Below are 57,671 nucleotides of genomic sequence, written 5' to 3' on the forward strand. Positions count from 1 at the left end.
TCGCCCGGCGCAGCTGGATCGGCAAGATCATCGGCTTCCTCGGCGAGCTCGGCGCCTGCCTGCTCGCCCTCTGGGTGCTCACCTCCCACGCGAACGTGCTGCTTCTCCTGGTCGTCCCGCTCGTTGTTGCTTGCATGCAGCTGTGGCAGTCCCGCAGTTCCCGGACCCGCGAGGAGCGCGAGGCGTGGCAGCGCCTGGCGAAGGCCACCGACGAGCTGAACGCCGTCGACCTCACCCAGGTGCTGCACTCCGCGGCCACCCGGGCCGCGCAGATCTTCCGCGCCGCCGAGGCGGCCATCGACCTGACCGCGGCCGGACCCGGCCGCACCGTGCTCGCCACCGAGGAGCGGGTCCTCGCCGACGGCCCGCTGTCGGTGGCGCCGGCTCGCACCGGCGACACCAGCGTGGACCTGATCGCGCACGACGGCGGCGTCCGGGTCGGGGTGCTCCGGCTGCGCTTCGGAGGCGCGGTCCGGCTCACCGAGGTGGAGGAGTACAAGCTGCGCACCTTCGCCTCGGCGGTGTGCACCGCGATCCGGAACGCGCAGGCGTACGCCGAGCTGGCCCGGATCGCCGCGGAGAACGCCTACGCCGCGGCCCACGACCCGCTCACCGGGCTGGCCAACCGCCGCCAGTTCTACGAGCGCGCCGAGCAGCTGTGCCACGACGTGGCGCCGGACGGCCTGGTCGCCCTGATGATCATCGACTTGAACCACTTCAAGGAGGTCAACGACACCCTCGGCCACGCCGCCGGTGACGACGTGCTCCGCGAGGTGGCCCGCCGGCTCAGCGAGGCCGCCGCGCCCGGCGACCTGGTGGCCCGGCTCGGCGGGGACGAGTTCGCCGTGCTGCTCACCGGTCTGCCCACGCCCGCGCTGGCCAACCACCGGGCCGGCACGATGCTCGCCGCGCTGGAGCCGGGCATCGAGGTCGAAGGCATGGTGATCACCGTGGAGGCGGCCGGCGGGATCGCGCTGGCGGCCGGCACGGGCAGCGCCGAGGAGTTGATGCGCCGCGCCGACATCGCCATGTACCAGGCGAAACGCGCCGGCGAGCCGACCATGAGCTACACCCACGCCCGGGACACCGCGGATGTCGAGCGGCTGATGCTGACCGGCGAGCTGCGCCGCGCGGTCGACAAGCAGGAGTTCACCGTCGACTTCCAGCCGATCGTCGACCTGGGCAGCGGCGAGGTGATCTCGGCCGAGGCACTGGCCCGGTGGCACCACCCCGGCCAGGGCAACCTCGACCCGCTCCGATTCCTCGAGACGGTGGAGCGCTCCGGCCAGCTGCCGGCCTTCGCCGACGCGGTCCTGGACCAGTCGCTGGAGGCCATGCGGACCTGGCGGGAGGCCGGGTTCGACCTGCCGGTGGCGGTCAACGTGTCGCCGCGCAGCCTGCTCGACCCGGACTTCCCGGCCGCTGTGCTCGGCCGGCTGGAGCGGCACGACGTGCCGGCCGACCGGCTGGTCCTGGAGCTGGCCGAGACGCTCACCATCAGCCAGCTCGACGTGGTCGCCCGGGTGCTGGCCGAGCTGCGCAACGCCGGGGTGCGACTGGCCGTCGACGACTTCGGCACCGGGGTCTCCTCGCTGTCGGTGCTCTCCCGCATCCCGGTGCACCAACTCAAGATCGATTCGGAGTTCGTCGCCGCGGTGGAGACCTCGGCGGAGGCGGCCGCGGTGATCCGGACGACCGTGGACCTCGCCCGCAACCTGCATCTGACGGTGGTGGCCGAGGGCGTGGAGAGCGAGCCGCAGCGTCGGGCACTGTGGGAGCTGGGCTGTCTGGCCGGGCAGGGGCACCTGTTCGCGCGGCCGCTGTCGGCGGCGCGGTTCCTCGGCACGCTGCAGCGTGGATCGGCCGGGCGGCCGGGTGCGCTGGCGGCGGCGTTGCACGACGCCGGGTCGGTGGTGCGGATGCCGGTCCGCCGGTCGTCCGGACCGGGGAGATCTCCTCTGCCACACTTGCCGGCGTGACGAAGACCGCCGGCGGCTTGCTCGGGCGCATCGACCGGGCGGCCGGTGGACTCGCGGCCGACCTCGGGTTGTATCTGGTGTCGGCGTTGTTCGCGCTGGTCACCGGGCTGACGTCGACGTTGCTGCCGCATCGGGCGTGGGGCTTGATCGCGGCGTGCGGCTATGCGGTCGCCGCGGTGCTGGTGGTCGCGCAGCTGACGCTCTCCCGCCGAGCGGAACGGGCGGGCGCTGCCGTGTCGGACGCTTCGCCTTCCGGTGCGTCCACCGCTTCGCCTTCCGGCGCGTCCACCGCCTCGCCTTCCGGTGCGTCCACCGCCTCGCCTTCCGGCGCGTCCACCGCTTCGCCGGTGGCATCGCGTACCGCCGCCACCTCGACGCACACCTCGGAAGTGGATGGCTCGGAGACCTCGTCACTCAAGTCCGCCAGCGCGCCGCCCACGCCGTTGCCAGCTACCTCGGGGCGCGGTGACTTGTCGGGCGACGGCGCTCACCTCGTACCCAAATCGGATTTTTCGGTTTTTGCTCTTGCGGGTGATCGGTTTCGGGTCTGGCTGGCGTGGCTGACGTGGGCGGCGGTGGCGCTGCTGCCGCTGGTCGTCGAGGCGGTCCAGCGGGCCGGCGGACGCACCGACCGGGCGCAGGAAGAGGTGCCGGTCGTCGAGGCGATGGGGAAATCGCTGGTCGAGCACGGCACGCCCTATCTGAGCCGGGCCGACATCGCCGCCCTGCCGATCGACGAACGGCTGCTCGGCTATCGCCCCTACCAGCCCGGAATGGCGATCTTCGGGCTGCCGCGGGCGCTCGCCGGTGATCATTGGTGGACTGACGCGCGGGTCTGGTTCGCGATCACCGCGGTGCTCGCGGTCGGCTTGGCCGTCGCGGTCCTGCGTCCCTTCACCCCCTTCCCGGTACGCGCGATCCAGGCAGCCACCGTCCTGCCGGTGACCGCACTCACCCTGGCCACCGGCGGCGACGACATCCCGGTGCTCGCGCTCTGCCTGCTCGCCCTGGCCCTCGCCGCCACCGGACGGTTCGCTTGGGCCGGCGTGGCGGTCGGGATCGCGGCCGCCGCCAAGCTGTTCGCCCTCCCGGTCGTGGCGGTGCTGGTGGTGCTGGCCGTGGTGGCCGGACGCGGCCGGCGGCTGATCCCGTTCGCGGTCGGCCTGCCGATCCTGGCGCTGATCCCGCCGCTGCTGGTCGACTTCGACGCGCTGGTCGAGAACGTGCTCCGGTTCCCGCTTGGGCACGGACTCGTGACCAGTCCGGCGCAGTCCCCGTTCCCGGGATACCTGGTCGCCCAGCACCTGCCCGGCGGCCGACTCCTGGCCGCCGCCCTGCTCGGCGCGGCCGCGCTGGTGATCGGCTGGCTGCTGCTGCGCCGTCCGCCCCGCGACGCCGGAACCGCCGCGCTGTTCTGCGGCTGGGGACTGCTCGCGGCGATCCTGCTGATGCCGACCACCCGATTCGGTTACCTGCTCTACCCGGCCGCGCTGCTGGTCTGGGCACCCGCGCTGGTGCTCAGGAATCGCACAGCTTCTTCCGCCCCACGGCATGACACAGCCTTGTACCGTCAATGAAATGCAGATGACCTGTCCCAAGTGCCACGGCGAAATGCGGGTCTACGAGCGCAGCGGCGTCACGATCGACCAGTGCACCGAGTGCCGCGGCATCTTCCTGGACCGCGGTGAGCTGGAGAAACTCTTCGCCGCCGAGGCTACTTACAACCGTTCCGCGCCGGCACCGGGTCCGGCCGCCCACACCCCTCCGCCGCCGCCTCCCGCGCCGCACGGTGGCCACGGATATGTTCCGCCGCCCCCGCCGCCGCCGGCTTACGGGACTCCGGTGCACCACGCCCCGCCGGCCGCCCACTACCCGCCGGCGGTGCCGCACTACGGGCACCACGGGCACTACCGGCAGCCGCACTACGGGCACCACGGGCACTACCGGCGGCGCAGCTTCCTGCACGACCTGTTCGACTGACAGTTCTTCTTGGCTGACCGGGCTGCCGGGTCGGGTCGGGGTCTTCGGTTTCGGCCGGTAAGGCGCTGATTCGACCGGCGGTCCGGCACTTGGGTCGGTCCGCCGCTTTCGCCGGCGGACCGATGCCACCTTGCATGGTGTGCTGATTTGCCGGCGGTCCGCTGCTCTGATCGATCCGCGGCTCGTCCCCGCGCGGCCTCCGGCTCCGGCGGGTCCGCTGCTCGCCGCGGCGCCGCCCCCCTGCTCTGATCGGTTCGCTTCGAGCCTCGTCGTCCGCTGCCCACGCCGGCCCGCAGCCCGACCCACGTCGTCCGCCGCTCACGCCGGCCCGCAGCCCGACCCACACCCGCCGCCCACGCCGGCCTGCTGCTCGACCCACACCCGCCGCCCACGCCGGCCTGCTGCTCGACCCGCACCCGCCGCCCATGTCGGCCTGCTGCTCGACCCACACCCGCCGCCTACGCCGGTCCGCAGCTCAACCCACACCACGCGCCGCCCACGCCGGCCTGCTGCTCACCCACACCACCCGCCGCTCACGCTGGCCCTCAGCGCGGATGGCCGGTGAACACAGCCCGACGCCCTGCTCGACCCACACCACCCGTGGCCCACGCCCGGCTGCTGTTTCTAGACGCGGCCTGCTGCCCGGTAGGCGTGCTTGAGCGGCATTCCGGATCTCGCCAGCCGGCATGAGTCTTTGCTGGCGACCTGCGGCTCGCTCCGGCCCCGAGCCGGCCTGCGGGTTCTTTGTCGCTTTTGGACTTCGTTTCCGGTTTCCGGCGGCTTGCCCGCGTTCCGATCTCTGGTAACGCCGGGCGACCAATGAAGCGTTCCGGGACAGGCAGCCGCTGGGCGGTCAATGGCCGGAGCTGGCCTCCCGCGCCTACCTCACGCCGTCCCCGCTGAGCCGCCCTTGCGGCCGCTGGCTGATCGCTGCGTATGGGGCGACGGCTGGATTGGGGTAGGTGACTGTTCGGCAGTGGGAGGACCGGCCGAAATGGTGATGGACGGGGCGGAGCGCGCAATCGACGGGTCGCTCGGTGATACCTGGGCGTCCGCGAATTGGGACGGGTGCGGGACGTTACCGAGGTTGATCCGGCTGGCCGCGTTGACCGAGAGCGACCATATGGGCTTCGAGGAGCGGGGCTTCAGGGGCTCCGGGAGTGAAGCCACGACCAGCGGGTACTGATCGACTTCGTGAGTCGGGTGGGAGCTGCGGAGACAAGCCGCAGTGGGATTGATCACTCTGCGTGAGCACAAAACGGAGTCGGGCCGTCACTTTAAAGAGAACTATTTCGATAGGTCTCTCTTTTCGTTCGCGTTACGAAGTCGCTGGAATACGCAACGTCGCGGATCTTGGGTATTGTCACGTCGCCCCCTGTCGCGGCGAACGGAGGAAGAACCGTGACTGAAACAGCTGATCGCACGGCGAACCAGGACCTGCGAAACGACTTGGAAGACGTCTACGGACGGTATGAGGAAATGCGCTCCGGAGTGGACGAACTCCAGCGCAGTCTGGCCACCATGCAGGTGAGCGCGCAGTCGCCGGACGGCGCCGTGCAGGCCACCGTGAACGCCGACGGGGATCTCGTCGGTCTGCGCCTGGACCAGCAGGCCTGCCGGGAGTGGGACGTCGAGACGCTGGCCCGGGTGATCGTCGAGACGGTGCAGAGCGCGTCGGCCGGCAAGCACCGCCAGGTCGAGCAGCTGGTGACCACCCATCGCGTGCCGGACGAGGCGGCCTGACCGATCCGCGGTGAGCCGCCACCGAGCGGCTTCGACCGATGCCGGTGCACGCCGGTCGGGGGCCGCGGCCCAGTGCCGCGACCCGGCGTGCCACCGCATCCGCGGAGATTCTGGCGATGAACGCCCGCTTCGAGCGGGAGCACCCTACAAACGCCCGCTCGGAGCGGGCACACCCCACAAAGGACTACCAGCCGACACTTCGGTCGGCGCATCTCCTGCCGCCGCCCTGCACCTCAACGCCGCATGCGGGATCAGAGCGTTGCGGAGACAAGCAAGCTCGGTAGACCTACGACAGCCGGCACGCGACCGCGGCAGAGTACGAGTCGGCGGACGGTGCCGATGACCACGGACAGGTGCTCACGTCGTACCCCAAAGGGGGTGGCGTGGGGCGGCAGCGACCGCGCGCCTGCCCACGGCCCCTTCGTCGCCGCCGGAGGCACAACGGGCCACTAGATGGCCATGTCGACGAAGCGGGACAGGTGCAGCTGCGCCGCCACCGTGATCGTGTCGGTCGGGCCGTTACGGTGCTTGGCCACGATGAAGTCGGCCTCGCCGGCGCGCGGCGACTCCTTGTCGTAGTAGTCGTCGCGGTGCAGCAGGATCACCACGTCGGCGTCCTGCTCGATGGAGCCGGACTCACGCAGGTCGGACAGCTGCGGGCGCTTGTCGGTGCGCTGCTCGGGACCACGGTTCAGCTGGCTGACGCCGATCACCGGGCACTCGATCTCCTTGGCCAGCAGCTTGAGGCCACGGGACAGCTCGGAGACCTCCTGCTGACGGCTCTCCGTCTTCTTCGGCGAGGACATCAGCTGGAGATAGTCGATGACCAGCATCTTCAGGTTGTGCCGCTGCTTGAGCCGGCGGGCCTTGGCGCGGATCTCCATGAGGTTCATGTTGGGCGTGTCGTCGACGAAGATCGGCGCCTCGCTGATCTCGCCCATCCGGCGGGCCAGCTTGGTCCAGTCGTCGTCGGAGAGCTGGCCGGACCGGAGGGTGTGCAGCGGCACCCGCGCCTCGGCGGAGAGCAGCCGCATCACCATCTCGATCTTGCTCATTTCCAGCGAGAAGATGGCGCTGGCGCAGCCGTGCCGGATCGCCGCGTTGCGCGCGAAGTCCATGCTCGCGGTCGACTTGCCGAGACCGGGTCGCCCGGCCACGATGATCAGCTGGCCCGGGTGCAGGCCGTTGAGCAGGCGGTCGAGGTCTTGGAAACCGGTCGGGACGCCCTGCATCACGCCGCCGGAGGCGCCCACCGCCTCGATCTCGTCGAGCGTCGGCTGCAGCATGTCGCCGAGCGCGGCGAAATCCTCGCTGACCCGTTTCTCGGTGATCTCGTAGATGGTCTGCTGGGCCCGGTCGACGATGTCGTCGACATCACCACCGGCGTTGCCGTTCGCGTTGTAGCCCAACTGCACGATCTTGGTGCCGGCCTCGACCAGGCGGCGCAGGATCGCCCGGTCGGCGACGATGCGCGCGTAGTAGGACGCGTTGGCGGCGGTCGGCACGCTCTCGATCAGCGTGTGCAGATAGGGCACGCCGCCGATCCGCTGCAGGTCGCCGCTGTCGGCCAGGGCCGCCGCCACGGTCAGCGCGTCGGCCGGCTCACCCCGCCCGTAGAGGTCGAGGATGACGTCGAAGATGGTGCCGTGGATCGGCCGGTAGAAGTCGTGGGTCTTGAGGATCTCCACCACGTCGGCGATCGCGTCCTTGGAGAGCAGCATGCCGCCCAGCACGCCCTGCTCGGCCGCGACGTCCTGCGGGGGCGCCTTGTCATAGGCGCCGCTGCTCGGCGCGCCGCCACCGCCGCCGCGGGGCGAACCACCGCTCTGGGGTCCCCCGGTCGGCTGAGATGAGGGACGTGGATCCGGCCGTGCGTCGTCGGTGATCGACACCGGGACATCCCCCCAAACTGACCATGCCGACAGGACCATCGAACAACCCTCGTACGACTCCTTCGGCCGGTTCGCACCCGACTTCAGCAGATCCGGTCGATCAGAGGGCGGGACCACTGTACGAACCCGGCCGCCACCAGCCCAACTGCCACGGTGGACGAGTCTTGGGACAACCTGTGGACAGGACGCTCCCAGCTGTGGGCAGGCCTGTGCACACCATGTGGACAACTCTTGGGGAAAGAGCCTCAGCAGCACTTTTCCGCCGCCGTCCTGTGGAAGGCAGAAAAGCTGATGGATCTGCGGAAATACCGGGTCGGGTGAGCAAGCCATCGCTGTGAGGCGTTGCGGTTCCGTCTCCGGCACGTCACCCTTTTCAGGTGGACCAACGGGAGTGGGACTACGGCGCCCGCATGTCGCGCGAGAGGCGCGCTGTGGACGCTTGGCCCATTTCTGAGCAGGAAAGGGACGAATCGGAAGCCCGGTGGTCCTCGCTGACCGATACCGGCAGCATGACCCCGAGCCCCGAGGCCCTCACCTGGCAGCGCCGGGCGGATGCCTGGGCGCAGCAGGGCGGCAGCGAGATCGAGCCCTACGCCGGTGGCGGTGGCGGCCAGGCCGTGGAGCCGGCGAACCGGTGGTCGGACGTGGCCTCGACCGGCCGGCCCACCTTCCCGGCCGACGGCACCGGCTGGCGCACCCAGACCTCGGAGTGGCGGGCCACCGGCGCGCGCTGGCGGCAGACCACCGAGTGGCGCTCGTCCACCGGCTCGCACGTCTGGCGCTCCACCACCGAGGCCTGGCAGTCGGAGAACGAGGCGGCCGAGGCCGCCCCGACCCGCCCGACCATCTCCGGCACCGCCTGGCCCACCCCGGAGCAGGAGAGCGGCGCCCGGGAGAGCTGGTCGGACACCCCGTCCTGGCGGCGCGAGGCGGACACCGGCCGGGCCGCGACCACCCCGGTCGAGCAGACCTGGAGCAGCAGCTCGGGCACCCCGTCGTGGCAGCAGCCGTCGGCGCAGACCCCGTCCTGGCAGCAGCCGTCGCAGACGCCGTCGTGGCAGCAGCCGTCCACGCCGACGCCGTCCTGGCAGCAGCCGTCCACGCCGACGCCGTCCTGGCAGCAGCCCTCCGCGCAGACCCCCTCCTGGCAGCAGCAGTCCAGCCAGACTCCGTCGTGGCAGCAGCCGTCCCGGCCGGCCGCCGAGCCCTGGTCGTCCACCGCGTCGGCGAGCGGCTCGTGGAGCGCCGACCGCCGCGGCACCCCGGGGGAGAACACCACCGACATCGGCGGCTGGGACCAGCGGTCCGACGGTCCCGGCTGGCAGGCCGGCCCGCGCGACGACGGCCGGCACTTCGTCCGGGAGGACGACCGGGCGGCCTGGCGGCGCGGCACCGAGACCGAGTGGTCCACCCGCCCCGGCCGGCGGCGTGCGCCCGAGCCGGAGGGCCAGCCGTCCGGCGGCACCGGCTGGTCCAGCACCTCGGACACGGACAACTGGGCCGGGCACACCGACACCGGCAGCATTCCGCTGTCCCCGACGTCACCGATGCCCGATCCGGGCGCGCCGGCCCCCTCTTGGGGCAGCCGGTCGGCCCGGCGCGGCTATGCCGCGGAGCCGGACAGCTATCAGGACGCTTACGGTGAGCGCTCCGGTCAGACCCCTATCCGGTACGGCGTCCGTCCCGAGTCGTCCACCCGCCTGTCCCGGCGTGCCGCCCCGGAGGACGGTCCCACCGCGTTCCGCGACGAGAGCGCCGCCGCCTCGGGTGGCCTGCCGCAGCGTGAGCGCGGCCGGGCCGAATCGCCCGCACTGCCCGAGCGCCAGCGTGGTGCCGGCCAGTTCCGGGACGAGCCGCCCGCGCCGCCGGAGCGCCAGCGTGGTGCCGGCCAGTTCCGGGACGAGCCGCCCGCGCTGCCCGAGCGCCAGCGTGGTGCCGGCCAGTTCCGCGAGGACGGCGCCGCTGCCGGCGGCCTGCCGGAGCGCGGCGCGCCCGATCGCGGCGCGCCGGAGCGTGGCCTGCCGGAGCGTCAGCGCGGCGCCGGCCGTCGCGCCCAGCGCCCGCAGCGCTACAACGCGAACCCGACGAACTGGCGCGAGGACACCTCCTCCTGGGAGGCCGAGCCGGACACCAGCAACTGGACCCGCGACCCGGACACCGGCCAGTGGAGCCGCGCCGAGGACGACCCGCGCGTGCTGGCCTGGCGTGCCGAGGCGGCCCGTCGCGAGCAGGTCAAGCAGGAGGACGAGGCGCCGCCGGAACAGCCTGGTCCGGCCGGTCAGCCCGGCCCGGCCGGCTGGGGTGGCGGCGGTCGGCGCAGCCGGCGTGCCGACGAGCCCACCGGCCCGGTCGGCGGCGTGCCCGGCGGCCCGCTGCCCAGCAGCGGCATGCCGGACGGCCCGCGCCCGCGCAGCGCCATGCCCGGTGGCGGCACCTGGTCGACCGGCGGCGCGATGCCCGGCCCGACCACTCCGCGCAGCGCCATGCCGAGCGGCGGCGACCAGCCGGATCCCTACGCCTCCGGCCGCTTCCGCACGGATCAGTACGGCCCCGACGCCAGCGGCCGCCGGCGTGCCCCGGAGCCCGAGCCGGATTCCTGGTCGGCCCGCCGGTCCGGCGGCCCCGCCGAGGATTACCAGACCGACGGCTGGCGGCAGGGTCCACTGCCGCCGCGCCAGGATCCGCCGCGCGAGCTGCCCGCCGGGCGATCCGGTGGCTGGGCCGAGCCCGGCTACCCCGCCCAGCAGGCCCGCGAGCTGCCGGCCGGCCGTTCGTCGTGGCCCGAGCCGGAGCGTAATGTGCCGCGGCAGACCGGCTACGGTTCGCTGCCGCCGGAGGATTCCGGCTGGCCGGAGCCGGATCGGGGCCCGCGCCGCACCGGCGGTTACGGCTATGGCGCTCCGGAGCCCGACGAGCGCACCTGGTCCGACCAGCGGCGCCCGGGCGGCGCCCGGGAGTTGCCGGCCGCCCCGCAGCGCCGGGACGACGGTTACGGCGCCCCCGGTGCCGACCCGGCGTGGCGTGACCCGCGCAAACCGGCGTACGGGGCGCAGCGGGCGCTGCCCAGCGGCCCGTCCTCGTGGGCCGACCTGACCGCCGAGGCGCCTGGCGGTGACGAGGAGACGGATCGCTACGGCAACCCGCGCCGCCGCGACGACCGGGACGACCCGCCGTACGGCGGGGGTGGTGGCGGTGCCCGCGGCCAAGGCGATTGGCGGACACCGGGACCATCCGGCGGAGCTTCCTGGAACGGTGGTTCCGGCCCGGCCAACGGGTGGAACGGGGCCGGCCCGGGCAACGGCAGTTATCGCCGCGGCGCACCGGATCCCGGTTACAGCAGCGGCGGCGCGCCGGACGGGGGCGGCTGGCGCGCCAGTGCCGACACAGACGCCCCCGGCGATGACCGGCGTGCCCAGCTCAACGGCGGCACCGCCGCGCCCACCTCCGGCGCATCCGGTTACCGCGCCACCGCCGCCGCCGACTGGCGTCAGGAGCTGAACGGCGGTACACCCAGCGCTGCCCCGGTTTCCGGCTACCGGGCCACCGCGACTCCGCCGGGCGACTGGCGTGCCGAGCTCAACGGCGGCGCCCCGGCCGGTGCGGCCCCGGTCAGCGGCAGCGCGGCCGTCCCGCCCGCGCCGGCCGCCGACTGGCGTGCCGAGCTGACCGGCGGCACCGCCGCGCCCACCTCCGGCGCCGCCGGGTACCGCGCGACGGCCGCTGCCGCCGCGCCGGTCGCCGACGACTGGCGTCGCGAGCTCAACACCGAGCTGGCCGACGGCGAGGCGCAGCGGTTCAGCACCTCGGACTTCCCATCGTTCCGGCCGAGCGGCTCGGCCGCGGTCGCCGACGGGGAGAACCTGGCGCTGAGCGCCACCTCGGTGATCACCGCGCCGCCCGGCGAGGACACCTCATGGCCGCCGCGGCGTGCCACGAGCGGCGCCCTCTTCGAGAGCACCGGCTCCTACGAGCGGCGGCCGGTCAGCAGCGGCCTGCTCACCGGCCGGCCGAGCGACCTGCTCAACCCGGACGACGAGGACGAGGAGGAGACCTCCAGCAGCCCGCTGGCCGCCGTCGGCTACACGGTGGTCTGGTACGGCGTGCCGGTGGTGCTCTTCGTCCTCGGGATGCTGCTGCTGAACACCGGCCAGCGCGCGCACGCCCTGCAGACGCTGGCCAACGCCGCCCCCGAGTTCGGCATCTCGCTGGCGCTGAGCATCGTCGTCGCGTTCGGCCTGCGCTTCGCCACCACCGCCTGGAAGTCGGCGAGTGTCGGCCTGGCCGCCGCGGTCGTCGGCGGCGGGCTCGCCACCGTCCTGAGCTCGGCGATCACCGGCAACAGCCTGAGCTGACGCGGCTCCTTCCGCGCCCGCTCGGACCGCCGTCGGCCCCTTTCCGCGCCCGCTCCCACCGCAGCCGGTCTCTTCCGAGCCCGCCCCCACTAGCAGCCGGTCTCTTTCCGAGCCCGCTCCGACCGCCACCGGCCTCTTTCCGAGCCCGCTCCGACCGCCACCGGCCTCTTCCCGCGCCCGCTCCGACCGCCACCGGCCTCTTCCCGCGCCCGCTCCGACCGCCACCGGCCTCTTCCCCGCGCCCGCTCCGACCGCCGCCTCAGCTGACGGTCAGGTCCTGCTGTTCAGCGGTGACCGCGGCCCGATCCGGGTCGGCGGGCAGGGTCACCAGCAGGACCAGCGAGCAGAGCACCAGAAGGTTGCGCAGCAGGAAGTCGTGCGGGGTGACGGCCGGCGTTGCTTCGGCCCCGGTCCAGACCAGGAACGAGACGGTGCCCCAGACCAGCGCCGCGTACAGCGCCGCCAGCGCGCCCCACAGCACGAACCGGCGCCGGGCCGGCCAGCCGCGCGCGTGGAGCAGCAGCAGGATCATCGCCGGGATGAACCAGTAGATGTGGTGCGGCCAGGTGATCGGGCTGACCAGCCCGGAGGTGAGCCCGACCAGGGTGACGCCGACCAGGTCGTGGCCGGCGCGGTGGGCCTTGACGGCGCGGTACAGCCCGGCGACCGTCACGACCGCGACGAGGGCGGCCCAGAGCACCGTGCTCGGCGGCGCCGGCGCGACCAGCCGGGCCAGCAAGCCCTTGATCGATTGGTTGCCGGTGTAGAACGCCTGGCCCACCCGGTCGCTGTCCCACAGCGCGCTGGTCCAGTAGAACCGCGACTCGCGCGGGGCGATCACCGCGGCGAGCAGCGTCGCGACGGCCGCCGAGGCCACCGCGACCCCGAAGGCGCGCCAGCGACGGGTGACCGCCAGATAGACGATGAAGATCGCCGGGATCAGCTTGATCGCCGCGGCCAGCCCGATCCCGACGCCCGCGTACCACCGATGCCGGGACAGGGCGTAGCAGAAGTCGAACATGATCATGGCGATCAGCACCAGGTTGATCTGCCCGAGCGTCAGGTTCTCCCGGATCGGCTCGATGATCAGCAGCGCCGGGACCGCCGCGGCGGTCAGCCACCAGGCCGAACTCCGGGTCGCGGACGGCAGCGCGGTCCGGAAGATCGCGTAGGTGGTCTGGGCGAGCAGCCCGACGGTCGCCACGGTGAACAGGACGGCCACCCAGCCGAACGGCAGCAGGACCATCGGCCACATGACCATCGCGGCGAGCGGCGTGTAGGTGAAGTAGAGGGCGCCCTGGACCGGGTCGGGCCGGGCGTAGTCGTACAGGCTGCGGCCGTCGGCCCACCACGTCAGCGCGTCGTAGTAGATGTGCAGGTCGAAGAAGTGGTGCCGGTTGCCATACCACCCGTAGAAGAGCACGGCGAGCGCCAGCAGAGCCGAGCAGATCACCGCGCGCCGGCGCGACCCCGGAAGACTGTGCCCCAGGTTGCTGATGACTGCGCCCATTCCCCCGTGGACTCAGAGCCGGCCGTCGGATCGGCTCTCGTGCCCGACCAGGGTAAGGGAATCCGGCTCGCGTTCGCCGCTCCGGAATACAGCCTCGTCGATGACGAGGATCACAGGCCACGCACCACCCGAAAAGCACGAACGGCATGCTGGGCGTGAGCCCAACATGCCGTTCGCGGTGGTGCGTGCGACTACTTGGCGGCGACCACGTTCACCGGGAACGTGGCGGTCACCTCGGGGTGCAGCTTGACCTGGACGTTGTACGAGCCCGTGGTCTTGATGTGACCCGGCAGCTCGAGCCGACGACGGTCCAGCGCCGGACCACCGGCGGCCTTGACCGCGTCGACGATCTCGGCCGGGGTGATCGAGCCGAACAGGCGGCCACCGTTGCCGGAGCGCGCGCTCAGCGTGACCTTGAGGCCGGACAGCTGGCCCTTGACCTCGTTGGCCTGGCCCAGGTCACGGATCTCCCGGGCCTCGCGGGCCCGCTTGATCACGACGACCTGCTTCTCAGCGCCCTTGCTCCACGGGATCGCGAAGCCCTGCGGCAGGAGGTAGTTACGGCCGTAGCCGTTCTTCACCTCGACGATGTCGCCGGGGGTGCCGAGGCCCGACACCTCCTGGGTGAGGATGATCTTCATCTCGGTGACCCTCCTCAGCGCGCCGTGGCCGTGTACGGCAGGAGCGCCATCTCGCGGGCGTTCTTGACCGCGCGGGCGATCTGCCGCTGCTGCTGCGAGGTCACCCCGGTGACGCGGCGGGCACGGATCTTGCCGCGGTCGGAGATGAACTTGCGCAGGAGCGCGGTGTCCTTGTAGTCGATGTAGGTGATCCCGTCCTTGTCGAGCGGGTTCACCTTCTTCTTCGGCTTGCGAAGCGCCGCAGCCTTAGCCATTGCTCTTACTCCTGAACTCAAGAAAGCCCGAAGGCTTAGAAGGGAGGCTCGTCGTCGAACGAGGAGTTGTTGCCGCCGCCGGAACGGTTGCCGCCAGCCGGTGCAGCCGTGGCCCAGGGGTCGTCGAAGTCGTTGTTGCCCCGACCTCCACCGCCGCTGGACTGCTGCCGGTTGCCGCCACCACCGAAGTTGCCGCCGCCACCGCCGCCGCCGAAGTTCCCGCCGCCGCCACCGGAGGCGCCGAAGCCACCCCCGCCGCCGCCGGACCGGTTCATCCGCTGCACCTTCGCCGTGGCGTAGCGCAGCGACGGGCCGATCTCGTCGACCTCGAGCTCGATGACGGTGCGCTTCTCTCCCTCTTTGGTGTCGTAGGTGCGCTGGCGCAGCCGGCCCTGCACGATCACCCGGGTGCCGCGGGTCAGCGACTCCGAGACGTGCTCAGCGGCGTCACGCCAGATGCTGCACGACAGGAAGAGTGGCTCGCCGTCCTTCCACTCGTTTGACTGCCGGTCCAGGGTCCGCGGCGTGGAAGCGATGCGGAACGAACAGACCGCCGCTCCCGACGCGGTGAAGCGGATCTCCGGGTCGTTGACCAGGTTGCCAACGACGGTGATTACGGTTTCTCCAGCCATGAAACTTCTCCTCGCCGCTCAAGTCGTCGATGCAAAGGGTCTCAGGACCCTCTGACAAAAACGCCTCAGCGGGTCTCGGGACGGATGACCTTGGTCCGCAGGATGGACTCGTTGAGCCGGAGCTGACGGTCCAGCTCGGCCACGGCCTCGGGCGTCGCCTGCAGGTCGACGACCGCGTAGATGCCCTCAGCCTTCTTGTTGATCTCGAACGAGAGCCGGCGACGGCCCCAGACGTCGAGCTTCTCCACCGAGCCACCCGCGGTCCTGATCACGTTCAGGTACTGGTCGAGCGACGGGGCGACGGTGCGCTCCTCGAGCGAAGGGTCGAGGATCACCATCAGTTCGTAATGACGCAAGACATTCACCTCCTGTGGGCTATGCGGCCACGGTCTCTCCGTGGCAGGAGGTCTTGTGTCGAACGCAGAAGAAAGCCGTGGGAAGAAGTGCGCCCCACGGCGGACAGTCTGCGAACCGAGCCAGCATACCCAGGTGGGGTGCTCCGGCCCAAAACGAAGACCCCGTCCGGGGACGGGGTCTCTCGCCGTGCAGAGCCGCGGGGCGTCCGGTCCGGTTCGTTGGGTGGGACCTGGGGAGGAACGACCACACCGATGAGGTGGACGCGGTCGCCCCGCGGAGCCTTACAAGAGGGAAGCTTACGCCAGATTTGCCCGAGATGCACGTTGCGACACGATTGCCCGAATAGCCGCGGTGAGCACGCCCAGCACGCAGACCATCGCGGTGAGCCCGAGCAGGCCGATCGGGCGGCCGGTGCGCATCGGCTCGATCGCGGCAACCGGCTCGGCGGCCGGCGCGGCGGCCGGGCCGTCCTGCCCCCGATCCGGGGCGGCCGCACCGGACGGCGACGCGTCGGCGCTGGTCACGCCGGTGACCGAGGCCCGGTCGTCGGGGACCAGGGACTGGCGCTCACCCGGGGGCATACCGGCGAACGGCGGGGCGCCCGCGGTGGTCGTACGGGAAACCTTGTTCTTGATCTTCTGGGTGGTGGCGTCGTGCGGCGCGCTGGCGGCCGTGTCGTGAGCGGCGCGGGCGGGCTGGGCCGGCGGCGTGCCGGTCCGGTGCTGAGCGGCCCGCGCGGCGTCGGTCGCGGGACGGATCGGCCGGGACCGCGGCGACCGGGTGTCCGGCCCGGTCGAGCCGGCGGACGACGAGAAACCCGACGAACCGGCGATGATCGACGGCAGCGTTCCGGCGCTCGACCCGCCCGGCACCGGGTCCGGCAGCGTGGCCGGGGCCGACGGGACCGCGGTGACCAGCATCGGCACCGGGTCGTCGGCGTCCGAGCAGTCCGGGTTCAGCACGACCGGCGTGGTGCCGCGCCGGAACACCACCTCAGCGGCGCCGTCGTCCGGGATCACGCCCTTGCGCGCGCCGGCCAGCTCCAGCCGGGCGTCGTGACCGGTCCGGTTGATCACGTGCAGGGTGCTGTCGGCGGGCACCGTCATCTTCTCCACGCTGGGCTTGGAGTCACAGCTCAGGCCCAGCATGCCGCCGCCGAAGGTGACCCGGCGGTCGCCCGGCTCGAGCTGCTCGGCGCTCGCCGTCCCGGTGGCGATCAGCGGCACACCGAAGATCAAACCGCTGGCCACCAGCGCTGCCATCCGGTATCGGAACTGCCGCGACATGCATTACTCCCCAGTTCGCCGCCGGTCACGACCGGCAATCGGTCAAACGTGATCGATGGGGCTAACGAGGCGCGGCGGAGGCCGGTGACGCTCGGCGGAAAGTGTCGGTCCGGCGTCGTAGGCTCGGTCCATGCGCATCGGAGCCCACGTCGATCCCGCCGACCCGCTGGCCGAGGCCGCCGCACGCGGCGCCGAGGCGGTGCAGTTCTTCCTCACCGACCCGCAGGGTTACAAAAACCCCAAACCACGTGAGGACGCCGAGCAGTTGCGCGCGTCCGACGTGGACGTCTACATCCACGCGCCGTACATCGTGAATGTCGCCTCGCCGAACAACCGGATCCGCATCCCCAGCCGCAAGCTGCTGATGGCGCACGCCAAGGCGGCCGCCGAGCTCGGGGCGAAAGGGTTGATCGTGCACGGCGGGCACGTCGGGGCGGGCGCCGATCTCAGCGCCGGCTTCGACAACTGGCGCAAGGCCTTCGAATACGCCGAGAAGGACGGCGGCCTCCCGCTCCCGATCCTGATCGAGAACACCGCCGGTGGGGACAACGCGTGCGCCCGGCGCTTCGACGACCTGGCCCGGCTCTGGGAGGCGGTCGGCTCGTTCGGGGCCGGCTTCTGCCTGGACACCTGCCACGCCTTCGCCGGCGGGGAGGACCTGGTCGGCATCGTCGACCGGATCAAGGCGATCACCGGGCGGATCGACCTGATCCACGCGAACGATTCCAAGGGCGGCTTCGACTCGGGCCAGGACCGGCACGACAACCTGGGTAATGGGAAGATCGACCCCGAACTGGTGGTCGCCGCCATCCGCGCCTCCGGTGCTCCCGCCATTGTGGAGACGCCCGGCGGGGTGGAGGGGCAGAGTGCCGACATCGCGCTGCTGCGGGCGCGGTCGGGTGCCTGACGTGTTGGGCCGGGGAGGGTCATGACAGAGCAGCCGCAACCGCTCTCGACCAGGGCCGCCGGTGACGGGACGGGGGCGCGGGAGCCGAGAGGGCGACGGTTGTTCGGGATCTTTGGGTCTCGTCGGCGGGACAAAAAGGACGGACCGCGATCCTCGGATTCGTCGGGGGCTTCGGGCTCGTCGAAGGCTTCGGGGTCGGTTGGGGCTGCGGATGAGGCCGGTGGGGCGAAACTCGGGCCCAAGGCTGAGCAGATCGAGGCCGGTCCGCTGGAGGCTGGTGGCGCGGTCGGCGCCTTGAAGCCGGACGCTCTCAAGCCTGACGTCACGAAGCCTGACGCTCTTCCGAAGTCTGATCATGCGGATCCTGAGGGTGTTAAGTCCGGCGCTGCACGATCTGAGGCTGCGAAGCCGGCCCCTGCTGCTTCGGGGGAAATATCCGACAAGAGCGACGGGTCGCCGGCGGGTGGCACGAAGGCCGGGGCGGATGAGGCCGGTCGCGGGAGCGCGGATCCAGAAGGCAAGGCCGCGGGATCAGACAGCAAGGCCGCAGGCCCGGAGACCAAGGCCGCAGGCCCGGAGACCAAGAGCGCGGGCTCAGAGACCAAGGCCGCAGGCCCGGAGACCAAGAGCGCGGGCTCGGAGGGCAAGGCCGCGGATCCGGCGACCAAGGGTGCCGGGCCGGAGGACAAGGGCGCGGCTGCCGGGGGCGGGAAGGGTGCTGGCGATCCACTAGGGACGGCGGCGAAGGGGAAACGGAAGCGGAAGGAGCTGCCGGAGACTCGTCCGCCGGGGGCGCCGGAGGATCCGTGGTCGGCTTTCGCGGCGATCGCCGCGGAGAAGCCGCCGGGGCGGCTCCGGCGTGGGTTCCGGGTCGTCTGGCGTGCGGTCGTTCATGAGTACGCGCTGGCCGCCTACATCTCCGCGGTCCTCGCGATCGGGCTGACCTGGCCGACGCTGCGGTACCCGATGCACACGCTGCCGCAGGACCTCGGCGATCCGTCGCGGCAAGCCTGGCAGGTGTCCTGGCTGGGCCACGTGCTGCGGACGAACCCGGTCAAACTCTGGCAATCAAATGCCTACTTCCCCAACAACAACAGCTTTGCGTACGGCGACAGCCTGCTCGGATATGCCGGGTTCGGCCTGGTCGGGGACGGGCCCAGCGCCGCCGTGCTGCGCTACAACATCATCTTCGTGCTGGCCCACGCGCTGCTGCTGTTCGGCGCCTACGCGCTGGTGCGGCAGCTCGGCGCGCGGCCTACCGGAGCGGCCGTGGCAGCGGCGGCCTTTGCGTACGCGCCGTGGCGCCTCGCTCAGGAGGGGCACCTCGACATCATCTCGGCGGGGGCGATCCCGCTGGCGCTGGCGCTGCTGGCGCGCGGGCACGGGTGGTCGATCCGGTACGGGTTCCGGCCGGAGCGGCGTCGGGCCGGATGGGCGGCGCTGGGTTGGCTGGTGGCGACCTGGCAGCTGAGTCTCGGGTTCTCGCTCGGGCTGCCGTTCGCCTATGTGCTGGCGGGGATCGTGCTGTTCCTGCTGGTGGCGGTCCCACTCCGACGGCTGCGGCGACGCCGGCGGGAGCGGAAGCTCAGTAGGGGCGAGCTCAGCCCGACGCCCGCAGCCGGTGCCGAGAAGCCTGCCGCCGCTGCAAAGCCTGGCACCGACGACCCGTCCAGCAAGAAGGCCGCCGGATCCCCCGGCGCCAAGACGGACGAGTCAGCCAAGGCGACTGAGGGCACCCCCAGCGACAAGACGGACAAGGCAACCAAGGCGACCGACGGGACCCCCGGCGAAAAGACCGGCAGGTCGACCGTCGATACCGCCGGCGAGACAGCCGGCAAGACCTCCGCCGAAACCGCCAGCGAGAAGACTGAAAAGCCGACCGCCGGCACCGCCACCGAGGCAACCGAAAAGACCGCCGGCGAGGAGACCGACAAGCCGACCGCTGGGACCTCCACCGAGAAGACCGACAGTCCCTCCACCGAAGCCACCGACGGAACGGTCGGCGGCAAGGCCGACGCTGCGGATAAGGCCGTTGTAGGCGAGGGTGTTGCCGGCAAGGGATCGGTCCGCGACGGAGTGCCGAGCAAGGCTGAGGCTCGTGACGGCGTCTCCAGTGGTCTGGAGGTTCGCAAGGAACGGCCGGAGAAGGGCGAGGCGGCGGGGGCGACGGCTCCTGACAAGGGCGTCAAGAACAAATCCGGCACGGACAAGGCCGACACTAACAAGGCCGACACGGACAAGACCGGCCCCGACAAGACCGGCACCGACAAGACCGGCGAGAGTGGGGCGGCGGGGTCTGCGGCTGGCAAGGGGCCGGCGAAGGGTGACAGCGACTCGGTTGCTTCCGGCGCGGGTTCGACGGCGGGCGAGGGCAAGGTAGGCAGACGTCGGGTTCGTAAGGAGAAGGGCGGCACGGCGCGGCCCGGGGCCAAGAAGGTGGCGGCTGGGCCTCGGCGGGAGAGTCGAGCGGTGCTCGGTTGGCGGCTGGTGCTGACCAACGTTCTGGGAGTGCTGTTCTTCGTCGGGGTCGGGGCGGTGATCGCGATTCCGTATCTGCGGGCGCCGGACTCACCCACCCGGACCGCGGAGATCGACTTCTTCTCGCCGCCGGTGCGCAGCCTGCTGATCGGGCCGGCGGAGTCCCGGATCTGGGGTGCCGCGCACGCCACGCCACGCGCCTCGCTGGACTGGGCGGCCGAGATGTCGCTGCTGCCGGGCTTCGTGCTCTACGCCCTGGCGCTGGCCGGGCTGCTCTTCTCGATCTGGCGGTGGCGGCAGCGGCTGTTCCTGGTGCTGGCCCTGGCCGCCGCGGTGATCCTGACCCTGGGCACCACGTTCTTCGACGGCCGGTGGACCTACCTGCCGCTCTTCGGGCATCTTCCGGCCTCGTTCGACCTGCGCATCCCGGGTCGCCTGATGCTCTGGACGACGCTGCTGCTGGCGATTCTGGCGGCCGGGGCGATCGACGAGTTCGTCCGGCGGATCGAGCATTTCGCGGCGCAGCGGACGCCGCCGTGGCCGAGTCCGTGGCTGCGGCTGGCCACGCTCGTCCCGGTGCTGCTGATCGTCCTGGAGGGCTGGAACGCCACCGCCCATCCGGTGGTCCCCGCCCAGCCGGCCGCGCTGCGCACCGTCGGCGGTCCGATGCTGGTGCTGCCGACCGCGGCGCTCAGCGACCAGACCGTCCAGCTGTGGACCACCTCGCGCTACCAGCAGGTGACCAACGGCGGCGGGAACGTCGCCGCGGTCAAGCAGGAGGAGCTGCGGAAGAACGTCGCGTCGTTCCCGGACCTGGCCAGCATCCAGTACCTGCGGGACAAGGGCGTCGGCACCGTCCTGCTGATCCGCTCCGAGGTGGTCGGCACCCCGTGGGAGCAGGCCGGTGACCTGCCGGTGGACGCCCTCGGCATCCGCCGCGAGGACCTCCCCGACGCAGTCATCTTCCGCCTGAACTGAGACGGCCGCTCATCGCAGCCCCAGCAGGTCGGGGGACGGGACGGGGCATCGCGCGTACCGAAAAGGAGCGGTCGGGAGCGGCGCGGGCCTGGGAGTGGAAAGCGCGGCGGGGCACACCGGAAGGTGTGCCCCGCTCTGTCGGGATGGGTCAGACCTTGACGACGGACGGGGGCTCCGGCGGGACGACGACCGGCGACGGGGACGGGGCGCCCACGCCGAAGGACGAACGCAAGCGCTGCACCCAGCCGTCATCCGGGCCTTCCGCCGGGCCGGCGTCCGGGTCGGCGCCGCCGTAGGTCTGCCGGACTACGTCCAGCTCCGGACGCCAGATCTCCCGGATCACCAGGCCGCAGAGCACCGCCACGGTGACCAGCCGCAAGGTGGAGGCGAGGACGAAGGTGCCCTCCGGGATGACCGGCTTGCCGCCGGCGCCGATCAGCTCGGCGTAGAACGCGGCGAAGTAGCCGATCTCGGCGACCGTCCAGGCCAGGATCGCGCCCCACTTCGGGCGGGCCAGCACGATCAGCGGCACGAGCCACAGCACATACTGCTGCGACCAGACCTTGCTGAAGATCAGGAAGAACGCGACCACCAGGAAGGCCAGCTGGGCCAGGCGCGGCGGCTGCGGGGCGAGCAGCCCGAGCACCAGCAGGCCGACGCAGGCCAGGCCGAACAGCGCGTAGGTCACCCAGTTCAGCGTCGGCACGTGATCGCTGAGCCACTGGAACGGGCCGCCGCCGCTGCTGCTCCACTTGCCGTCGAGGTAGCGGCCGATGTACCAGAGCGTGCCCCAGTCGATCGGCCGCTCCGAGTTGAGCCGGAAGAACCGCAGCCATGCCTCGTGCTGCCAGTACCAGACCGGGAAGTTGGCCACGCCCCAGGCGACCACCGCGCCGGCCATCGCCTGGAACCAGGGCGTGAGCCGGCCGGAGCGCAGCGCGATGATCAGCAGCGGCCCGAGGATGAACAGCGGCCAGAGTTTGGCGGCGCCGCCCAGCCCGAGCAGGACGCCCGCCGCGATCGGATGCTTACGCACCCACAGCAGCAGGCCGATCGCGGCCAGGCCGATCGCCAGGAAGTCCCAGTTGACCGTGGCGGTCACCAGGATGATCGGGGAGAGCGCGAAGATCGCCGCGTCCCAGGGTCGTCGCCGGCGCAACGCCAGGATCACCGCCACGGTGATCACCGCGAACAGCGACAGGACCAGCGCGTTCACGTTGTAGAACCAGCTGCCCTGGTTGATGTCCGGGTGGTTGACGCCGTACCAGTGCACCGGCAGCCCGAGCGCCCCCATGAAGTAGCCGGTGACCACCGGGTACTCGACCTGGTGGTCGACGTAGGGGACGGCGCCGTCGCTGAGACCCTCGGCGTAGTAGAGGGCCAGCACGTCGGTGTAGCAGAACCGGGTGTACTGGACGTTCTTCTGCCAGTCGCCGCTCATGCAGGGCGATTTCTGCACCCAGGAGAAGGCCAGGATCAGGCAGGTCAGCGCCATGATGATCCGCGGGGCGGTCCAGAACCGGCCGGGCCGGGCATCCGGGCGGGTGGCGTGCGAGCCGAGCGGCCCGCCGATGAATTGCGACAGCCCCCGCACGAAACCGTCCGAGGTCGCACTCGGGACGTCAGGCCGATCAGTGGACGGTTGCGTGCTCATGACTTCGCATCATGCCCTATGGCACGGTCTCGACTGAAGTAACCCGCTTCGCGATGCGATCCGGTTGTTTCCGGCGACCGACAAAGAACGGTGCCCACCTGATTCCAGGTGGGCACCGCTACCGTCCGGGACGGGGTCGGCTAACCGCCGTTACCGCCGCCACCGTTGTTGTTGTTGTTCCCCGGACCGGTGTTGCCGCCGTTACCGCCGCCACCGTTGTCCTGGTTGTTCCCGCCACCGTTGTTCTGGCCCTGGCACAGGATCGACAGCGCGCCGTCGCAGACCCCGCTGTTGTCCTGGATCGGATCCGGCTCCGGCGGCGGCGCCTGGCCGTTGCCGAGCGAGTCGTCACCGCCACGCTGCCGCTCCGGGAACGAGGCTTTTTCCCAGTCCTTCTTCTCGGCGACCGTATCGAGGAACTTCTTCCAGATCGACGCCGGGGTGCCGGAGCCGAACATCTTCTTGCCGCTTTCCTCGGTCAGCGGCACCCGGTTCTTCTTACCGCCGACCCAGACGGTCGCCGCCAGCTGCGGGATGCCGCCGACGAACCAGGCGTCACCGTTCGCGCTGCTGTTCTCGCTGTTGAGCTCCCACGACCCACTCTTGGCAACCGCCTCGCGGCCGTTCGCGAGGTCGTGCTTGGCGTGGTCCGGGATCTGCTTCAGCACCGCGGTCAGGTCCGACATCTGCTGCGCGTCGAAGACCTTGACGCCTTCCTTGGTGACCGTGGTCAGGCTCTTGGTCTTGCCGGTGGCCGGGTCGACCGCCTTGATCGACTTGATGAAGTGCGTCTGGTGCCGCACACCCTGCGCCACGATGGTGGCGACACCGGTGGCGTGCTCCAGCGGGACCACCCGGAACTGGCCGAAACCGACCTCACTGCTGAAGTTCTTGTTGATCGTGGCAGCGCTGGCGGTCTTCAGGTCGATCCGGACGCCGTCGTTGTTCCAGACGTACTGGATGCCGGCGTCCCGCGCGGCGCCCAGCACCTTGTCCGGGCGCAGCGTGTCGGCGATCCAGTAGAACGGGAAGTTGTACGACCGGATGGTCGCCGTCTCCAGATCACAGAACTTGATCTTGCCGTTGCACAGGCTGTCGTCGGCGCCCGCGTTGCTGATCTTCTTACCGTTCTCCCGGGTCTTGGTGCCGTCCCAGGTGGTCTTGAACGAGTAGTTGTTCTTCAGCGCTGCGGACAGCGTGTAGATCTTGAAGGACGACGCCGGCGACTGCCCGCCGCTGTCCTTCGTCACGCCGCTGCCGTCACCGGACATGTAGCCGCCGTAGTCGATGCCCTCGGGATCGTCGCCGCCGTAGTACCCCAGCACCTCACCGTTGTCCGGGTCGATGCCGATCACCGCGGACTGGTACGTCTTCGGCCGCCCGTGCAGCGGCGACTCGTCGCTCTTGGCGGAACCGGCCTCCTCGGCGGCCTTCTGGATCACCGGGTCGATCGTGGTGGTGATGGTCAGGCCACCCCGATCGCGCATCTCCTTGTTGATGCCGAGCTGGTTCAGCTCGTACGTCACGTGGCGCAGGATCATGCCGACCGGCTTGCCGTCCGCGCAGGTCTTACAGGTGGCGCTGGTCTTGTTCGGCAGCGGCTTGGGCCAGACGCGCTTGTCGTAGACGTCCTTGGTGATCCAGCCCATCTCGTACATGTTGCGCATCGTGTAGTCCCACCGGATCTTGGCGTCGGTGGGGTTGATGTTCGGGTCGTATCCCTGATGCGTGGCGGACGGGTAGGGCTGCTTGATGATCGAGGCGATCACCGCGGCCTGGTAAGGATTGATCTCCTTCCGGCCGCCGGACCCACCCTTGACGATGCTGACGTTGTAGTAGCCGTTCGCCGCGGCCTCCGCGCCGAGCCGGCCCTCGCCGAGGTCGATGTAGTTCAGGTACAGCCCCATGATCTCGGGCTTCTGGTACTTCGACTCCAGCTTGCGGGCGATCACCGCCTCGCGCAGCTTGCGGCTGTAGCTGATCTCCTTGAGTTCGGCGACGTGCCGCGCGTACTGCTGGGTGATGGTGGACGCGCCCTGCTTGTCGCCGCCGGTGAAGTTGTTCCAGGCGGCGCGGGCGATGCCCTTCATGTCGATGCCGTTGTGCGTGTAGAAGTTCTTGTCCTCGGCCGCGGCGACGGCGTGCGCCATGGTGTCGGAGATGTTCTGGTACGGCACGTTGACCCGGGGATCGCCGAGTTTGGCGAGCGTCTGGCCCTTGGCGTTGAGGATCACGTTCATCTGATCCTCGGCCTTGGGCGTGGGCAGCTCGACGTCGTCGAAGAAGTAGGTGCCGCCGACGATGCCGGCGCCGATCATGATGACCAGCACGGCGGCCGCGGCGGTGAGGATGTTCGCCCGGCGGTACTTCTTGTCGGCCTTGGTGCGGGGCCGCTTGCCGCCGCCACCACCGCCGGATCCACCGGAGCCTCCGCCACCACCGGACCCGGGTGGCGGCACCGAGGCGCGCCCACCGACCGCGGCGGCACCGACCGACGCGGCACCGACCGAGGCCCGGCCGCCGACCGGGGCGGCGCCGCTCACCGAGGCACGGCCTGGGGTGGCCGAGCCGACCGAGGCGGAACCGACCGAGGCGCGCCCACCCACCGCGGCCGAGCCGCCGACGGAGGCGGAGCCCACCGACGCGGAACCGGATGGACGCCGGTAAGCATCGGGTGCGGGACGCTGGTCGTCGTCCGGTCCGGAAGCAGCGGACGGCCCGGGCACTCGGGCCCGGGCTCGTGCGTTCTGCGGATCGCCGTACGCGTTCATTCCTTCACACCTACCGTTCGCGGGGGCGCGGCTCGTCCCGCCGGGAAGTGCTCCCGGAGGCCGCGCCACGAGCGGGCGTTTGAGGCTGCGTTGGCGGCAGCCGACTGTTGAGACGTCGAAAACGAGCCGGTCTTAAACGTGTCCACGTTACTGAGATCGATCCGGTTCACCGCCGGCCCTCCCCGACTTGTGAAACCGAACCCGTTTTCCACTGGATCGGGGACTCATCCTCGTCGAGCGCGTCCCGGCCGAGCACGTAGCGCTCGATGAGATGGTTCCACGAGCAGGAGCGGCACACCTCGACGACGAAGACCTGGCACTCACGGAGTGTCATCGCGAGAACCGACAACTCGGCGACCTTGTGGGCCTGGCCGGCGGACTGCTTCAGCTCGTCGCCATAGACGTAGTGCACCAGTGTCAGGTTGTCCCGGCGGCAGATCGGGCACCGCTCGTCGGTCGGCTCACCGTGGAACGTCGCAGCGTTTTTCAAGTACGGCGACGCGTCGCACACCTCTAGCGGGCTGACCTTGCCATTCCGCACGTCACGCAGGACTGACCGCCTCTGAAGCGAGTAGTCGACCACCTGCCGCTGCGTGCGCATGGCGAAGAGAGTACGCGGTCCCCGCGAACAGGGCGACCGTCATCACGGAGCGTGGCGTGGCGACAGCGCAGCATGTCCGAGTTGCGCCGCCCGGGATCCCGATCTACGGTGACGATGTATCGGGCCGATACATCGGGACACAGACTGCGGGAGGGGTCGAGGTGCTGGAACTGGCGATCCTCGGGCTTCTGCAGGAGACCCCGATGCACGGGTACGAACTCCGCAAGGAGCTGGCCACCAAGCTCGGCACGCTTCGCGCCGCGATCAGTTACGGGACGCTGTACCCGACGCTGAAGCGGTTGAAGCTGGCCGGCTGGATCAGCGAGGCCGAGGCGAACAACAACGAGATTGTTCCCCCGATGACCAGCAAACGGGGCCGGGTTGTCTACAAGATCACGGCAGAGGGCAAGGAACGCTTCGCGGAGCTCCTGGCCACTGCCGGGCCGGAGACGTATGACGACGCCGGGTTCGGGGTGCACTTCGCGTTCTTCGCACGGACTGATCAAGCGACCCGGCTGCGGATCCTCGAGGGTCGCCGGCGTCGCATCGAGGAGCGCCGGGAGGGGCTCCGGGAGATTCTCGCCCGGGCCGCCGACCGCCTCGACGCGTACACGCTGGAGCTGCAGCGGCACGGCCTCGACGCCTGCGAGCGCGAGGTCCGCTGGCTGGAGGAGCTGATCACCAACGAGCGGTCCGGCCGTACCCCGGCCTTCCGCAACCGTGCCGGCGGGCTGTCGCCGGCGGCGGAGACACCCCCGGAACCACCGCGTCCGCACCTGGACCGGCCGTGATGAACAACAAGGAGGCAAACGCGATGGGCTCCGTCCGCGTCGCCATCGTCGGTGTGGGTAACTGCGCCTCGTCCCTCGTGCAGGGCGTGGAGTACTACAAGAACGCCGACCCCAACGACCGCGTCCCGGGTCTCATGCACGTGACCTTCGGCGACTACCACGTATCCGACGTGAAGTTCGTCGCGGCGTTCGATGTGGACGCCAAGAAGGTCGGCATGGACCTGGCCGAGGCGATCGTCGCCAGCGAGAACAACACGATCAAGCTGACCGACGTGCCGCCGACCGGCGTCACCGTGCAGCGTGGCCCGACCTTCGACGGTCTGGGCACGTACTACCGGGAGATCATCGAGGAGTCCTCGGCCGAGGCCGTCGACGTGGCGCAGGCCCTGCGCGACGCCGAGGTCGACGTGGTCGTCTCCTACCTCCCGGTCGGTTCCGAGCAGGCCGACAAGTTCTACGCGCAGGCCGCGATCGACGCCGGTTGCGCGTTCGTGAACGCTCTGCCGGTCTTCATCGCCTCCGACCCGGTCTGGGCGCAGAAGTTCACCGACGCCGGTCTGCCGATCGTCGGCGACGACATCAAGAGCCAGGTCGGCGCCACCATCGTGCACCGCGCGCTGGCCAAGCTGTTCGAAGACCGTGGCGTCGAGCTGCTGCGCACGTACCAGCTCAACTTCGGCGGCAACATGGACTTCATGAACATGCTGGAGCGCAACCGCCTGGTCTCCAAGAAGATCTCGAAGACCCAGTCGGTGACCTCGCAGATCCCGCACGAGATGATCAAGAGCGACGTGCACATCGGCCCGTCCGACCACGTGCCGTGGCTCGACGACCGCAAGTGGGCGTACATCCGTCTCGAGGGCCGCTCGTTCGGTGACACCCCGCTGAACGCCGAGCTCAAGCTCGAGGTGTGGGACTCGCCGAACTCGGCCGGTGTGATCATCGACGCGGTCCGCGCCGCGAAGATCGCCAAGGACCGCGGCATCGGCGGCCCGATCCTCTCGGCGTCGTCCTACTTCATGAAGTCCCCGCCCGTGCAGTACAGCGACCACGACGCGCACAACGCCGTCGAGGCCTTCATCAAGGGTGAGGTGGAGCGCTGACGCGCTGCGCTTGAGAGAGGCCGGCCCAGACTCTGGGCCGGCCTTTTTTCACACAACCCCACTTTTCGGTACGGCCGGAGCGCCGTCCCCGGTTCAGCCCCAGGCGCGGGTCAGCGCCACCCGGGCCTCCAGCTCGAGCAGCTTGCGTTTGCGCTCCAGCCCGCCGCCGAAGCCGACCATCCTGCCGCCGGCCCCGACCACCCGGTGACACGGGACGATCACCGGCACCGGGTTGTGGTTGCAGGCCGTGCCGACCGCGCGGGCCGCCCCCGGATCGCCCAGGGCGTGCGCGATCGCGCCGTAGGTGACCATCTCGCCGTACGGAATCTTGGCGATCTCGGCCCACACCGCGCGCTCGAACGCGGAGCCGCCACGCATCTCGACCGGCACGGTGAACGCGGTCAGCTCCCCGGCGAAATAGGCGGCCAGCTGCGCCGCGGCCGGATGGGCTCCGGCATCGCCGGGGTGGGCGCCGAACCGCACCCCGACCACGGCGTCGCCCTCCACGGCGACGCCGAGCGGCCCGATCGGTGACTCGACGACGAACACCCCCCGATTCTGCCTCGGGGGTACGACAAACTCCGCCGGCCGTGCAGACATCGGCGCCGCCCACACGTTCTATCCGGCGGAGGTGCACGTGAAGGAGTCGACCGACGCCGAGTTCACCGCGTTCGTCGAGGAGCGCGGTGCGGCCCTGGTGCGGATCGCGTACGCGATGACCGGCGACCAGCGATCCGCCGAGGATCTGGTGCAGGCCGCGCTGGCGAAGGCGTACACGAGGTGGCCGCGGATCCGGGACGACGCCGAGCCCTACCTGCGGCGGATCATCTACAACGACCGGGTCTCGATCTGGCGCCGGCAGTCCCGGATCCAGGAGTTCCCGGTCGCCGAGGTGCCCGAGCCGCCACCGGGCTCCGGGCACGACCACGACACGACGCTGCGCCTGGCCCTCCGGCAGGCCCTGCTCACGCTGCCCGCCCGGCAACGCGCCGTGCTGGTCCTGCGCTACCTGGAGGACCGGTCGGTGGACGAGACCGCGGAGCTGCTCGGCTGCCGGCGCGGCACGGTCGCCAGCCAGGCCACCCGGGCGCTGCGCAAGCTGCGCGAACTGATCCCGGACCTGAACGAGACTCTCACCGCGGAGGTGCTGCGATGACCCGGACCGCCGACGACCTGCTCCGCACCGCGCTGCGCGACCTGGCCGGGGAGGCCGGGAGACCGCACGCCCTGCCCACCCGCGCGCTGGCCGCCGGGCACCGGCGACGCCGGATCCGCCGGACGGTCGTCTCGTCCGCCGCGGCGATCCTGGTGGCGGCGGCCGCGGCGGTGCCGTACTCGCTGACCCGCTCGCACCAGCCGGCCCCGGCCGCCGTCGCGCCCGCGCCCACCGTCGTCGACCTGGGCACCCGGCCCTTCGCCGAGCAGCGGGCCTACCTGCTGCCCGGCGGCGTCCCCCTGGTCGGCGCGTTCCGCTACGGCTCGTCCGGCGACACCTCCGCCCTGGTGCTCCCGCCGGGCGGCACCGGCTACCGGCAGGTGCCCGGCTTCACCGGATCGCTCACCGTCTCGCCGACCGGCCGGTACGCGGTGGTCGAGCGGCTGGCGGCGGAACGCCTGCACCTGCTGGACGTCACCACCGGCCAGGAACGGACCCTGCCGTACCCGATCGCCAGCGCCGCGGTCTGGTCGACCGACGGCGCCCGGCTGCTGGTCACCCGGGACACCGGATTCTCCGTGGTGGATCCGGCCACCGGCGCGGCCGCCGACCACGACGTCGATCCGGGCCGGACCCGCTGCCTCAACCGCTGCCAGTACACCTGGCTGGCCGGCGGGAAGCAGGTCGCGCTGCCCCAGGCGGTCGCCCAGAACAGCGAGGCGCCGCGGGTCACCGGCCTGGCGATCTTCGACGCCGGCACCGGCGAGCTCCTGCGCGACGTCCCGGTGACCGGAGCGCCGCTGGGCCGGGACGCCTGGTCGCCGGACGGCCGGCTGGTCCTCACCCGGGACACCGACCAGGTCGGTCGCGTCTGGGTGGTCGATGCCGCCAGCGGCCACGTCGTTCGCGGGCTCGCCGCCGAGACCGCGGTGTTCCGGCCGGACGGCACGGTGCTCGCCGCCGACCGGGAGAGGGTGACCCGGTACACCGCGGACGGCACGCCGATCGAGACACTGACCCTGCCCGACGTGCTGGCCGGGCGGAAGCTGACATTCGGTCGATGATCCGTGCAAGGTTTTGGGCCGGTCCGCGCGTCATACCCGGCGGAGGTGATCGGTGAAGCAAGCGCTCGAAGCGGAGTTCACCGCATTCGTCGCGGATCGGGGGCAGGCGCTGCTCCGGATCGCGCATGCCTTGACGGGGGACCGGGACGCTGCCGCGGACCTGGTGCAGGGGGCGCTGGCCAAGGCGTACGCCCGCTGGCCCCGCATCCACGGGGAGGCGGAGGCGTACGTACGAAAGATCATTTACAACGACCGGGTGTCGGCCTGGCGCCGGCCGATGCGCCGCAACGAGGTGACGGTCGCCGACGTGCCGGAGCGGCCGGAGGCCGGACGGCACGACCATGACGTGACCGAGCGCCTCGCGCTGCGTGAGGCGCTGCTCTCGCTGCCCGCCCGGCAGCGGGCCGTGCTGGTGATGCGGTACCTGGAGGACCGCACCGTCGAGGAGACCGCCGAGGTGCTGGGCTGCCGGCCGGGGACGGTGGCCAGCCAGGCCTCCCGGGCGCTGGCCAAACTGCGCGAGCTGGTCGGTGGGGTCGACGACTGGACGAGCCGGACGGAGGCCGCCCGATGAGGCATCTCGAAGACGATCTGCGCGCCACCGTCGAGGATCTGGCCGGGTCCGCGCCCCCGCTGAACGGCATGGCCATGGTCGCCCGGATCCGCGGCCGGCGGATCCGCCGGCGCCGCCGGGCCGTGCTGGCCGTGGCCGTCGCCGTGCTGGCCGGCGCGGTGATCGCGCCGTATGCCGTCGTGAGTGGACACCGCGCCGAGCCGGGACCGGCGCCGGCCACCGCGCCCCCGTCGGCCCCGGCGCCGAGCCGGGTGGTGACCGCGCCGGCGATCGGCAAGGACTGGTGGAAGGCGCCGATCGCGCTGCCCGGTGGCCTGGTGGTCACCTCGGTGGGCCGCCGGTCGACCTGGGACGCCGAGGGCAACGACGTGCCGGCGCCGGAGACGATGCAGGCCGGCAACGTCGCGCTGGACCGGGCCACCGGCCGCTACCGCACCTACTCGAGCAAGTACCAGCAGTTCGTCGGCGCGCCGACGGGCCCGTATGTGATGGTCGAGGACGCCAGCGCGGTGGGCGGCTACGTGCCGCTCGGTTTCGTCAATGCGGCGACCGGCGCCGGCCGGCTGCTCAACCACGGGTCCGGCAGCGGCGCGGTCTGGTCCGAGGATGGCACGAAGGTGCTGCTCACCCTCAACTCCGGCGGCTTCCGGATCATCGACGCGAAGACCCTCGCCGAGACCGACCGGGAGATCCCGTCGGCCGGCGAGCTCTGCCCGAGCCACTGCTTCTTCACCTGGCTGCCGGGTGGGCGGAAGGTCGCGATCGCGCAGCGGGACGAGACCGTCTCGGGGTCCGAGGGGGAACCGAGCACCGTCGAGAGCATCGCCGTCTACTCGGTGACGACCGGCAAGCTTCTGCGTACGCTTCCCATCCCGGGCGTGCCGGCCGGGACGGCGGCCTGGTCGCCGGACGGGCGCCACGTCGTGGTGCTGCCGGATGCCACCGACGAGACCGGCCTGCGGATCGTCGAGGTGGCGACCGGCCGGACGGTCGGCGTCATCCGGGACCTGTCGGCGTTCGACTACCCGGCCGTCACCGCGCAGGTCCGCTTCGTCGGCAACGACCAGATCGTCACCCTGAACGGCCTGGACGTGGGCCTCCACGACCTGACCGGGACGTTGCGGGCGAGCACCCGGCTCCCGGCCGACTTCGCCGACCGGGAGGTCAGCCTCGGCGTCGGCTGATCAGGAGATGTGGCCCTGCTCGCGGGCCCACTTGAAGAGTTCCGCCTCGGCCTCGTCGCGATCCAGCGGCCCGCGGTCGAGGCGGAGCTCTTTCAGGAAGCGCCAGGCCTGGCCGACGATCGGGCCCGGCGGCACGCCGAGCAGCTCCATGATCGCGTTGCCGTCCAGGTCGGGGCGGACCTTGGCGAGGTCCTCCTCGGCCGCGATCCGGGCGATCCGGTCCTCGAGGGCGTCGTAGTCGGCGGCGAGCTGGGCCGCCTTGCGCCGGTTCCGGGTGGTCACGTCGGACCGGGTCAGCTTGTGCAGGCGGGCCAGCAGCGGGCCGGCGTCGGTGACGTACCGGCGGACCGCGGAGTCGGTCCACTCGCCCCGCCCGTACCCGTAGAAGCGCAGGTGCAGGGCGACCAGGCCGACCACCTCGGAGGTGACGTCCTTGGGGTATTTCAGGGCCTTCATCCGCTGCTTGGTGAGCCGGGCGCCGACCACCTCGTGGTGGTGGAAGCTGACCCGGCCGTCCCGGCCGACCGCCTTGGTGGCCGGCTTGCCGACGTCGTGCATCAGCGCGGCCATCCGGAGCACAAAGTCCGGCGCCTCGTCGCCCTCGAGCCGCATCGCGTTCATCACCACGATCAGCGTGTGCTCGTAGACGTCCTTGTGCTGAGCGTGCTCGTCGATCTCCAGTTTCAGCCCGGAGATCTCCGGCAGGAAGCGGTCGGCCAGCCCGGTGTCGACCAGCAGCCGCAGCCCGGCGATCGGGTCGGCGCCGCACATCAGCTTGGTGAACTCGTCGCGGATCCGCTCCGCGGTGATCCGGTCCAGGTCGGCCGCCATGTCCCGCATCGCGGCGACCACCCCGGGATCCACAGTGAACTGCAGTTTCGCGGCGAAGCGGGCGGCCCGCAGCATCCGAAGTGGATCGTCACCGAAGGACAGCTCCGGGGCGGCCGGCGTCCGGATCACCCGGGCGGCCAGGTCGGCGATCCCGCCGAACGGGTCGGTGAACTCGTGCCCGGGCAGCGACACGGCCATCGCGTTGATGGTGAAGTCGCGGCGGCCCAGGTCGTCGAGCAGCGAGTCGCCGTACTGCACCACCGGGTTGCGGCTGACCCCGTCGTAGGCCTCGGCGCGGAACGTGGTGATCTCGATCCGCAGTCCGTTCTTCTGGATGCCGATCGTGCCGAACTCGCGGCCGGTCTCCCAGATCGCGTCGGCCCAGCCGCTGACCACGGCGAGCGTCTGCTCCGGCCGGGCGTCGGTGCAGAAGTCGAGGTCGTCACCGAGCCGACCGAGCAACGCGTCCCGGACCGATCCGCCGACCAGGTGCAGCTCGTGGCCGGCGGCACCGAAGCGGCGCCCCAGCTCGTCGGCGAGGGGGGACACGCGGAGGAGCTCGGCGACCGCGTTCTGCTGGGCATCGTTGAGTACAGACATGGGGTGACCAGCGTATCGGGTTCCGGTTCCGTTTCCGGGTGGCGGGTGGGACGGTCGGATGGCTGCGTTGGCGCTCGCGGGACGCGCCGGGCAGGATGGGAACGTGCCCGTCCCCGAGGCGCTGCGCCTGCTGAGCCTGGATCCCGGGTTCTGGACCGGCGAGATCAGCGACACCGAGTTCCTCCCCGAGCTGCTCCGGGTCTCGTTCCCGGTGCTCGACGGCTATGCCCTGGTGCTGGAGATCGAGCTGCCGTCCGGTGAGCGGACCCTCGGCCTGCGCCGCCCGGCCACCAGCGAGCCGGTCCAGCTCGGCTGGGCGCCGGCCACCGGGCCGTACCCGGCGGCGCTGCGCTGGTGGGAGCTGGAGACGTGCGCCCGGGTGATCGCGCTGGCCGACCCGACGCTGCCGCATCCGGGGCTGGTGGTGGCGCTGCTCTCACCATTCGCCCCGGCGACCGCCGACGACGACGTGCCCGCGGTGGCGGGGGTGCGCGAGGCGGCGTACCGGTCGTTGCGCCGCGAGGTGCCGCCGCCCCCGCCGTCCGGCCCGGAGCAGGCGCCGCTGCCGCTGTTCACCGCGGAGCACTGGTGGCCGGCGCCGCCCGCGCCGTCGCCGCAGGTGCTGGACGAGGCCGCGATCGCGGCGCTGAGCGCGCCGGACCAGGCCGGGGATCAGGTGCGCGCCGACAAACGGTTCCCGCATGAGGAGCTGGCTGATTTGGTACGCCGGGCCACCGCGCACCTGGCAGCCCTCCCGAGCCAGCACTGGTACGCCGGCACCCGTCCCCTGGCCCGGCGGATCGCCGACTCCGGTGACCTGGCCCCGGTCCCCGCGCTGCTCGGCGCGCTGACCGAGGCCGGCTGCGACCACCCGACCGTCCTGGACGCGCTGAGTGAGCCCCTGGTGCCGCTGGAGGCCTGCTGGATGGTGGAGACCCTGGCCGGGGCTGAGCCCGGCACCCTCCTGCGTCACCACGTGTGACGTTTTCTTCTAAGGTGGCTCCATCATCGGTACGGTTCGGGAGGCATGGGTGAACGGCGGCTTGTACCGCAGCACGCACGCGGCGCCGGACGGCAACCCGCACCGGCAGGAGGGCGTGACGGTCGTCTCGGTCGACGACCAGTCGACGCCCACCGCCGCCGGTGATCAGGCGCTGCCTCCGGAGAACCTGCCGGCGGCCGGTGGGGGCAGCGGCGGCACGGCCGGCCAGAGCGCGATCATGGCGGTCGGCAGCCTGGTCAGCCGGATCATCGGCTTCGTCCGGACCGCCCTGATCGGCATCACCGTCGGCAAGGTGGTCGGCGACGCCTACACCAGCGCCCAGTTCTTGCCGAACCAGATCTACGAGCTGCTGCTCGGCGGCATCCTGTCCAGCGTGCTGGTGCCGCTGCTGGTCCGCCGCCGCAAGAGCGACCCGGACGGCGGCCAGGAGTTCACCCAGCGGCTGCTGACCTTCGCCGTGGTGTCGCTCGGCATCGCGACGCTGCTGGTGGTCTCGCTGGCCTCGGTGATCACCGCGATCCAGTCCGGCAGCGACACCAGCCCGGCCTACCGGGAACTGGTCACCCACTTCGCGTACCTGATCCTGCCGATCATCTTCTTCACCGGCCTGTCCGGGCTGGCCGGCGCCGTGCTCAACGTGCGGGGGCACTTCGCCGCGCCGATGTGGGCGCCGATCCTGAACAACATCGTGGTGATCGCCACCTGCGGCCTGTTCCTGCTGGTCTACGGCAGTCAGAAGGAGCTGACCCCGGACAACATCACCACCGCCCAGATCGTGCTGATCGGCGGCGGCACCCTGCTCGGCATCGTGGTCCAGGCTCTCGGCCTGATGCCGGCACTGCGCAAGGTGGGTTTCCGCTGGCGGTGGAAGTGGGCGCCGCGCGCGCTCGGGCTGCGCGAGATCGGCCAGCTGGCCGGCTGGATGCTGGTTTACGCCGGGGCCAACCAGCTTGCCGTCTTCCTGCTGGTCCGGGTGCTCAGCGACGTGACCGGCAGCGACAGCAGCGCCAGCATCCTGGCGTTCAACAACGTCTTCCTGCTGACCATGATGGCGCACGGCATCGTCGGGGTGTCGGTGATGACCGCGCTGCTGCCGAAGATGAGCGCGGCCGCTGCCGAGGGCCGGTACGACGAGGTCAGCGCCGACCTGAGCCGCGGCATCAAGCTCACCTCCGCGGCGCTCGCCCCGATCGTGGTGGTCTACGCGGTGCTGAGCGCGCCGATCTCGGTCTTCCTGTTCCAGGGTGGCCGTTTCTCCAACGCGGACGCGCTGGCCACCGGCGACGTGCTGACCGTGGCCGCGTTCGCGGTGATCCCGCTGTCGATCAGCTACCTGTGCACCTACGCCTTCTACGCGCTGCAGGGCAACAAGACCGTCGCGCTGATCAACCTGGCCGTGGTCGCGGTCCGGATCGGCGCGTACTTCCTGCTCGCCGAGGTGCTCAAGCAGTCGCTGCTGGCGGCCGGCATGACCGCTGCCAACGCGCTCTCGTACCTGATCTCGGCGCTGATCTCGCTGGCCGTGCTGCGCCGCCGGATCGGCCGGCTCAACCTCGGCTCGGTGGCCGCCTCGCTGGCCCGGGTCGCGGTCGCCGCCGGGGTCGCCGCCGGGCTCGGCCTGCTGGTGCTGCACCTGCTGCCCGGCGGGAGCGAGCCGGACGGGCGGATCGAGGCGCTGGTCCAGCTGATCCCGACCGGCGCGGTGATCCTGATCGCCTACCTGGCCGGGGCGTACCTGCTGCGCGTCCGCGAGGTGACCCAGGTGGTCAGCATGGTGCGCCGCAAAATCGGTCGCTGAGCTTTGCCGGGCCTGCCCTGAACAGGGGTCCTTCCTCCGGACTGCCCGGAAAAGCACCCGTTCGTACGGGGCCACGCCAATGCCGCGCCGGGGGGACGACCTGCCGAAGGCTGGCTGAGTGCGGGTATGGTCGTTGTCGGCATGTGCTCCGGAGCACCTTGTCCCGAGCACCGAGACATGCACCACCGAGGGAGGACTGGTGACCCAGGTCGGCGAAGGCCACGAGACCGCGGCCGACGAGGCCGGACCGGTCTTGACCTTCGGTGCCCCCACCGTCGGTGAGATCCTGGCCGAGCGCTATCAGCTGGAGCAGCACGTCAACAACGACAGCGCCGGCCGGCAGGTCTGGCGTGGGATCGACGTGGTGCTGCGCCGCCCGGTCGCGGTCGTGCTCCGGCATCCGGGTGGCGACTCGGCCGCCGAGATGCTGCAGGCCGCGGTCGCCGCGAGCCGGGTGCTCCACCCCAATCTGGTCGGCGTCTACGACGCCATCGACGAGGAGCAGCGGGCCTACGTGGTCCGCGAGTGGGTCGAGGGCGAGTCGCTGCGTGACCTGATCGCCGCCGAGGGCCCGCTCGACCCGGCCCGGGCGATCGCCATCGCGCACTCGGTCGCCGACGCGCTGACCGCGGTGCACGCCACCGGCATGGTGCACGGCAACGTGCATCCCGGCACCACGCTGATCGGCGACGACGGCCGGGTGGTGCTGGCCGACGCCCGCGCCGACGAGGCGGACAGCGTCGAGGCCGACGTCCGCGCGGTCGGCGGGGTCCTCTACTTCGCGCTCACCGGCCACTGGCCGCACACCGAGGTGGGCCGCTCCGCGCTGCCCGACGCGACCCGGGACAGCGCCGGCAACCCGGCCGCGCCCCGGCAGATCCGGGCCGGCGTCCCGGCGTACCTCGACGATCTGACCATGGATCTGCTGGACCGGCGGGTGGCCGCGCCGGCCGCCGAGGCGCTCACCGCCGAGCTGGGCCGGCTGGACGCGGCCGCCGAGGACGAGGAGTTCGAGGACGTCGGTCCGCTGCGCTTCGTGCAGAGCGGCGGCACCGCCACCGAGCCCGCGCGCAGCGCTCCGAAAATCCTGCTCGGCGTCGGCGCGCTGGTGATCATCGCGATTGTCGGCCTGGTCTTCGGGATCCAGGCGATCAACCGGTCCGGCAAGCCGGACGCCTCGTCCACCTCGACCGTCGGCGCCAACGCCGGCGCGCAGCCGGGCGCCGACGATCCCAGCGACGCCCCGCAGGGCAACCCGGTGAAGATCCCGCTGACCGCCGACATGGTCCGGATCGTCGACGCGCCGGGTGGCCAGCGCAAGGACACCGGCGAGGCGAAATACACCGTCGACGGCGACCCGGACACCGCCTGGGAGATGTCGTGGTACGGCTCGGCCAACTTCGGCGGCCTGAAAGACGGCATGGGCGTGCTGATCAAGCTGCCCGAGGCCCGCGCGCTCTCCGACGTCCGGGTGGTCACCTCCGCCCCGGGCGCGGCGATCGACATCCGGACCGGCAAGAGCGATCCCGGTGACTCCACCCAGGGCGACAAGAAGATCCTCAAGGAGTACACGAAGCTCAGCGACAGCGACTCGGACGCCAACACCGGCGACCACCAGACGCTGACCGGCTTCGACCCGAACCAGAAGTACCAGTACGTGCTGGTCTTCGTCACCAAGCTGCCGAAGAACGACGACACTCCCGGCTACCAGGTCGACGTCAACGAGATCGAGCTCTACGGCTACTGATCCGAGTTCACAGGAAAGGGGCGGGAAACCGCCCCTTTTTCGTGACATCGAGGGGCGCCCGCCCGTGGACCCATGGCATACATTGCTGGCGTGACTTCCCGGGACGTTCCGCCGGGCGGCGCCGGCACGGGCGACCCCGTGCCGAGTGACGCCGAGCTGGTGCGCGCCCACGTGGCGGGTGATCCGCAGGCCTTCGGCGAGCTGGTCCGGCGGCACCGGGACCGGCTCTGGGCGGTCGCCCTGCGCACCATCGGGGACCGTGAGGAGGCCGCCGACGCGGTGCAGGACGCGCTGCTGTCGGCGCACCGCGCGGCGGCCGGGTTCCGCGGCGACTCGGCGGTCACCACCTGGCTGCACCGCATCGTGGTGAACGCCTGCCTGGACCGGATCCGGCGCCGTCAGGCGCACCCGACCGTGCCGCTGCCGGACGGCTCCCGCCCCGGCGACGAGCACCCGTCCCGCCCGGAGCCCGCCGCGCCCGCCCCCGACCAGGACACTGTGCTGCTGGTGCGGCAGGCGCTGGCCGCCCTGCCGGTCGACCAGCGGGCCGCGATCGTGCTGGTCGACGTGCAGGGTTACGGCGTGGCCGAGGCCGCCGCGATGCTCGGGGTGGCCGAGGGCACGGTGAAGAGCCGGTGCGCCCGCGGCCGGGCCCGGATGGCCCTGTCGTTGCGCGACCTTCGCGGTGGACCGTCGAGTGAGCCGGGGCACCATGGGAACCGGAGCGGCACCACCGACGTCCCATCCAGGTCGGGTGCGGTGCTTCCGCTGCCGACCGGGCGTGAGGGGAGGGACCAGCGGTGACCGGGGCCGAGTTCGACGGGGTCGACATCGACCTGCTGGCCGACTATGTCGGCGGCGCGCTGGACGGCACCCCGGAGGCGGAGCGGGTGGCCGCCCTGATCGCCGCCGAGCCCGCGTGGCAGGAGGCCTACGCGCTGCTCGTCCCGGAGATGGCCGCGGTCGGCGCGCTGCTCGGTGACCTGCCGCCGGAGCCGATGCCGGCCGAGCTGGCCGCCGCCCTGGACGCCGCCTTCGCCGCCCCGGCGGTGAGCACCGTCCCGGTGGACGAGGCGGCCGCTCCGGCCGTACCGGAAACGGTTGTGGATCTTGATGAGCGACGCCGCCGGCGCGGCAGCCACCGGTGGTTGCGGATCGCCGCGCCGATCGGGATCGCCGCGAGCGCGGTCGCCTTCCTGGGGTACGGGTTGAGCCGCCCCGATTCCGCCTCCGACTCCGGCTCGTCGGCGGCCGCTCCGGCGCGCGGCGAGGCGCTGGTCGGCATGATCCCGCCGCTGACCCTGACCAGCGGCGTGGACTACACCCTGGAGACGCTCGGCACGCTGGGGCAGAGCCTGAAACGGGCCACCGACGCCCCGAGAACCACCTCGTCCGAGGACTCCCCCGGCATCGCCGGCACCGAGGAGCAGGGTCTGGCCCGGCTGCGCGACCCGGCCGCCCTGCTGGACTGCCTGACCGCGATCGCCCAGGAGAACGGCGCCGGCCCGATCACCGCCGAGTCGGCCGACTACGCCCGGTTCGAGGGCACGGCGGCTCTGGTGGTCCGGTTCAGCGCGGACAACGGCGAGTGGGTGTGGGCCAGCGGAGCCGACTGCGGCGCGGCTGGTGGCGGCGCGGACACCCTCGGCAAAGTGCCGGTACGCTGAACGCCACCCCGTGAGGTCCGACACGAGCCGGGACCTGGGGAATGGTGAATGCCTAGCATGGCGTTCTACCGGGCGTACACACCAATCTTGAGGAGTCGGCAGTGGACGAGGTCCGCAATCTGATCATCATCGGTTCGGGACCGTCCGGGTACACGGCGGCGTTGTATGCCGCGCGCGCCAACCTCAAGCCCCTCGTCATCGAGGGCGTGCAGTCCGGCGGCGCGCTGATGACCACCACCGAGGTGGAGAATTTCCCGGGTCACCGTGACGGCATCATGGGTCCCGAGCTGATGGACAACATGCGCGCCCAGGCGGAGAAGTTCGGCGCCGAGTTCATCACCGACGACGTGAGCCGGGTCGAGCTGACCGACAAGCCGACCGAGGCCGGCACCGAGGGCCTGAAAACGGTGTGGGTCGGTGACCAGCAGTTCTTCGCCCGCGCGGTGATCCTGGCGACCGGCTCCGCGTGGCGCCCGATCGGCGTGCCCGGCGAGCAGGAGCTGCTCGGCCACGGTGTCTCGTCCTGCGCCACCTGTGACGGCTTCTTCTTCCGCGGTCAGCACATCGTGGTGGTCGGCGGCGGCGACTCGGCGATGGAGGAGGCGACCTTCCTCACCCGGTTCGCCGAGACCGTGACCATCGTGCACCGCCGCGACTCGTTCCGGGCCAGCAAGGTCATGCAGAGGCGGGCGCTGGACAACGAGAAGATCAAGGTCGAGTGGAACTCGGTGGTCGAGGAGATCCTGGGTTCCGACGGCAAGGTGGTCGGCGTCCGGCTGAAGAACGTGCAGACCGGCGAGACCAAGGTGCTCGACGTGACCGGTGTCTTCGTGGCGATCGGCCACGACCCGCGCAGCGAGCTCTTCAAGGGCCAGGTCGAGCTGGACGACGAGGGCTATGTGAAGGTGGACTCGCCCAGCACCCGGACCAACGTCCCGGGCGTGTTCGCCGCCGGTGACCTGGTCGACCACACGTACCGGCAGGCGATCACCGCCTCCGGCACCGGCTGTGCCGCGGCGCTGGACGCCGAGCGCTTCATCGCTTCATTCGTAGAGCTGTAAGACCGGGAGGGTCCACGTGAAGGTCGTCACCGACAAGACGTTCGCCGTCGACGTGCTGGAGTCCGACAAGCCAGTGCTGGTGGATTTCTGGGCCGAGTGGTGTGTGCCGTGCAAGAAGGTCGACCCGCTGCTCGCCGAGATCGCCGACTCGGAGCTGGGCTCGCAGGTGGAGATCGTCAAGGTCAACATTGACGAGAACCCGCAGACGGCGCTCGCCTACCAGGTGATGTCGGTGCCCACGCTGGCCATCTTCAAGGGCGGCGAGCGGGTCAACCTGGTGACCGGCGCCAAGCCGAAGAGCTTCCTGGTCAACTTCATCGAGTCCGCGCTCTGATCGGTTGCCGCAACCCCGCGTCCGCAGTCGGACGCGGGGTTCTCTTTGTGCCCCGGAGTACGCTCCGGAAGGTCGTCCTTTCTCGCCCCTGGGAGTCGTGAGTGCGGTCCATCCGACGCGGAGACACCGGCCCTGCCGTTTCCGAGATCCGGTCGATCCTGGCCGGCCTGGAGTTGCTCGCCGACCGTGAGCCGGATCTCTTCGACGAGAGCGTGGAGGACGCGGTCCGCGCCTTCCAGCAGAGTCGTGGGCTCGGCGTGGACGGCATGGTCGGCGACGAGACGTGGGGCGCGCTGGACGGCGCCCGCTGGCGCCTCGGCTCGCGCACGCTGTTCCACTCGGTGCCCGGCGCGCTGGTCGGCGAGGACGTCCGGGCCCTGCAGGAGCGCCTGCTGGAGATGGGCTACGACGCCGGCCGTCCGGACTCGATCTACGGCGCCCGGACCGCCCGCGCGGTCGCCCAGTTCCAGCGCGAGGTGGGCCTGGTCCAGGACGGCTCGGTCGGCCCGCAGACGATGAAGGCGTTGCGCCGGCTGGGCCGCAAGGTGGTCGGTGGCCGCCCGCAGTGGCTGCGCGAGGCGGAGGCGTTTCGGCAGTCCGGGCCGAACCTGGTGGGCAAGACCATCGTGATCGACCCCGGGCACGGCGGCGGCGACGACACCGGCGTGGTGGTGCCCGACGGGCCGCTCCGCTGGACCGAGGCCGACCTGGTGTTCGACCTGGCCGCCCGGCTCGAGGGCCGGCTCGCCGCGGCCGGCATGCGGGTGCACCTGACCCGCGGCCCGCAGCCGGCCGAGCCGATGAGCGGCTCCGAGCGCGCCGCGCTGGCCAACAGTCTCGGCGCCGACCTGCTGATCTCGCTACACCTGGACGGCGTCGCGTCGCCGGCGGCCGAGGGCGTGGCGACCTACCACTACGGCACCGGCAGCGGGATGAGCAGCACCGTCGGCGAGCGCCTCGCCGCGCTGGTGCAGCGCGAGATCGTGGTCCGCACCGGGATGCACGACTGCCGCACCCACGCCAAGACCTGGGACCTGCTGCGCCTGACCCGGATGCCGACGGTCCGCGTCGACCTGGGTTATCTGACCTCTCCGGCCGACCGCGAGCGGCTGGTCAACCCGATGTTCCGGGAGCAGATCGTCGAGGCGATCCTGGCCGCGGTGCAGCGGATGTATTTCCCGGTGGAGCGGGACGTGCCGACCGGCTCGATCGACGTCCGGCAGCTGCGGATGGCGCTGGCCGAGCGGGGCTGACGCCCCGGTCCGCGCTCAGTTCTCCATCGAGCTGGTCGCCGGCATCGGGCGGAGCAGCTTCTCCGGGCTCATCGAGCCGAGCAGCTTCTCCAGCGCGTACTCCACATCCGACTTCCAGGAGAGGGCGGTCCGCAGCTCCAGCCGCAGCCGCGGGTACCGCGGGTGCGGGCGGACCGTCTTGAAGCCCACCGACAGGAAGAAGTCGACCGGGGCGACGCACGCCCCCTCCTTCTCCTCGTCCGGCTTGGCGTCGCCGAAAGCCTCGATCGCCTTGACGCCGCGCTTGGTGAGGTCGCGGGCGACCCCCTGCACCAGCATCCGGCCCAGGCCGCCACCGGCGAACGCGGGCACCACCTTGGCCGTGGTGAGCAGCGCGGCGTCGGCGCTGACCGGCGAGGTGGGGAAGGCCATCGAGCGGGGGACGTAGGCCGGTGGGGCGTACATCACGAAACCGGCCGGCATGCCGTCCACATAGACCAGCTTGCCGCAGGAACCCCACTCCAGAAGTGTCTGCGAGACCCAGGCCTCCTTGTCCAGCCCGGGGTCGCCGGAGGCGCAGGCCCGCTCGGCGGAGACCGGGTCAAGCTCCCAGTAGACACACTGCCGGCAGGGCCGGGGCAGATCCTCGAGCGTGTCGAGAGTGAGATTGACCAGGCGTCGCGACATCGGCGAACTCCCCGCACGAGGGACACGGAAGCGGGCCGCTGTCTCCGCGCCCTGGAAAATCGTACGTCGTAGCACCCATGAACGGGAGCAGTCGTGGATGTCTCCGCCGATTAGGCTGGGCGGAGTTTTCCGCTCTTCCTCTGGGGGTGACCCGCATGACCGGTACTACTCAGGACGACTACACCGATCGGTACGCGCGGAGGGTTCGTGGGATGACCACGTCCGAGATCCGCGCCCTGTTCGCCGTCGCCAGCCGGCCCGAGGTGGTGTCGCTGGCCGGCGGCTCGCCGTACATCGCCGCCCTGCCACTCGACGCGGTCGGCGAGATGCTGAACCAGCTCGGCTCCACGCACGGCGCCACCAGCCTGCAGTACGGCATCGGCCAGGGCACGATCGAGCTGCGGGAGCAGATCTGCGAGGTGATGGCCCTCTCCGGGATCACCGGCGCCTCCCCCGACGACGTGGTCGTCACGGTCGGCGGTCAGCAGGCCCTGGATCTGCTGGCCCGGCTGTTCCTGGACCCGGGCGACGTGGTGCTCGCCGAGGGACCGACCTATGTCGGCGCACTCGGCGTCCTCCAAGCCGCCCAGGCACAGGTGCGCCACGTGGCCATGGACGAGGCAGGGCTGATCCCGGAGGCGCTCGAGGAAGCTCTTCTCGAGTTGGCGCAGGCCGGGAAGCGAGCCAAATTCCTCTACACCATCCCGACGTTCCAGAACCCGGCCGGCGTCACGCTCTCCGACGAGCGGCGGGAGCGGGTGCTCGACATCTGCGAGCGGGCCGGGCTGCTGGTGATCGAGGACGATCCGTACGGGTTGCTGTCCTTCGAGGGCGACGCGCCGCGGCCGTTGCGGGCCCGGCGCCGCGACGGGGTCTTCTACTGCAGCACCTTCTCCAAGACGTTCGCCCCCGGCCTGCGGGTCGGCTGGGTGCTCGCCCCGCACGCCGTCCGGGAGAAACTGGTCATGATGAGCGAGGCGAACGTGCTCTGCCCGAGCGCCTTCGCGCAGGGCGCGGTCACCCAGTACCTGACCACGATGCCGTGGCAGGAGCAGATCAAGGTGTACCGGGAGATCTACCGGGAGCGGCGGGACGCCCTGCTCAGCGCGCTGACCGATCTGATGCCGGCCGGCACCACGTGGACCCGGCCGGGCGGTGGCCTGTTCGTCTGGGCCACCCTCCCCGAGGGCCTCGACTCGAAGGCGATGATGCCGCGCGCGATCGCCGCCCGGGTCGCCTACGTGCCCGGAACGGGCTTCTACGCCGACGGCACCGGCCGGGGCAACCTGCGGCTCAACTTCTCGTTCTCCGCCCCGGAGCGGCTGCGTGAGGGCGTGCGCCGCCTGTCCGGGGTGATGGAGCAGGAGCTCGCCATGCGCGCGGTCTTCGGCAGCTCCACCTCCCTCTCCGCGCAGCGCCGCCGCGGCCCGGCCGCCGCGGACGCGCCCGGACCGGACTTGGCATGATCACCGCTATGGGTTCGCGTGACGAGTTACGAGTGCTGGTGCTGGCCGGCGGCCTCTCCTACGAGCGGGACGTCTCGCTCCGGTCCGGCCGCCGGGTGCTGGACGCGCTGCGCTCCACCGGGATGACGGCGGAACTGCACGACGCCGACGTCTCGCTGCTGCCCGCGTTGCAGGCCGACCCGCCGGACGCGGTGGTCATCGCCCTGCACGGGGCGACCGGGGAGGACGGGTCGCTGCGCGGGGTGCTCGACCTGTGCGGGGTGCCCTACGTCGGCGCCGACGCGCGGACCGCCCGGCTCGCCTGGGACAAGCCGTCCGCCAAGTCCCGGCTGCGCGAGGCCGGGATCCCGACGCCGGACTGGGTGGCGTTGCCGCACGACCGGTTCTCCGAGCTGGGTGCGGTGGCGGTGCTGGACCGGATCGTCGAGCGGCTCGGGCTGCCGCTGATGGTGAAACCCGCCCAGGGCGGGTCCGGTCTGGGGGCCGCGGTGGTCCGGGAGGCGGCGGATCTTCCGGCTGCGATGGTGGGGTGCTTTGCGTACGACTCGACCGCGCTGGTCGAGCAGTATGTCAGCGGGACCCGGCTCGCCGTGTCGATCGTCGACCTGGGGACGGGGCCGGAGGCACTCCCGATCGTGGAGATCGTCCCCCGCGACGGGGTCTATGACTACGCGGCCCGTTACACGGCGGGGTTGACGACGTGGCATGTGCCGGCGCGTCTCGATCCGGAGGTGGCGGCGCGGGTGTCGGAGACGGCGTTGACGGCGTACAAGGCGCTCGGGCTGCGCGACCTGTCCCGGATCGATGTGATCGTGTCGGAGGGTGGGGAGCCGCAGGTCCTCGGGTGCAATGTGTCGCCGGGGATGACGGAGACGTCGTTGCTGCCGTTGGCGGTCCAGGCCGCCGGGGTGGACCTCGGGGCGGTCCTCGGGGCGTTGGTGGGGAGGGCGGTCGCTCGTCAGGGCTGATCGTGGTGGTGCTGAGCGGGGTGCGTGCCGGGTGGGCACGCACCCCGCTTCTCGTTCCGGCCGCTCATCACGGGAACGCTGCCGCTTCTCCATAGTTGCCGGCGCTCCCGCGCTTTAGTTCCTGGCACTCCCGCGCTCTAGTTCCTGGCGCTCCGGCGCTTCCCGTCCGCAGCAATACCTCCACTCGCGCGCCTCCTCGCCCGCAGCGGTTCCTCCGCTTGCGCGCCTCCTCGCCCGCAGCAGTTCCTCCGCTCGCGCGCCTCCTCGCCCGCGGCGGTTCCTCCGCTCGCGCGCCTCCTCGCCCGCAGCAGTTCCTCCGCTCTGCGCGCCTCCTCGGCAACGGCGATCCACTTGCGCGCCTCCTCGGTCACGACGAATCCGCACCTGCGCCACTCCTCGGCAACGGCGATTCTCGCGCTTGCGCGCCTCCTCGGCCGCGGCGATTTCGCACCTGCCCGCCTCCTCGGCAACGGCGATTCCTCCGCTTGCGCGCTTCCTCGGCAACGGCGACGCTTGCGAGCCTTCGGCCGCGGCGATTCCTCCGCTTAGGTGCCTCGCATGCGGCGGCGGTCTCTCGGCTTGCGTGTCTCTCGGCGCCACTGTGCTGCCCTTAGCGTCGACACGTCGTTCTCCGCCGGTGCCGTCGTTGGCCGTCCTGCGCACCCCATCCTTGTGCAGGCGTGTTGGCGTGATGGTTTCACGTGAAACGGAGAGCCTCGTTCCACGGGGCGCGTTCGTCTGCTCGACCCCGGACGGGCGGGGCTGCACTCAGGGAGTGTGGTCGACTTCCTCGATGTCGCCGATCACGCTGGAGAGGCTGGGCGTCGCCGACGCGGTGGGCTGGTGCGGGATCGGGAGGCCGGTTCCGTTCGGCGCCGCCGTGCCGGGCACGTTGCCCGTGTGGTGGGCCGCGGTGGTGCCGGGCTGGCTGCCGGCGGCTGGGGAGTCGCTATGGCGTACCCAAGAATCTGTCGTCGGCGCCGCGGCCTGGACGTCGCCAAGCGTCGCTGGACGACGGCCGTCCTCGCGATCGTCGTCGGTGCTCGTGGTCGGGACGGTGAGGGTGGCCGGCGACTCCCACGCGATGTGGGCGGGCTCGGCGTTGGCCTTGCCGCCGAAGTCAGCGAGCCACGCGGCGACGAGGGCCAGATTCTCCCGCCACTGGTGCTCGGGGATGACCGGCAGGATGTCGTCCCAGAGCGACAGGAAAGTTCCGCGCAGCTGCAACCGGCCGTAGGGCCTCGCGAGGAACCACATGTGCAGGTGCGCCGAACCGTCGCCCCACCGATTGACGTGCACGCGGGCGACGCCGTCGAGAGACCGGATCGCGCGCTCCAGCCGGACCGTCATCACGCCGAGTTCGGCCGCGAGAAGGTTCGGCAGATCGCCGAGGTCGAGGTGCGACCGGCACTCCAGGATCAGCACCATCGGGAGCCCGGTGGGCCGGTCCATGGCGCGGACGCGCCACCGCTCCGACACCCAGATGTACGCGTCGTCGGGCGTCCCGCAAGCCACACAGTCTGACCCGTCCTCACCGCTCCGCGGCGGCTCCACCTCCACCGGCGGAGCAAGCTTCTTGACTCGCATGTCGCCCTCGAACGGGAACGACGGCCAGCGAGTGAAGTCCGGCAGCGGGCCGGTGTTCTCAGACACGACGTGACCTTAGCCCAGCCCACAACAGCCTGTCCCGGGTCAATTTCGCACGATCGGGGGAGCCGGCCAACGCCTCGCCCTCAGGCCCGAGCGGCCCCCTCCGCGCGGCCGTTTCCCGCAGCGATGTCACCCGCAACCTCACCAGGCGCGGGGCCAAAGCGCTGGGACAGCTTCGCACTCACCGTCATGCGAGCGCCCATTGCTGTCGGCAGGCTCCACACCGACAAGGACCTCACCCGCGCTAGTCCCCACGCGGCAAGGAGCTCACCCGCCCTGGTCCCCACGCGGCGAGAAGCTCACCCCCACCCTGGTCTCCCACGCGGCAAGGAGCTCACCCCACCCTGGTCTCCCACGGGGAAAGGCGTTAACTCCGGGCCCAGATCTCGGCTAGTTCGCCCAGCAGCCTTTCGTGCGCCGGCCGTCCTGACGGCCCCATGCAGGCTCGCGTGCCCAAGCCCGCTCATGAACCCTTTTCCCACCGCCGCTCAATCCGGCTCACAAGCCCCTCCGGTTCAGGTGCCCGGTCCGGCGCACTGACTCACCCCTGCTCACTGCTCGGTCCGGGTCACGAATCCCTCCCGGCTCGGCACACTGGCCCTTCCCCGCTCACTGCTCGGTCCGGGTCACGAATCCTTCCCGACTCCGGTGCCTGGCCCGGTGCAGAGACCACCTTCCTACTCACCGCTCGGTCCCGGTCCGAACCCTTCCCGCCTCGGGTGCCCAGCCGGGCGCACAGACCCCTCCCTGCTCGCCGCTCCGTCCGGGTCACGAACCCTTCCCGCCTCGGGCGCCCAGCCCCGTGCACAGACCCCTCCCTGCTCACCGCTCGGTCCGGGTCACGAACCCTTCCCGGCTGGGGTCCCCGGTCGCGCGCACGAACCCTTGCCGTCTTGAGCGCCCGGTCGGCCCATGGACCGATCGCAGCTTGCGCTCGATCCGGCTCGCTAACCCCTTCCGGCTCGCGCGCCCGGCCCGGTTCCTGCGACCCAGCCCGCTGACCGCTGCCGTCGGCTGCTGGCTGCTGGCTGCTGGCTATACAAGCCGTCTTCCTGGTGCGCCGAACTCGTAACTGCCGTGGACGTGACACAGGTCGGATGATGACCCGGCCAGGTCGTTGTGCCGACCCGACTCGTGTCGGCCCACCCGGCTACCGCGCCCCCTCTCGGCTCGGGTTAGCCGCCAGTTCGCAGGGGCCGTCTTACCTTGGCGGGAGCGTGTCGGTGGAGCCGGCCACTCCTCGGCCCGGCAGTCTCAACACGTCGACGAAAGTGAACATGCGACCCTCCACACACCCATCCCCAAGTTATCCACAGAAGTTATCCACAGGCCCACCCGTTTCACGTGAAACACGACGTAGAAGGCTTGCGCGCCCTGTGGATAGTGCAGTGGACGACCCAAAGCCCATCGGCGTCGTTTCACGTGAAACGGCCCACACCCCAGCAGCCCCACCACAATCCACAGCCTGTGGATAACGGCGCCGACCCATGTCCCACAGCCCGCTTTCCTCACTACAAGCCGCCCGCAAGAAGCGCCCTCGCCAACGCCTCGTCCAGTCCACCGGCCGCCGCGCTACAAACCACAACGGGCCAGCCTCTGGCTGCAGGGAGACCTTCGCGAGCCCCCCAGCCCGTCCCGCGCCGAAGGGTCCCGTCATCACCAATGTCGACCGGAAGCACGAAGTGCAAAACAAAGCTGCAGCCAATCCGGGGCGACCTACCCGCTTACTCCACCCCCGACCGCTGACGCCTACGCCGCTCCACCACACCGCGCCGCACCACAGCATGCCGCGCCGTGCCCCCACCACGCCGGGCCTGTCCGCGCCCACCCCGCGCCACGCCTACCCCGCGCCACGCCGGCCACGCCCATCCGCGCCGCACACCGGGTCGGACCGGACCGGGCCAGGCGAAACCGCGCTGCGCACACCACGCTGACCGGGACGAGTCACACCGCGCGGGGCCAGACCGGCACACCGCACCGCGTCCGCCACGCTGGGCCGCGCCGCGCCATGCCAGTGGACTTGCATCGGGTACCCGCGCGCCTGCACCGCCCCGGCCGCGCCGTATCCCCACCCCGCGCCACGCCAGCCACGCCCATCCGCGCCGCACCGCGCCGCGCCGCACACCGGGTCGGACCGGACCGGGCCGGGCGGAACCGCGCTGCGCACACCACGCGAGCCGGGACGAGCCACACCGCGCGGGGCCAGACCGGCACACCGCACCGGACCGCGCCCGCCACGCTGGGCCGCGCCGCGCCATGCCAGTGCACTTGCATCGGGTACCCGCGCGCCTCCACCGCCCCGGCCGCGCCGCTCGCAGACCTCCACCGCTCAAACGGCCCGCACAACCCGCAGACCTACACCGCTGGAGCGCCGCGCCGATCGCACACCACTACCGCCTGCGGCTCCGGCGTCGTAGACCCTCACCACCCTGGCCACTCCAGCTCGCGACTCCCATCCGAGGTCCGCACCAGCCGAAGACCCACGGATCCACACCACCAGAGGACCCACGGAGTCGGAGAGGCCTGGCTTCTCTCCGCCAGCCGGTCCGCAGCCGTGGCCGCTTGCTTCCACGCGTTGCCCTTGAACCCGGCTACTTCTTTCGAGATTCCGTCGGCAGTCGGCCGTCGGTGGCTGACAGCAGCGACTGGCGGCCGTCAGCCGGCAGCCATGGGCCGAGCTTTATCCGCCGGAACAGCTCCGGCCTCGGACGTGCCTCCAAGCTCTCGTATCTGGGGCATTTGCTAGCCCTGCTTCGGAACCGGTCCGTCTTGGCACACTGACCCGGTTCTGAATCGTCCGTGTTCTTCCCTCCAGTAGCTGTTCGGGCAGGCGCCGCCATGTTTCACGTGAAACGGGGTGTGTCGCATGTTCCGCTGCGGCAAACCCGCTGAAGCCAGATAGACAAACGGATGACCTACGCCGGACAGCAACAGGGCTCTAGGCCTTCCCGACGACGCAGGCGGCGGGCCGTGGCCACAGACCGCCGATCGCGCGGGCCGCGAACCCTAGGCCGCGAACCGCAGGCGGCGGGCCGTGGCCACAGACCGCCGATCGCGCGGGCCGCGAACCCTAGGCCGCGAACCGCAGGCGGTACGAGATAGCTGCAGACCTTGAGTCACAGCGATACGCCGCGGGCCGCGAATCTTAGGCTGTGCGCCCTGGACCTTTACACCTGGCCGGCAGCCGTAGATGACTAGCCATGATCCGCGTGCAACGGGCTAACGCCTACCGAAAGCAGGCGGCGGCGAACTGCAGAGGGGTGCCGAAGCACAAGCGGCTTAGAAAGCTCCGAGGTCGGCTCCGGCACGGAACCGTCGGCACTCGCTTGCCGGTTCAAGGAACGCAGCCAGCCACGGTCGAGAGGGCGCTAGCGGAGACCCCGCAGGAAGTGTGCGGCAGGCGGAGTCGACAAGGCGCGGGTGAGACCGAGCGACGGACGCTGAGCACATGGGCCCGAGCGGCGGACGCGCCTCAACGTTGTCCGTCCCGCCACGGGCGCACTCATGGCTTGCCTTGGCGCCCTGTGGGTGGACCCGTTTCACGTGAAACGCGACCTGCCCACTTTGCTCTCCCGATCGCGCAAGAGAGTCGGGCGCTACTGACACGGCTGGAATAACGATCGCCTCGAAGGAGGGCACCCAGAGGGAAGGCCAGGGCCAAGTATCGGTCCGACCCATGCTCAAACGAACCAGCAACGCGGTGGCGAGCCCGGCACGGGCAGCGGGCTCTAAGACGTGGCCGCTAATCAGCAGCAAGCGGCGGGCAGTCCCGGCCATGGTTCCGAGGGCTTGCGCAACGGCTTCAGCCCTAAGCAGTTGGTTGCGCGGGCGGTGATCGCACCCGGTTGGGCCGCGCCTTTCCGAGCCAGCGGTAAAGCCAGATAGCGACCTCCCGCATCCGGCGGAAAGGTCAGAAATGGCGGGCCTTCCCCGGTCCGGCGGGGGTCAGAAATGCCGCGCCTTCTGCGGTCCGGCGGGAAGGTCAGAAGTGGCGAGTCTTCCGTGGTCCGGCGGCCAAGGCTTCAATTAGCGAGCCGCCCACGGGTGGCTGAAGGGTGGTGGCGAACCAGGCGCGGCCGGTAGGGAGCTGGAACCAGGTTAGGGAGGTCGACGGCTCGAGACGAAGGCCCGATGGTTAGGCCGGCCCGCAGTGACCAAGCGCGGTAGGCCGTCGCTTCGGGCAATTCGAGGCGACGGTCCTCTGGAGCCGGACGCGTCGGACACTAGGCCTGCAACACAATGACCGAGCGAAGAACCGGTTGGTCGCCTTCGAGCAGGTCGAGCGGGCGGTGCGCTGACGGCAAATGCGCTGGCGCGAGGCCGGGAGCGGGGTGACTCAAGGGAGAGCCCCGGATGGTCACATTCGATCGGATCAAAAAGGCGGTGCGTTGTAGGTGAACCCGCTGGGCGCTAAGCCGAGACCGAGATGACCGGGCGAACCGGGCGGTTGCCTCTGATCGGTCGAAGTGCGGAACGCTGAGAGGAGAGGCCCGGAACGCTGAGAGGAGAGGCGCGGAACGCTGAGTGGAGAGGTGCGGATCGCTAAAAGGAGAGGTGCGGACCGCTGAGAGGAGAGGTGCCGGATGACGGGCAACTGGAGAGGCGGAGCGATCGTGACGGCTACGGAACGGCGGCCAGCGGGAGAGGCACCCGGCGAAGCTGGAGAAGACGGCACGTTCAACGGGCGGGTCAGGCCAGAGCTGCGGCGGGGGACTGCTTGTGGAGGGCGATGTAGCGGGCATTCCAGGCGATCAAGAGGGTAAAGGTCAGGACGGTCAGGAGGGTGGAGAGGCCGACCATTACGTGGATCGGGAGTAGGTAGACCAAGGCCACTCGGAGGACGGCTTCGGTCAGCAGGCCGGCGCCCCAGACCATGGAGGCAACTCGATGGCCGTGGCGCAGCTCGGGGTTGGTGGCATATTCAGTGGCCAGCTCGGTGGCCTTGGCCGGCATGAAGCTCTGCTGGGCCGACAGAGTCAAAGGCTTGGCGCCGCGCCAGGCGGTGACCACGAACAGGGTGCCGATCACCGCGGACATCGCCGAGTGCTTGATCAGCAGGAAGCGCGGATCGCCGGTTAGCAGAGTGAAGAGCAGCCCCACTCCGAAGACGGCGCCCATCACGATCGAGAAGTGGCTCAGCGACCGGCTCCGGACGGCGACCCAGATCAGGCGGACGCCGGCGGCCACGGTGCCGGCCAGCAGGGCCGCGGTGTCGCCGGCGCCCAGGGCGTGCAGACCGTAATAGGTGAGAACCGGCAAGCCGAGGTCTGCGGCCATCGAGCGGACCATGGCGGTCATACCGGGGTCGAGTCGCATCTTCGAATCTCCTCTGGCTAACCGCTCCTCGGTGGCGGCGATGCATTCATCCTCGCTGCGGAGGCGGCCGCAGCGGGACGACCAAGCCATGGAGACCGGCTGTCAACCACTCGATGGACAGCACCGACTTACACCGCTGGAGATCCGCAGTCCTACGCCGGTTGAGATCTGCCCAGCCCTACACCGTTATGTCGGGCCTAACAAGGTTGTTCAACGAGCCTCAAGCTGCCGACCGCTCAAAGCACCCATATCGGGCGTCAGAAACGTCGCCAACTTGATCCGCTGGCGAAAGAGAAATCCCAGGAGAATGGCTCTGACAGAACCGAAAAACGAAGAAGGCACGCGATCATCCGCGTGCCTTCCACCCCAAACTCGAAACCAAAAACGCTCCAGGACCAACCGGAGGAGGAACCCTCACTCCTCCGCCTCAGCCCGAGCCCCTTCTTCCTCAATCCCAATCATGCCCACTATCCGCTCAAGATCATCAACGGTAGCGAACTCGATCGTGATCTTGCCCTTGTTCCGCCCGATGTCGACCTTCACCCGGGTGTCGAACCGATCCGACAACCGATCAGCCAGATCGTTCAGAGCCGGCGCGTGCACCTTCGCCCGTCGAGCCGGCGCCGCCTTCTTCGCCGGCGCGTCATGCTGCGCCAGCTGAACGATCTCCTCGGTCGACCGGACCGAGAGCCCTTCCTTCACGATCCGCTCAGCGAGCTGCTCCTGGGCCTCACTGTTGCTCAACCCGAGCAGCGCCCGAGCATGCCCGGCCGACAGCACCCCGGCCGCGACCCGCCGCTGCACCTGCGCCGGCAGGTTCATCAGCCGGATCGTGTTCGAGATCTGCGGCCGGCTCCGCCCGATCCGCCGAGCCAGCTCCTCGTGCGAAACCCCGAACTCCTCCAGCAGCTGCGAGTACGCAGCCGCCTCTTCCAGCGGGTTCAGGTTCGCCCGGTGGATGTTCTCCAGCAGCGCGTCCCGCAGCATGGCGTCATCCGGCGTGTCCCGGACGATCGCCGGAATGGTCTCCTTGCCGACCGCCTGGGCCGCCCGCCACCGGCGCTCACCCATGACCAGCTCATAGCGGCCGTCACCGAGCTCCCGGACCACGATCGGCTGCAGGAAGCCGATCTCCTGGATCGAGGTCTTGAGCTCTTCCAGCGCCTCTTCGTCGAAGACGTGACGCGGCTGCTTGGCGTTCGGCTCGATCGACGACACGGGCAGCTCGGCGAACCGTGCCCCGGGCACCGGCGCAAGGTCTTCCTGCGGCGCCAGCACCGGCTCCGGAACCGGCGGCGGCGCCAGCGCGGTAGCCGTCGAGGGCAGCCCGTCCGGCGACACGGCTACCGCGGTTGCCGGAGCGGCCGACACCGGTGCCACGTCGACGCCGTTGTCGGGGGAGGACGGACCGGGAGCCGGCGCCGTGGGGATCAACGCGCCCAGGCCACGGCCCAAGCCACCCCGCGGACGGTTCTTCATTCCGTTCCTCCTGTGTTGACCCCGCGCACCGCGATCTCCAGAGCAGCCTCGAAGTAGCTGGTTGCGCCCCTTGATCCCGGATCGTAGGTCATCACCGACTGGCCGTAGCTCGGAGCCTCCGACACCCGCACGTTCCGGGGAATCACCGCGTTCAGAACCTTGGCTCCGAAGTGATTCCGCACGTCCTGCTCCACGGCGTCGGCCAGGCGGGTCCGCCGGTCGTACATGGTCAGCAGGATGGTGGAGACGTCCAGCGTCGGGTTCAGGTGCTGGCGCACCAGGTTGATGTTGTTGATCAGCTGATTCAGCCCCTCCAGCGCGTAGTACTCGCACTGGATCGGGATGAGGACCTCCTGCGCCGCGCAGAGCGCGTTGACCGTCAGCAGGCCGAGCGACGGCGGGCAGTCGATGAAGACGTAGTCGAACTTCTCCGGGTGCGCGTTGATCGCGCGCTGCAGGCGGGACTCGCGAGCCACCACCGACACCAGCTCGATCTCGGCGCCGGCCAGGTCGATCGTCGCCGGGACGCAGTAGAGATTGGGGATGCCCTCGACGCCCTGGGCCACCTCAGCCAGCGGCACGTTGTCGATCAGGCAGTCGTAGACGTCCGGCACACCGGCGTGGTGCGGCACGTTGAGGCCGGTGGACGCATTCCCCTGCGGGTCCAGGTCGACCACCAGCACCCGGTTGCCATGCAGCGCGAGCGCCACCGCCAGGTTCACCGTGGTGGTCGTCTTCCCGACGCCGCCCTTCTGATTGGCGACGCAAATCACCCGTGGGTGGTCCGGGCGCGGCATGATGATCTCGCCGCTCGGGTTGAGGATCTGCACAGCTCGCAACGCTTCCATGGCCAGGGGCGGATCGTCCTCATCCACGCTCGGCGTTTCACGTGAAACATGCTCGTCGGGCTGAACAGATGCACCAGATACGGGGACAGTAGCGGCGGGCGCCGCCGAAATCGGCGTGGCGGACACTTGCCCGACCGCAGGGGGACCGGACCGAGGTGCCGGCGCGGGTCCACGGAAGTCGTCCGGTTGATGTGGCGCGGGCGCGCCGTAGCCGTAGGAGGCCGACGGGCTGTACCCGCCTGGGCGGGGCTGAGGAACGCCCTGCTCACCGGGGTGCGGTCCGCCCGCGTTCACTCCCGACGACCGGTCGAGAGGCGACTCGGTTTCACGTGAAACACCGTACTCATGCACCGCTTTATCCCTGTTGGCTAGGAATGGGTCGGCCGGTTGATCGCGCGTCCCGGCGGGAGAGATCCGGTCCACACTATCGACGCCTGGCCAGCCTACGGCCGCAGGGCGAGCGTTGCCATCTCCGTACACAGGATGAGTCGAGCGCAACGTCTCGTCCGCATCCTCGGTCGTCCCGACAAAAACCATCACGCCCGACACAAGTCGCAAGGTTCCGCCATACCCGCCAACCTCGCCGGCGTCCGGACCGTCCGCTCCCTCAAGCTCCGCGTCCGAGACACCCCCTTCCGTACGATCACCGCTCGCCCGCCGGAACGCATCCGTCGACGTTTCCCGTGAAACAGGCGCTTCATCGGCCGCGACCCGTCGCAGCGCCACACCCGAGGACCCAAGCGCCCCCACCACAGAAGGCACTGATCCGGCTTCTGACGGCACTGGGGACGAGATCCCTGGGTGCCCTGAGGGTCCCGGCGATACGGCCGACGGGAGGGCCGCTGGGCCCTCACGACTCGGAACCGCGGTAGCACTTGATTCGTCGACCGCGGCGACATCCAGGCTCGCCACCCCGTCCCGCCGCGGTTCCTCGTCCACCGGGCGATCCACAGCCGGCTCCGGGCGTACCTCCAATGGTGTTGATGGCTCGGGGCGCGCCTTGCGCGCATGCCGCTTCCTCGCACCCCGCCTGCCCATCTAACCCCTCCGTCTGTTCCCCCGCCCGCCGCGGCCGCCACCGGAACCCGCAGACCGCCCAGCGCCACCCGAACCCGCCGCCCGACCGGCGCCCGTGGCGCCCCCGGCCCGACGACCACCCGAACCCGCCGCCCGAGCCCGGCCGACCAGAACGTCCCGCTCTTTCACGATCTCGACAACCGTCGCCGGAGGATCGATCAGCCCCGCCCCGCAGAGCCGGATCTCCGGCACCCCGCCGCCGAGCCGCTCCACCGCAATCCGGTTCTCCTCGATCTCCTCCTCCGCCGACGCCCCCTTGAGCGCCAGCAACCTGCCCCCGACCCGAGCCAGCGGCAGGCACCACCCGGCCAGCTTGTCCAGCGCCGCCACCGCCCGCGCGGTGACCACGTCGGCCTCACCGACCTGGCCGAGCACCTCCTCGGCCCGCCCGCGCAGGACCGTGACCCGGTCCAACCCGAGCTCGTCGACCACCTCGGTAAGGAAGGCGGTACGCCGGGCCAGCGGCTCGACCAGGGTGATGCCAAGATCCGGACGAGCCACTGCGAGCACGATACCGGGCAAACCGGCACCAGAGCCCACGTCAACCACCGAAGCGCCGATAGGGAATAACTCGGCCATAACCGCACAGTTCACCAGGTGGCGTTCCCAGATCCGCGGCGTCTCCCGTGGACCGACCAGCCCGCGCAGCACACCCTCGGTCGCCAGCAGCTGTGCGAACTCCCCGGCCAGCGCCAACCGGTCACCGAACACCCGGGCCGCGACATCCGCGATCTCGGCCGGTGGCCGCAGCACGTCGACCGCGGAGACGTCCCGGGACGCCTCGGCCGACGAGGACGGCGCGTTCTGCGCCAGGCCGGGACGGTCCGCGTAGGAGGAAGGGGCGGGGAAAGACGACGGCCCGGGCGTCGCAACGCCCGGGCCGAGGTCACCCGCGCCGAAGCGTGGGTCCGTCATGTCACTCCGCCACGCGAACCACGATGCGCCGGTTCGGCTCGACGCCCTCGGACTCGCTCAGCACGCCCGCGATCGCGTTGACCACGTCGTGCACGCACTTGCGCTCGAAGGCCGACATCGGCTCCAGGCGGACCACCTCGCCGTGCTCCTTGACCTTCTCCACGGCGTTGCGGGCGACCGCGGCCAGCTCCTTGCGCCGGGCCGCGCGGTAGCCACCGATGTCGAGCAGCAGCCGGCTCGGCGAACCGGTGGCCCGGAAGATGGCCAGGCGGGTCAGCTCCTGCAGCGCCTCCAGCGTGGCGCCGCGCTGGCCGACCAGCGGCTGCAGCCGGCCGCCGACCACCTCGACCATCGGACGGCCGGCGGAGACCAGCTCGTCGATGTCGCCGTCGTAGTCGAGGATGTCCAGCAGCCCCTCGACGTAGTCCGCGGCGATCTCGCTCTGCCGGAACAGGTCGCTGTCCGACGCGACGCTCTCCGACTTCTTCGTCTCCGCCGAGCTCTCGTCCGCCGGGGACGCCGGGGACGCCGGCGCCGCAGCCGACGCGGCCGCGTCCGTTTCCGGAGCGGACGAGTCGGAAGCAGGAGGAGTAGAAGCGGGGGGAGTACTGGTGTCGGTCACGGTCTCATCTCCGTTGTCACTCGGGCCGGACCGAGATCGGTCCGCTGTTTCCCGCGCCGCCGCCATGGGGACGTGTCGCGGGGAGGTCGGTAGCAAGGGGAGCGCGCGGGACCCGGTCAGCCGGGCCCCGCGCCGCGATCATCCCTTGGGTTTGTTCGCTGGCCGGGCGCCCTTCTTCGGATTCACCGGTTTGGCGCCGGGCTTCGGCGCGAGCGCCTTGGTGTCGACGACCGGGACGGCCGGCTCCTCGGCGTCCTTCTTCCGGCTGAACAGGCCACCGCTGCGGCCCGGCTGCACCGGGTTCTTCGACTTCAGGTCGCTGGCGGTCGCGTTCGCCGGGCGGGCGCCGGAACCACCCTTGCCGGCCATCTGCGGCGGCGGGAACTTGCGCAGCACCCACTGCTGCTGGGCCAGGGTGAACAGGTTGTTCGTCACCCAGTAGATGACCACACCGATCGGGAACAGGGAGCCGGAGATCAGCAG

43 protein-coding genes and 1 pseudogene (2 of these 44 cut by a window edge) are annotated in these 57,671 nt (G+C 70.9%); 23 read left to right on the forward strand and 21 right to left on the reverse strand.

What is annotated here, in order from left to right; all coding sequences use genetic code 11:
• On the forward strand, positions 1-1,979 hold the 3' portion of the coding sequence (locus tag BJY16_RS07710; protein ID WP_185038404.1) for a putative bifunctional diguanylate cyclase/phosphodiesterase. Its footprint begins 550 nt before the window's first position; the window shows 1,979 of its 2,529 coding nt (coding positions 551-2,529); its start codon lies beyond the left edge, outside the window; the stop codon is at positions 1,977-1,979.
• A 160-nt stretch (positions 1,980-2,139) separates the two neighbouring features.
• On the opposite strand, the gene BJY16_RS07715 is transcribed toward BJY16_RS07710, so the two are convergent.
• Positions 2,140-2,418, reverse strand: coding sequence for a hypothetical protein (locus BJY16_RS07715; RefSeq protein WP_185046992.1), 279 nt, complete (start codon positions 2,416-2,418; stop codon positions 2,140-2,142).
• Positions 2,419-2,503: 85 nt separating this feature from the next.
• Between BJY16_RS07715 and BJY16_RS07720 the strand changes: the two are divergent.
• The 3 genes and pseudogenes from BJY16_RS07720 to BJY16_RS07730 form a co-directional block, all read left to right on the forward strand.
• Positions 2,504-3,556 (forward strand): annotated as a pseudogene (locus BJY16_RS07720) (glycosyltransferase 87 family protein); the annotation flags it as partial.
• A 1-nt stretch (position 3,557) separates the two neighbouring features.
• The gene (locus tag BJY16_RS07725) at positions 3,558-3,959 is read left to right on the forward strand and encodes a TFIIB-type zinc ribbon-containing protein (protein ID WP_239177487.1); all 402 of its coding nucleotides are present in this window, start codon (positions 3,558-3,560) and stop codon (positions 3,957-3,959) included.
• A gap of 1,401 nt (positions 3,960-5,360) precedes the next feature.
• Positions 5,361-5,702 (forward strand): YbaB/EbfC family nucleoid-associated protein, encoded by a 342-nt coding sequence (locus BJY16_RS07730; RefSeq protein WP_185038405.1) that lies wholly within the window; start codon positions 5,361-5,363, stop codon positions 5,700-5,702.
• 449 nt (positions 5,703-6,151) lie between these two features.
• Here the strand turns inward: BJY16_RS07730 and dnaB are convergent, their stop codons facing one another.
• A complete protein-coding gene (gene dnaB / locus BJY16_RS07735) occupies positions 6,152-7,633 on the reverse strand; it encodes a replicative DNA helicase (protein ID WP_221501916.1) in 1,482 nt (493 codons plus the stop codon).
• Positions 7,634-8,103: 470 nt separating this feature from the next.
• Between dnaB and BJY16_RS07740 the strand changes: the two genes are divergently transcribed.
• Positions 8,104-11,946, forward strand: coding sequence for a hypothetical protein (locus BJY16_RS07740; RefSeq protein WP_185038407.1), 3,843 nt, complete (start codon positions 8,104-8,106; stop codon positions 11,944-11,946).
• 259 nt (positions 11,947-12,205) lie between these two features.
• On the opposite strand, the gene BJY16_RS07745 is transcribed toward BJY16_RS07740, so the two are convergent.
• The 6 genes from BJY16_RS07745 to BJY16_RS07770 all read right to left on the reverse strand — a co-directional run bounded on the left by BJY16_RS07745 (position 12,206) and on the right by BJY16_RS07770 (position 16,626).
• Positions 12,206-13,456, reverse strand: coding sequence for a glycosyltransferase 87 family protein (locus BJY16_RS07745; RefSeq protein ID WP_185038408.1), 1,251 nt, complete (start codon positions 13,454-13,456; stop codon positions 12,206-12,208).
• A gap of 191 nt (positions 13,457-13,647) precedes the next feature.
• Positions 13,648-14,097: a 50S ribosomal protein L9 gene (gene rplI / locus BJY16_RS07750; RefSeq protein ID WP_185038409.1), complete on the reverse strand. Its 450-nt coding sequence runs from the start codon at positions 14,095-14,097 to the stop codon at positions 13,648-13,650.
• Between the two features lie 14 nt (positions 14,098-14,111).
• Positions 14,112-14,351 carry a 30S ribosomal protein S18 gene (gene rpsR / locus BJY16_RS07755; protein WP_007073789.1) on the reverse strand — a complete coding sequence of 80 codons (240 nt, stop codon included), beginning with the start codon at positions 14,349-14,351 and terminating at the stop codon, positions 14,112-14,114.
• Positions 14,352-14,386: 35 nt separating this feature from the next.
• Positions 14,387-14,983, reverse strand: coding sequence for a single-stranded DNA-binding protein (locus BJY16_RS07760; protein ID WP_185038410.1), 597 nt, complete (start codon positions 14,981-14,983; stop codon positions 14,387-14,389).
• A 65-nt stretch (positions 14,984-15,048) separates the two neighbouring features.
• Entirely contained in the window at positions 15,049-15,339 is a 291-nt protein-coding gene (gene rpsF, locus BJY16_RS07765) for a 30S ribosomal protein S6 (protein ID WP_014448192.1), read from the reverse strand.
• A 297-nt stretch (positions 15,340-15,636) separates the two neighbouring features.
• Complete coding sequence (locus tag BJY16_RS07770) at positions 15,637-16,626, reverse strand: hypothetical protein (protein ID WP_185038411.1); 990 nt, start codon at positions 16,624-16,626, stop codon at positions 15,637-15,639.
• A 130-nt stretch (positions 16,627-16,756) separates the two neighbouring features.
• Between BJY16_RS07770 and BJY16_RS07775 the strand changes: the two genes are divergently transcribed.
• Complete coding sequence (locus BJY16_RS07775) at positions 16,757-17,533, forward strand: deoxyribonuclease IV (RefSeq protein WP_185038412.1); 777 nt, start codon at positions 16,757-16,759, stop codon at positions 17,531-17,533.
• 294 nt (positions 17,534-17,827) lie between these two features.
• Positions 17,828-20,989 carry a hypothetical protein gene (locus BJY16_RS48925; protein WP_185038413.1) on the forward strand — a complete coding sequence of 1,054 codons (3,162 nt, stop codon included), beginning with the start codon at positions 17,828-17,830 and terminating at the stop codon, positions 20,987-20,989.
• A 148-nt stretch (positions 20,990-21,137) separates the two neighbouring features.
• Here the strand turns inward: BJY16_RS48925 and BJY16_RS07785 are convergent, their stop codons facing one another.
• The 3 genes from BJY16_RS07785 to BJY16_RS07795 form a co-directional block, all read right to left on the reverse strand.
• On the reverse strand, positions 21,138-22,643 hold the full coding sequence (locus BJY16_RS07785; protein WP_185038414.1) for a glycosyltransferase family 87 protein: 1,506 nt from the start codon (positions 22,641-22,643) through the stop codon (positions 21,138-21,140).
• A 140-nt stretch (positions 22,644-22,783) separates the two neighbouring features.
• Positions 22,784-25,282, reverse strand: a complete 2,499-nt coding sequence (locus BJY16_RS07790) for a transglycosylase domain-containing protein (RefSeq protein WP_275408070.1) — start codon at positions 25,280-25,282, stop codon at positions 22,784-22,786.
• A gap of 298 nt (positions 25,283-25,580) precedes the next feature.
• The gene (locus BJY16_RS07795; RefSeq protein WP_185038416.1) at positions 25,581-26,015 is read right to left on the reverse strand and encodes a DUF5318 domain-containing protein; all 435 of its coding nucleotides are present in this window, start codon (positions 26,013-26,015) and stop codon (positions 25,581-25,583) included.
• 161 nt (positions 26,016-26,176) lie between these two features.
• On the opposite strand from BJY16_RS07795, the gene BJY16_RS07800 reads away from it, so the two are divergent.
• Positions 26,177-26,806, forward strand: coding sequence for a PadR family transcriptional regulator (locus tag BJY16_RS07800; RefSeq protein ID WP_185038417.1), 630 nt, complete (start codon positions 26,177-26,179; stop codon positions 26,804-26,806).
• 23 nt (positions 26,807-26,829) lie between these two features.
• Entirely contained in the window at positions 26,830-27,909 is a 1,080-nt protein-coding gene (locus BJY16_RS07805) for an inositol-3-phosphate synthase (RefSeq protein ID WP_185038418.1), read from the forward strand.
• 93 nt (positions 27,910-28,002) lie between these two features.
• On the opposite strand, the gene BJY16_RS07810 is transcribed toward BJY16_RS07805, so the two are convergent.
• A complete protein-coding gene (locus tag BJY16_RS07810; RefSeq protein WP_185038419.1) occupies positions 28,003-28,458 on the reverse strand; it encodes a methylated-DNA--[protein]-cysteine S-methyltransferase in 456 nt (151 codons plus the stop codon).
• 88 nt (positions 28,459-28,546) lie between these two features.
• Between BJY16_RS07810 and BJY16_RS07815 the strand changes: the two genes are divergently transcribed.
• Genes BJY16_RS07815 through BJY16_RS07830 form a run of 4 tightly spaced genes read left to right on the forward strand, consistent with a single transcriptional unit; the run spans position 28,547 to position 31,887 of the window.
• Positions 28,547-29,065 (forward strand): SigE family RNA polymerase sigma factor, encoded by a 519-nt coding sequence (locus tag BJY16_RS07815; RefSeq protein WP_185038420.1) that lies wholly within the window; start codon positions 28,547-28,549, stop codon positions 29,063-29,065.
• The gene (locus BJY16_RS07820; protein ID WP_185038421.1) at positions 29,062-30,129 is read left to right on the forward strand and encodes a TolB family protein; all 1,068 of its coding nucleotides are present in this window, start codon (positions 29,062-29,064) and stop codon (positions 30,127-30,129) included. Before BJY16_RS07815 ends, BJY16_RS07820 begins: the two co-directional genes overlap by 4 nt.
• A 52-nt stretch (positions 30,130-30,181) precedes the next feature.
• On the forward strand, positions 30,182-30,703 hold the full coding sequence (locus tag BJY16_RS07825) for a SigE family RNA polymerase sigma factor (protein ID WP_185038422.1): 522 nt from the start codon (positions 30,182-30,184) through the stop codon (positions 30,701-30,703).
• Entirely contained in the window at positions 30,700-31,887 is a 1,188-nt protein-coding gene (locus tag BJY16_RS07830; RefSeq protein WP_185038423.1) for a WD40 repeat domain-containing protein, read from the forward strand. The genes BJY16_RS07825 and BJY16_RS07830 overlap by 4 nt, the downstream gene beginning before the upstream one ends.
• Here the strand turns inward: BJY16_RS07830 and BJY16_RS07835 are convergent, their stop codons facing one another.
• Positions 31,888-33,318, reverse strand: a complete 1,431-nt coding sequence (locus BJY16_RS07835) for a CCA tRNA nucleotidyltransferase (protein WP_185038424.1) — start codon at positions 33,316-33,318, stop codon at positions 31,888-31,890. It abuts the gene before it with no gap.
• A 103-nt stretch (positions 33,319-33,421) separates the two neighbouring features.
• On the opposite strand from BJY16_RS07835, the gene BJY16_RS07840 reads away from it, so the two are divergent.
• From BJY16_RS07840 to BJY16_RS07875, 8 genes are all read left to right on the forward strand, one after another.
• Positions 33,422-34,300: a hypothetical protein gene (locus BJY16_RS07840; RefSeq protein WP_239177481.1), complete on the forward strand. Its 879-nt coding sequence runs from the start codon at positions 33,422-33,424 to the stop codon at positions 34,298-34,300.
• Positions 34,301-34,349: 49 nt separating this feature from the next.
• Positions 34,350-36,119 carry a murein biosynthesis integral membrane protein MurJ gene (gene murJ / locus BJY16_RS07845; RefSeq protein WP_185038426.1) on the forward strand — a complete coding sequence of 590 codons (1,770 nt, stop codon included), beginning with the start codon at positions 34,350-34,352 and terminating at the stop codon, positions 36,117-36,119.
• A gap of 199 nt (positions 36,120-36,318) precedes the next feature.
• Positions 36,319-37,866 (forward strand): protein kinase family protein, encoded by a 1,548-nt coding sequence (locus tag BJY16_RS07850; RefSeq protein ID WP_185038427.1) that lies wholly within the window; start codon positions 36,319-36,321, stop codon positions 37,864-37,866.
• Positions 37,867-37,938: 72 nt separating this feature from the next.
• Positions 37,939-38,670: an RNA polymerase sigma factor SigM gene (gene sigM, locus BJY16_RS07855; protein ID WP_185038428.1), complete on the forward strand. Its 732-nt coding sequence runs from the start codon at positions 37,939-37,941 to the stop codon at positions 38,668-38,670.
• Positions 38,667-39,533: an RsmA family anti-sigma factor gene (locus BJY16_RS07860; RefSeq protein ID WP_185038429.1), complete on the forward strand. Its 867-nt coding sequence runs from the start codon at positions 38,667-38,669 to the stop codon at positions 39,531-39,533. The genes sigM and BJY16_RS07860 overlap by 4 nt, the downstream gene beginning before the upstream one ends.
• A gap of 101 nt (positions 39,534-39,634) precedes the next feature.
• Positions 39,635-40,594 (forward strand): thioredoxin-disulfide reductase, encoded by a 960-nt coding sequence (gene trxB / locus BJY16_RS07865; RefSeq protein WP_185038430.1) that lies wholly within the window; start codon positions 39,635-39,637, stop codon positions 40,592-40,594.
• Between the two features lie 16 nt (positions 40,595-40,610).
• Positions 40,611-40,928: a thioredoxin gene (gene trxA / locus BJY16_RS07870; RefSeq protein ID WP_185038431.1), complete on the forward strand. Its 318-nt coding sequence runs from the start codon at positions 40,611-40,613 to the stop codon at positions 40,926-40,928.
• A 101-nt stretch (positions 40,929-41,029) separates the two neighbouring features.
• On the forward strand, positions 41,030-42,181 hold the full coding sequence (locus BJY16_RS07875; RefSeq protein ID WP_185038432.1) for an N-acetylmuramoyl-L-alanine amidase: 1,152 nt from the start codon (positions 41,030-41,032) through the stop codon (positions 42,179-42,181).
• A 15-nt stretch (positions 42,182-42,196) separates the two neighbouring features.
• Here BJY16_RS07875 and BJY16_RS07880 read toward each other — a convergent pair whose 3' ends face one another.
• Positions 42,197-42,847: a GNAT family N-acetyltransferase gene (locus BJY16_RS07880; RefSeq protein WP_185038433.1), complete on the reverse strand. Its 651-nt coding sequence runs from the start codon at positions 42,845-42,847 to the stop codon at positions 42,197-42,199.
• Positions 42,848-43,002: 155 nt separating this feature from the next.
• Here BJY16_RS07880 and BJY16_RS07885 point away from each other — a divergent pair, with 155 nt between their 5' ends.
• Positions 43,003-44,313, forward strand: coding sequence for an aminotransferase-like domain-containing protein (locus tag BJY16_RS07885; protein ID WP_185038434.1), 1,311 nt, complete (start codon positions 43,003-43,005; stop codon positions 44,311-44,313).
• A gap of 8 nt (positions 44,314-44,321) precedes the next feature.
• Positions 44,322-45,281: a D-alanine--D-alanine ligase family protein gene (locus BJY16_RS07890; RefSeq protein ID WP_373873454.1), complete on the forward strand. Its 960-nt coding sequence runs from the start codon at positions 44,322-44,324 to the stop codon at positions 45,279-45,281.
• Positions 45,282-46,049: 768 nt separating this feature from the next.
• On the opposite strand, the gene BJY16_RS07895 is transcribed toward BJY16_RS07890, so the two are convergent.
• The 7 genes from BJY16_RS07895 to yidC all read right to left on the reverse strand — a co-directional run.
• Positions 46,050-46,913 (reverse strand): hypothetical protein, encoded by an 864-nt coding sequence (locus tag BJY16_RS07895; RefSeq protein WP_239177497.1) that lies wholly within the window; start codon positions 46,911-46,913, stop codon positions 46,050-46,052.
• A gap of 4,707 nt (positions 46,914-51,620) precedes the next feature.
• Complete coding sequence (locus BJY16_RS07900) at positions 51,621-52,247, reverse strand: VC0807 family protein (protein ID WP_185038436.1); 627 nt, start codon at positions 52,245-52,247, stop codon at positions 51,621-51,623.
• Positions 52,248-52,661: 414 nt separating this feature from the next.
• Positions 52,662-53,726 (reverse strand): ParB/RepB/Spo0J family partition protein, encoded by a 1,065-nt coding sequence (locus BJY16_RS07905; protein ID WP_185038437.1) that lies wholly within the window; start codon positions 53,724-53,726, stop codon positions 52,662-52,664.
• A complete protein-coding gene (locus BJY16_RS07910; protein WP_373873456.1) occupies positions 53,723-54,868 on the reverse strand; it encodes a ParA family protein in 1,146 nt (381 codons plus the stop codon). The genes BJY16_RS07905 and BJY16_RS07910 overlap by 4 nt, the downstream gene beginning before the upstream one ends.
• A gap of 744 nt (positions 54,869-55,612) precedes the next feature.
• The gene (gene rsmG / locus BJY16_RS07915) at positions 55,613-56,566 is read right to left on the reverse strand and encodes a 16S rRNA (guanine(527)-N(7))-methyltransferase RsmG (protein WP_185038438.1); all 954 of its coding nucleotides are present in this window, start codon (positions 56,564-56,566) and stop codon (positions 55,613-55,615) included.
• Position 56,567: 1 nt separating this feature from the next.
• Positions 56,568-57,188 (reverse strand): Jag family protein, encoded by a 621-nt coding sequence (locus BJY16_RS07920; protein ID WP_373873453.1) that lies wholly within the window; start codon positions 57,186-57,188, stop codon positions 56,568-56,570.
• 138 nt (positions 57,189-57,326) lie between these two features.
• A protein-coding gene (yidC, locus tag BJY16_RS07925; RefSeq protein WP_185038440.1) for a membrane protein insertase YidC crosses the window boundary here: on the reverse strand, positions 57,327-57,671 show its 3' portion. 684 nt of this gene lie beyond the right edge of the window; the window shows 345 of its 1,029 coding nt (coding positions 685-1,029); the start codon falls outside the window, past its right edge — the gene reads right to left on this strand; the stop codon is at positions 57,327-57,329.

It is taken from the genome of Actinoplanes octamycinicus (genome assembly GCF_014205225.1).
In the GTDB taxonomy this organism is placed as follows: Bacteria; Actinomycetota; Actinomycetes; order Mycobacteriales; family Micromonosporaceae; genus Actinoplanes; species Actinoplanes octamycinicus.

What these genes read in the sequence shown, in the direction of transcription:
- BJY16_RS07740 (WP_185038407.1), top strand. Translation starts at nt 8,104, where the DNA reads ATGACCCCGAGCCCCGAGGCCCTCACCTGGCAGCGCCGGGCGGATGCC.
- BJY16_RS07760 (WP_185038410.1), bottom strand. Translation starts at nt 14,983, where the DNA reads ATGGCTGGAGAAACCGTAATCACCGTCGTTGGCAACCTGGTCAACGAC.
- BJY16_RS07830 (WP_185038423.1), top strand. Translation starts at nt 30,700, where the DNA reads ATGAGGCATCTCGAAGACGATCTGCGCGCCACCGTCGAGGATCTGGCC.
- BJY16_RS07890 (WP_373873454.1), top strand. Translation starts at nt 44,322, where the DNA reads ATGGGTTCGCGTGACGAGTTACGAGTGCTGGTGCTGGCCGGCGGCCTC.
- BJY16_RS07880 (WP_185038433.1), bottom strand. Translation starts at nt 42,847, where the DNA reads ATGTCGCGACGCCTGGTCAATCTCACTCTCGACACGCTCGAGGATCTG.
- BJY16_RS07785 (WP_185038414.1), bottom strand. Translation starts at nt 22,643, where the DNA reads ATGAGCACGCAACCGTCCACTGATCGGCCTGACGTCCCGAGTGCGACC.
- rpsR (WP_007073789.1), bottom strand. Translation starts at nt 14,351, where the DNA reads ATGGCTAAGGCTGCGGCGCTTCGCAAGCCGAAGAAGAAGGTGAACCCG.
- BJY16_RS07885 (WP_185038434.1), top strand. Translation starts at nt 43,003, where the DNA reads ATGACCGGTACTACTCAGGACGACTACACCGATCGGTACGCGCGGAGG.
- BJY16_RS07795 (WP_185038416.1), bottom strand. Translation starts at nt 26,015, where the DNA reads ATGCGCACGCAGCGGCAGGTGGTCGACTACTCGCTTCAGAGGCGGTCA.
- sigM (WP_185038428.1), top strand. Translation starts at nt 37,939, where the DNA reads ATGGCATACATTGCTGGCGTGACTTCCCGGGACGTTCCGCCGGGCGGC.
- BJY16_RS07805 (WP_185038418.1), top strand. Translation starts at nt 26,830, where the DNA reads ATGGGCTCCGTCCGCGTCGCCATCGTCGGTGTGGGTAACTGCGCCTCG.
- BJY16_RS07725 (WP_239177487.1), top strand. Translation starts at nt 3,558, where the DNA reads ATGCAGATGACCTGTCCCAAGTGCCACGGCGAAATGCGGGTCTACGAG.
- BJY16_RS07835 (WP_185038424.1), bottom strand. Translation starts at nt 33,318, where the DNA reads ATGTCTGTACTCAACGATGCCCAGCAGAACGCGGTCGCCGAGCTCCTC.
- BJY16_RS07820 (WP_185038421.1), top strand. Translation starts at nt 29,062, where the DNA reads ATGACCCGGACCGCCGACGACCTGCTCCGCACCGCGCTGCGCGACCTG.
- BJY16_RS07745 (WP_185038408.1), bottom strand. Translation starts at nt 13,456, where the DNA reads ATGGGCGCAGTCATCAGCAACCTGGGGCACAGTCTTCCGGGGTCGCGC.
- BJY16_RS07905 (WP_185038437.1), bottom strand. Translation starts at nt 53,726, where the DNA reads ATGAAGAACCGTCCGCGGGGTGGCTTGGGCCGTGGCCTGGGCGCGTTG.
- BJY16_RS07770 (WP_185038411.1), bottom strand. Translation starts at nt 16,626, where the DNA reads ATGTCGCGGCAGTTCCGATACCGGATGGCAGCGCTGGTGGCCAGCGGT.
- BJY16_RS07775 (WP_185038412.1), top strand. Translation starts at nt 16,757, where the DNA reads ATGCGCATCGGAGCCCACGTCGATCCCGCCGACCCGCTGGCCGAGGCC.
- BJY16_RS07900 (WP_185038436.1), bottom strand. Translation starts at nt 52,247, where the DNA reads ATGCGACTCGACCCCGGTATGACCGCCATGGTCCGCTCGATGGCCGCA.
- rplI (WP_185038409.1), bottom strand. Translation starts at nt 14,097, where the DNA reads ATGAAGATCATCCTCACCCAGGAGGTGTCGGGCCTCGGCACCCCCGGC.
- dnaB (WP_221501916.1), bottom strand. Translation starts at nt 7,633, where the DNA reads ATGGTCCTGTCGGCATGGTCAGTTTGGGGGGATGTCCCGGTGTCGATC.
- rsmG (WP_185038438.1), bottom strand. Translation starts at nt 56,566, where the DNA reads ATGACGGACCCACGCTTCGGCGCGGGTGACCTCGGCCCGGGCGTTGCG.